The organism is Alteromonas halophila, assembly GCF_014651815.1.
In the GTDB taxonomy this organism is placed as follows: Bacteria; Pseudomonadota; Gammaproteobacteria; order Enterobacterales; family Alteromonadaceae; genus Alteromonas; species Alteromonas halophila.
The window spans coordinates 346,029-403,699 of sequence record NZ_BMXP01000003.1; the positions used below are offsets into that span (position 1 = coordinate 346,029).

Sequence of the window (57,671 nt, forward strand, 5' to 3'; positions counted from 1 at the left end):
GAGGCGGGTAACTCTGGTGTTGGCAATATAATCGTGTACACACCGGCGCTGCTTTGTGAAAATAAACAGCGGATCGACAAAGCCAACAAGTATCTGACCAATCCCGGGGATCAACGACACAATCTGCATGGGCAGCATTCTTTTTAATAAGATGGTAGCCAGCGTGGCCTGGGTCCCGTCGAGGTTCTCAATGCGAATCGACATAAAGTGCTTGCCAACTGTCTGCGCATCAATTTCCACATAGAATATGAGCGGAATGGTGATGAGAATTGCGATAAGGTCACACTTCCCGGGACTCAGGGCGTATAGCAGACCTTTTCAACTGAGACTCAGTTTGTCGTCGATCGTTAGCACAAAAAGCCAGCAGCTTCATACTGCAACAACCGTTATTTGATGGACTAAACGGTCACTTCCACTCGGGTAGCATCAATTCGATCTAACGTCTTTGTTCAACGTAACCAACAAGATTAACGTACGAAAGAGGTATTTATGGAAGATTTCTTCGGAACTAATATCGACCTATCGGAATTGACCGCAAAAGCCTTAGCGCTGGTGATAACTTATACCCCCAAATTGTTATTGGCCATTCTTACCTTGGTGGTGGGTCTCTGGTTAGTGAATCGTTTTGTGAGTTTATTAGACCACCGGCTAGGCAGAAAGGACCCCACTTTAAATAAGTTTCTATGCGGACTTATTAGCGCCATTTTAAAAGTAATATTGTTAATTTCTGTCGCCTCTATGATCGGTATTGAAACCACCTCGTTTATCGCCGTAGTGGGTGCAGCTGGTTTGGCCATAGGCCTGGCGTTACAAGGCAGCCTGGCGAATTTTGCTGGCGGTGTGCTAATACTGATTTTCAAACCGTTCAAAGTGGGTGACACCATTGAAGCAGAAGGTCACCTGGGCTCCGTGGAAGAGATACAAATTCTTTATACCGTAGTTAACACCTTCGACAATAAGCGTATTGTCATCCCCAACGGTAGCCTGTCTAATGCCACGTTGACTAACGTCAGCGTATACGATAAACGCCGCTGCGACATGACGTTTGGTATTGGCTATGATGACGATATCGATAAAGCAAAGAAGGTGTTGCAGCGCCTGTTTGACGAGGATGAGCGCTCCTTGTCCGATCCTGCACCCAGGATCTGCGTGGGTGGATTAGGCGACAACTCAGTCGATCTGATGTTTCGGCCCTGGGTTGCCACAGATGATTTGTGGCCTTACTACTGGGATATGCAGGAAAAAGTAAAAAAAGCCTTTGATGAAGAAGGAATTAGTATCCCTTATCCGCAGCGAGATGTGCATATCTATAAAGCGAGTGACGATTAACCTTCCAATGCGGAGATAGCTTTGTAAGCTATCTCCGATATTTTTTAAGATTGGCTGATAAACTCGCGAAACTGGCAATACGGAGTTCAGCAGCTCAGAAAATATCGAAGAAAGTATAGCGACTATTGCTATCTAAGATTCGTATGAAGCGAGCACATACCCTTTAAGCTAATTATCGTTTAAAGGATGCGAGTGACTAAACTTTGTCTGAAACAATGCCCGTCTATCACGCCCTGCTTTAGCAAATGTGACACTTTAATTACTCAATCGCTACTCAAATCGCTGTAATACCGTCCTGGCCTGAGAGGCATCGAAGTCCCGGTCGACTTTCAGATACACGGCTTGCTGGGCTGGGCTTAAGGTCACATCAAGCACACCGGGCACACCGCTTAGCTGGGTACGTATATCTGATAGCTGTGCCTGTTCAATACCGGCATGCATCATTACCCGTTTTACCCGGCTGACTTCTTTTAATCCATATAACACAAACACCCACGCCAGCGTGGCGGCCGCGCCGACAAGGTAGGCGATTTCCGGGGTCCAGATATCCGTGACCAGCCCCGACAAGACACCACCGGTGAAGGCACCAAAAAACTGAAAGCTGGCATAGATGCCCATGGCCGTGCCTTTTTGTCCGGCCGGGGCAATGCTGGAGACCAGCGCCGGGAAGTTTGCCTCTAGGTAATTAAAGCCGGTGAAGAACAGCACAATAGCAACGGTCACCACCCACCAGTTATGATCCTGCATACCAAGCATGGCAAACGCCGCGCACAGCAGCCCCACCCCGGTCATCAGCAGGCTGCGCGGCGTGCGGCCGCGGGCGATGCCCATCATGATTACCAGGCCCACAATCGACACCGCCAGTACCGGCAGATACAACATCCAGTGGCTGTCCAGCGCCATGTCGAAATGCAGCAGTGTCACCGGCAGCTGCACAAACAACAGCGTAATCATCATATGCAGGATCATTACGCTGACATTCAGCCGCCATAGCTGTGACGACAGCACCAGACGCTTAATCTGCCCTTTCTGCGGCAGGGTGTCACCGCTTGAGAGTATTTCTCCTGTGGGCACCAACCATATCACCATGGGAATACACAACAGCGCCAGCACGCCGGTGATCCAGAACACGCCTGGCAAGCCCCAGCTTTCAGCAATGAGCGGGCCCAGCAATACTGCCACGTAAAAGGAAAAACCAATGGCAATGCCAATGATCGCCAGCACTTTGGCACGCTGACTTTCACGGCTGACATCGGTGGCCAGCGCCATGATCGCGCCCGCTATTGCACCGGCACCCTGCAGTACCCGACCTACAATCATCCACGCCATGGAATCGGCGGCTCCGGCAATAAAGCTGCCCAGCGCAAATACGCCTAAGCCCAGTACAATCACGGGTTTTCGGCCTATTTTGTCAGAGACCATCCCCATGGGTATTTGCAAGGCAGCCTGGGTGAGCCCATAACCGCCCACAGCCAGGCCCACCATTAACGGTGTATAGTCGGGGTATTCCATCGCAGCCACGGCCAGCACCGGCATCACCATAAACAGGCCGAGCATCCGAAGAACATAAACCAGGGCAAGCGTTAGCGCCGCGCGTACTTCCAGAGCGTTCAAAACTAGCAGTCACCTCGTCAAAATTCAGGCCGCGGATTGTAGCATATTTTAAATTGATGCCTACGCTGCAGAGATCTTCATACCGGGACGGATTTATCGTCGCGAACCGGCCGCGGTTTTACGCTACACAGCTCAGCTTCGCTTCCTGAATTCCACCAACAGCACGGTAAACGCAATCAGAGCAAAGGTCACCCAGACTATCGGAGGTAACATTGAAGAGCTGATTTTAGCAATGTCGCCATCCAGTGAGGCCGGAATTAGAGAGGCAATCCCTGCGGATAAATTAAGGCCCATGAGCAGCTTGAGGAACTTCGCGTGCTTTTCCGTCCGCGAATCAATGTATAGCTTGGCGAGGTTAATATGCTCTTTAACTGCGTCTAAATGCTTGTAGGTCTGCGATATATGCCCCTCGAGTTTTATGGCATCGTTGATTGATTTCGAGAGAAACGTATAGTCGTCGTTTTTAAACGGTATACTCAGATTATTAAAATTGATCATCTCTCTGTTGCAGGTAAAGTAAAACGATTCAATGTCCTTCGCCTGATGATTCAGCAGCGTGTAACTGTGGTTTTTATCATCAAGTGTTTCATTAATTTTATTGAGCCTGTGTTCGCACTGAAAAATCCATCCCTGACACTGAAAAAAACGGCTCAGCGAATCCGTATACAAATTTAAAAACGTAGCCTGTTTCTCTTCATCTCCTGTCAGAATCGTTTTCCAGGTCCCCAGCATAATGTGACCGTTATCAAGACTTACAGCCGTGCTTTTAAAGCCTTCATTGGTCAGTGAATGCCTGATATCTGTCGCATCAGGGTGACAGACATATAATAGCCGTCCGTGTTGGTAGGGATAACAGTAACTATCAGACACAAAGTCTTTTAGCTGTTTTACTTTCAGCCTTAGTTTTTCTAACAATTCGCAATGATCGAGAATTGCAGGGACCTCTTCGTCCATGTCAGGTTGTGCGATTCTTTTCATTGCGTTTTTGTAATCCCCGGTCCGCTTGAGATAACGGGTGTAGGACAGGTTTATATAACATTGAAGGGCTTCGACGAGTTTTTCGATATCGACAGCTTCCGCGTCGTCAATATGGTAGCGATATTCAAAACAGGCGTTGCCACTCATCCTCACTGACAGGTTTAGGGTTACCTCAACATCAACCCCCAGAACGGTGATGGTCTGACGGCCAACGGCGTAAACAAGCTTAGGGATATGGAGCGCTAAGTAGCTGAAATTATATGCCATGTACTCATACTGGTAGTGATGAGGCTGCCATTCAAAGCTCTGTCGCAATTGCGTATCAACACGCTCCACTGTGTCATCTGAAGGAGTGAAAACTCCCCCTAAATCATAAAAAATTGGGTTATAGATAGTGAGGAAGCTGGTTTTCATTGAGTGTCCATGCTCGTTATTTTTATTGCATAAACTTAATGATATGCGAGAGCCCCCCTCCAGGGAAGATATGAATAAGGGTATTGCCACTCAGGTTCACAGCCACGAGTGTGCTAACAGCGGCTTTTTACAGGCCCTTCGGGCTAAATCAACGAAGACCAGTGCTTTGCCAACCTTACCTTTAGCACGATGATTTTTTAACAGAGGCCCGGTGATGTTCCTTCCTCCCCGGGCAAGCACACAGCCTTGCTGCAGGTGATCTGCTCTATTTTAGTTCAGTATAATTAGGGGAGGTACGCTTTATTTAACTTGTTTCTGCCATTGCGCCGTTATGGAGTATGAAGCGACATCTCTCGCTAAGTATTCAAGTGCCCACGCTCTGTGGCATACTGCTTCTTTTTTCTCGCACAGGCTTTCATGGATAAAATCGAAATTCGGGGTGCCCGCACCCACAATCTGAAAAACATCGATTTAACACTGCCACGTGACAAGTTGGTAGTGATCACCGGTTTATCCGGCTCGGGTAAGTCATCACTGGCGTTTGACACACTCTACGCCGAAGGCCAGCGACGCTACGTCGAGTCGCTGTCTGCGTATGCGCGTCAATTCCTGTCCATGATGGAAAAGCCGGATGTGGATCATATTGAGGGGCTGTCACCGGCTATCTCGATTGAGCAGAAGTCTACGTCACATAACCCGCGCTCGACCGTTGGTACCATCACCGAAATTTACGATTACCTGCGCCTGCTGTTTGCCCGCGTCGGTACGCCGCGCTGCCCGGACCATGATGTGCCGCTGGATGCCCAGACCGTAAGCCAGATGGTCGACAAGGTGCTGGCCATGCCAGAAGGCAGCAAACTCATGCTGTTAGCGCCAATTATTAAAGAGCGCAAAGGTGAGCACGTTAAAGTGCTGCAACAACTCTCTGCACAGGGTTTTATTCGCGCACGCATCGACGGCGAGGTCTGCGACCTCTCTGATCCACCGCCACTCGACCTGCACAAGAAGCACACCATCGAGGTTGTGGTCGACCGCTTTAAGGTCCGTGATGACATGGCGCTGCGCCTGTCCGAATCGTTTGAAACGGCCTTAAGTCTGGCCGGGGGCAATGCACTGATCGCCGATATGGATGACGCGGATGCCGAAGAAACGGTATTTTCCGCAAACTTTGCCTGTCCGCACTGTGGATACAGCTTAAGTGAATTAGAGCCCCGCCTGTTTTCGTTCAATAACCCGGCGGGCGCCTGCCCGACCTGTGACGGTCTGGGTACGCGGCAGTTTTTCGACCCTTCACGGGTGGTGGGTAATGACGAGTTAAGTTTGTCCGGCGGCGCGGTGCGCGGCTGGGATAAACGCAGCTATTATTACTTTCAGATGCTACAGGCCGTTGCCGATGAATATGGCTTTGATTTAAATGCGCCATTTGGCAGCCTGGACGATAAGCACAAACAGGTGGTGCTGCATGGCTCCCGGGGTAAATCGCTGACGTTTAAATACATCAACGAGCGCGGCGACATCATGGAGCGCAAGCATCCGTTTGAGGGCATCATCCCCAATATGGAGCGCCGCTACCGGGAAACCGAAAGCAACGCCGTGCGCGAAGAGCTGGCCAAATATTTAAGCCAGCAGCCCTGTAGCAGCTGTGGCGGTACCCGCCTGCGCTCGGAAGCGCGTAATGTGTTTATTGGTGAAACCAACCTGCCCGCCATTACCACCATGTCCATCGCCGGTGCCTTCGACTTTTTCGATACACTGGAGCTGAGCGGTCAGCGCGGCCAGATTGCTGACAAGATATTAAAAGAAATTCTCGATCGCCTGCGCTTTCTGGTGAATGTGGGCCTTAACTACCTGAACCTGTCGCGTAGTGCCGATACCCTTTCCGGTGGCGAGGCCCAGCGGATCCGTCTGGCCAGTCAGATTGGTGCTGGCCTGGTTGGTGTGATGTATGTTCTGGATGAGCCGTCTATCGGGCTTCACCAGCGCGACAACGAGCGCCTGCTTAACACCCTTACTCACCTGCGCGATTTGGGCAACACCGTGCTGGTAGTCGAACACGATGAAGATGCCATTCGCGAGGCCGATTATATTGTGGATATTGGTCCCGGCGCGGGCGTGCACGGCGGTGAGATCATCGCCGAAGGCAGCCTGGATGATATACTAGGGTGTGAGCGCTCACTCACCGGGCAGTATCTGTCAGGAAAGGAAAATATAGAACTGCCTGCCACCCGGCTTGATGCAAAAGATGACAAGTGGCTGGTACTGGAAGGTGCTTCGGGCAACAACCTGAAAGACGTGACACTGAATATCCCGGTGGGCGTAATGACCTGTGTGACCGGGGTGTCCGGTTCCGGTAAGTCAACGCTCATCAATGATACCTTCTATAAAATTGCGCACATTGAGCTTAACAAGGCGACCACCGCCGAGCCTGCGCCATACACTGCCATGCAGGGCCTTGAGCATCTGGATAAAGTGGTGGATATTGACCAAAGCCCGATTGGCCGTACACCGCGCTCGAACCCGGCAACCTACGCGGGCATCTTCACGCCAATTCGCGAATTATTTGCTGGCACCCAGGAAGCGCGCAGCCGCGGCTACAAGCCAGGCCGTTTCAGCTTTAATGTGAAAGGCGGGCGTTGTGAAGCCTGTCAGGGTGACGGCGTGATTAAAGTAGAAATGCACTTCCTGCCGGATATTCACGTGCCCTGTGATATCTGTAGAGGGAAGCGGTACAACCGCGAAACCCTGGAAGTGAAATATAAGGATCACAGTATTCACGAGGTGCTGGAGATGACCGTTGAAGAAGCTCGCAGCTTTTTCGACCCAATTCCGGCCATTGCCCGCAAACTCCAGACCCTGATGGACGTGGGTCTGTCCTACATTCGACTGGGTCAGGCTGCAACAACCCTGTCAGGCGGTGAAGCACAGCGCGTTAAACTGGCCCGCGAGTTATCCAAGCGCGACACCGGCCAGACCCTGTATATTCTGGATGAGCCGACTACCGGTCTGCACTTCCATGACATCAAACAACTGCTGGCGGTGCTGCATAAGCTGCGCGACCATGGCAACACCGTGGTGGTGATTGAGCATAATCTGGATGTGATAAAAACCGCAGACTGGATTGTCGATTTAGGGCCTGAAGGCGGGGCCGGTGGCGGTGAGATCATTGCTGAAGGAACACCGGAAACCGTCGCCGATACTGAGGCGTCGCATACCGGGCACTTCCTGAAACCTATGCTGGAGCGTCAGCGCCAGCAATCGTAGCACTTAATTACCAGGTACCTGCGTGCAGGTGCCTGGTCACAAAACTAATGCTACAGTGTATTTTTCTAAGACTATCACAATAAGAGGATCGTATGACGACCCCAACCCCGATGGAAGCCACGTTTGATGTGCGCTTTTATGAGACTGATGCGCTGGCACACGTCAGTAACACCGTGCTGGTAGGCTGGTTCGAGTCTGCCCGTGAGCCAATTTTTCGCATGTTCTCCCCTACGCTCGATTTACAGAACTGGCCGCTGATCGTAGCCAGCTATAAAGTGGATCTGCTGGCGCAGATTTTTTACGGCAAGGCCGTGACGACCAAAACCTACATCTCGCGTATTGGCAAAAGCTCCTTTGATGCATACCAGGAGCTGTGGCAAAACGATACGCTGTGCGCCACCGGCGTCACCACTATGGTCCACTTCGATTATAAATCACAGCGCTCAGTGCCCATTTCTGACGATGTCAGAGCCATCATGGAATCGCATTTTAAGGAGCTGAATGTCGATGGATAAGCCGACCGACTTTATCGCTGTTGTCGATGACGTACTCAGCCCGGAATTATGCAGTGATATCATTACCACCTTTGATAGCAGCCCAAACCAGGAGCCCGGACGCACCGGTGGTGGCGTGGATACGTCGCGAAAGCTGAGCACGGATATCTCGTTCAGCGAGAAGCCTGAGTTTCAGACGCAGTTTCAGCAGGTGATGCAGAAAACCGGTGAACAACTGGTTCGCTATATTGAAGAGCATTACTTTGCCCTGATTGGCCCCATCGGGCTCACGGTGCGCCACCCAAAAAGTGGTGAGCCGGTCAAACTCACCCAGGATAACTTTGAAGAGGTGGGTAAGCCGAACCTGCCGAACCTGGTGAACTATCTGTTCCGCGTCGGTCAGGTTAATGCCCAGCGCTACACCGCCGGTGAAGGCGGCTATCCGTACTGGCACTCTGAAGTGTACCCACAGCTACAGCACAACGAAGCCCTGCACCGTCTGCTGCTGTTTATGTTCTACCTGAACGATGTGGACGACGGCGGCGAGACTGACTTCTATTATCAGGGCCGTAGTGTTAAACCCAAAACCGGGCGAATGGTCATTGCGCCGGCGTATTTCACCCACACCCACCGTGGCAATATGCCCAAAAGCAATGACAAGTACATTCTGACTTCGTGGCTGCTGTTTAACCGCGCCGAGAGTATTTATACCCCGGCACAGTAGCGTCTGATGACGCTACTGAAAGGTATTCCCTAGAAAGGCGCGACGTTCTCACCGGTCAGGCGATAGCCCACCGAGGCAATATCGCCGGACCAGCCTTCGGTGGATAAGGTACCGGTGACCCAGATAGCATCTGACAGGTTGGAAATCGCGATCCCTTCCTCAAATTTTACATACACAATCTGATTGGACGGCGGCGGTGGCACGTGAATGCAGGCGCCAAAGTAGGGCACCAGTAAAAATTCCGTGGTGCTGTTTACGGTGCCTTCCAGCGGCACTACGAAGCCCGGAATTTTAACCCGCATACCGTCGTATTTATCAACGACCGGCGCATTCGGCTGCACCTGCGCCATACGGTTCTCATGGCCCACCGCATTCGGTGACAGTTCATTAAAACCTTCCGGTACCAGGTCTTCCCAGTACACTTCTTTCGGCTCAGCCGCGTTGACATTCAATGTCAGCAATAAGCTGAACACAGTGAAGAGGTAAGTAACAACTCTGACGTTCATGGGTCTCTCTTTATGCCTTAAAACAAAAAAGGGTTCGTCTCCGAACCCTTTTAACTACGTGTCAGACGCAGGTTCGATTACTCGCCCTGCTCATAGCGTTTGACGCTGGCAACGATTTCTTCTTTTGCTTCAGCGGCATCGCTCCAGCCGTCAATTTTCACCCATTTACCCGGCTCAAGATCTTTATAGTGCTCAAAGAAGTGCTCAATTTGCTTAAGCAACAGCTCTGGCGCATCATTCACGTTCTTCACATCACGGTAGATGGTCGACAGCTTATCTTTAGGCACGGCCAGCACCTTGGCATCTTTACCAGACTCATCGGTCATGTTCAGCACACCAATTGGGCGGCACTCGATAACCGAGCCAGCCAGCAGTGGGAACGGGGTGATAACCAGCACATCAACCGGATCGCCGTCTTCAGACAGCGTATTCGGTACGTAGCCATAGTTAGTCGGGTAATGCATGCAGGTCGCCATAAAGCGGTCGACAAACATGGCACCGGAGTCTTTGTCTACTTCGTACTTTACCGGATCGGCGTGGGCCGGGATTTCAATGATGACGTTTACTTCATCTGGCAGGTTTTTCCCTGCCGGAACCATATTCAGGCTCATGAATTTGTCCTTATTTAGTCATAGTCAAAAAATGATGGCGCTAAGTATACGGTGCACACGCCAAAATAAAAATGCCTTACGACACAAGTCGTACAGCTTACGCCCGATTTTCTTTATCCCGCTCGTAATAACCAAGACAGGTTGACACTTCGTCTTTCGAGCCCAGTAGCACTGGCACCCGCTGGTGAATTTCCTTGGGCATCACATCCAGGATCCGGCCCTCACCGGTATCAGCCAGTCCGCCTGCCTGCTCCATCAGAAAGGCCATAGGATTGGCCTCGTACAACAAGCGCAGTTTGCCGGGTTTGGAGGGGTTACGTTTATCGAAGGGGTACATGAAAATACCGCCACGACACAGCACCCGGTGAATATCGCCGACCATAGCTGCAACCCAGCGCATATTGTAATCTTTCTCACGCGGACCTTCAGTTCCGGCCAGCAAGTCGCCCACGTAATCTTTAACCGGGGCTTCCCAGTGACGCTGATTAGACGCATTGATTGCAAACTCAGCGGTTTCTTCGGGTACTTTCACATTCGGGTGTGTGAGCAGGAAACCACCGTGGGTTTTGTCCAGAGTATAGATATGCGTACCGCGCCCCGTGGTCAGCGCCAGCATGGTCGATGGGCCATATAACACATAGCCGGCCGCAACCATCTGATTGCCGGGTTGCAGAAACGCAGCCGGATCGTCCGGCTCCATCCACTGCGGCGCATGAGTAATTGAGAAGATCGTACCAATCAGGCTGTTAATTTCGGTATTTGACGAGCCGTCCAGCGGATCAAAGCTCACCAGATACTTCCCTTCCGGGTTACAGGGCACCACATCGTCCTCTTCTTCGGAAGAAATGGCCTTAACATAGCCAGACTCGCGCAGGGTGTCCTTGAGGATCTGATTGGAAATCACATCCAGCTTTTTTTGTGTCTCGCCTTGTACGTTCTCACTCAGGGTAGAGCCAAGCACGCCGGCCAGAGCACCCTGACTGACACGGAATGAGATTTCTTTACAGCCAGCAAGCAAGGTGCGCAACAGCAGAATAAGTTCCAGTGGTGCGCCATCATTTTGCAGCTGAGAGTTTAATCGTTTCATGTAAACGTACGCCTTCTTTGGTTTTGTAGGGTATGGATTGCGTAACCTGCATCTGGACACAGGCTGTGTTGCTTATTACTTACTTTTTACTTCTTATTTCTTATTATTGTTCGCAATTTGCTGTTTTGCAGGTCAATTGTAACCATGAACGGGGGGAAGTGAAATGAGTTATTCGAACATCGGACCGGTTCTGGTAGAGTAACCGCCCTGAATTTAAAAGCACACTGGCGCCGGATACGCGAATAATCACGCCGGTATTAAGACAGAGAGTTTGTCATGCACCTTCACATTCTTGGCATCTGTGGCACATTTATGGGTGGTATTGCGGCCATCGCCAAGTCACTGGGTCACACGGTGACCGGGTCAGACAGTAATGTATACCCGCCCATGAGCACCCAGTTGGAATCGCTTGGGATCACCTTGTCCCAGGGCGATGATCTCAGTCAGTTCGAGCCACAGCCGGATATCGTGGTCATTGGTAACGCGTTGTCGCGGGGCAATCCAGCAGTGGAATATGTGCTGTCGCGCAAGCTGCCTTATACCAGCGGCCCCCAATGGCTGTCTGACAACCTGCTTAACGAACGCTGGGTGCTTGCCGCTGCCGGTACCCACGGTAAAACCTCGACGGCCAGTATGCTCGCCTGGATTTTGGAGTTTGCAGGCCTCAATCCCGGCTTTCTGATTGGCGGCGTGCCGGAAAACTTTGGCATTTCCGCGCGCACTGGTGACGCGCCGTTTTTTGTTATTGAAGCTGACGAGTACGACTGTGCGTTTTTCGATAAGCGCTCCAAATTTGTCCACTACCGTCCCAATACCCTCATTATTAACAACCTGGAGTTCGATCACGCGGATATTTTCGCTGATTTGAGCGCGATCCAGACCCAGTTTCATCATCTGGTGCGCACAGTGCCGGACAACGGCCTGATCCTGTCACCGCAGGGTGTCGCTGCTATTGATGAAACGCTGGCAAAAGGCTGCTGGTCAGCGCAGCAACAATTAGGTTCAGACTGGACCTACACGCTTAAGCATGCGGACGGTAGTGCCTTTGACGTTCAGTTTCAGTCGCAACCAGCGGTTTGTGTAAACTGGCGTCTGATTGGCCTGCATAATGTTCACAATGCCGTTATGGCTATCGCCGCAGCGCACCATGCTGGGGTACAACTTAGCGACGCGGCCGCAGCACTTAGCCACTTTAAAAATGTGAAACGACGCATGGAAGTGAAAGGCGTAATTAACGACATTACGCTGTATGACGACTTTGCTCACCACCCGACCGCCATCGAAACCACGCTGGATGGCCTGCGTAAAAAAGTCGGGGACGCGCGAATTATTGCGGTATTGGAACCCCGCTCCAATACCATGAAGATGGGCATTCATCAGGCAACCCTCGCAGCCTCCTGGCAGCAGGCCAACCAGGTTATGCTGTATGAGCCATCAGATATGAACTGGTCACTCAGTAAGGCAGCGTCTCACAGTGGTGTACCGGCACACTGCTATCATGACGTTGCAGAGATCATTGATGCAGTGGCCGCAACGGCACAGCCCGGCGATCATATTCTGGTGATGAGTAACGGCGGCTTTGCCGGGATCCACCAGCGTCTTTTAGACCGGCTAAACGGAGAGTCTGATGACAGAAGATAAACGTATCACCCTGGCTATCACCGGCGCGTCTGGCGCACCGTACGCGCTCACGCTGCTTACATCGCTGGTTAACGCAGGCTTTGAAGTGTATGTACTGATGTCGTCGGCGGCACGGGTGGTGTTTGCTACTGAAGAGAATATTAAGGTACCGGCCCGGCCGGATGAGGCGAGTGCATTTTTTACCCGTCATTGCCACGCCAATGACGGGCAAATCCAGGTCTTCGGCAAAGAAGAGTGGTTTTCACCGGTCGCATCCGGATCGGCCGCCCCGAAGAAAATGATCATTTGTCCGTGTTCGACCGGCACCCTGTCAGCAGTGGCTGGGGGCGCCAGCGACAACCTGATAGAGCGCGCCGCCGATGTTGTGATAAAAGAACGGGGCCAGCTGATCATGGTCCCAAGGGAAACCCCGCTATCGTCTATCCATTTGGAAAATATGCTGAAATTATCACAAATGGGTGTCACGATAATGCCCGCCGCTCCCGGCTTTTATCATAATCCTGAAAGTGTTCAGGATTTAGTCGACTTTGTGGTTGCCCGCATTCTTGACCATGTGGGAATCAGTCAGTCACTGGTTGCCCGCTGGGGTTACCGAACCGATAAACATGCAGAGGAATAGTAATGACAACGTTTAAACGGATTGTGGCCGCCACTGCTGGCCTGACCTTGTCGCTAACTTTCAGTAGTTCGGCACTGGCCTGGGGCCAAACCGGCCACCGTATTACCGGCGCGATTGCGCAGCAGTATCTAAGCCCCTTAAGTCAGGCTGCACTGAGCGAACTGCTGCCCTCAGGCTCTCTGGCGCAGGCCTCGACCTACGCCGATGAAATGCGCTCTGACCCCAGTGAGTTCTGGCAGAAAACCGCGTCGCCGTGGCACTACGTGACCGTACCTGAAGGCAAGCACTACCATGAAGTTGGCGCACCCGAGCAGGGCGACGCGTATTCGGCGCTTGAGCGATTCACCGGCACCTTAAAAGATCCCAGTGCCAGTCATGAAGACAAACAACTGGCGCTGCGGTTTGTTGTGCACCTGATTGGCGATTTGCATCAGCCTTTACATGCGGGTAATGGCGAAGATCGCGGTGGCAACGATGTCAAAGTACGTTTCTTTTGGCAGGACTCAAATCTGCACCGGGTCTGGGATTCGCAGGTGCTCGCGCAGCGCGACCTGTCTTACAGTGAATGGACGAGCTGGCTGACCAGGAGCATCACGCCGCAAAATATTCGCGACTGGGCGACAACCGATGTGGAAGACTGGATTCGCGAGAGTACAGAGATTCGGGATACCATTTATCCAGAAGACGCGAATAACATGTCCTACGACTACCTGTACGATCATCTGCCGACCGCCAAGCGACGCTTACAAATGGCCGGGATTCGCATGGCCTTGTACCTCAATGCGGTTTTTGAAGACGCCAACGACGCAGACGACGACTGATGCGCATCCATTACCCTGGGTGAAAAACGAAAAAAGACGCATAACGCGTCTTTTTTTGTGTCTGCTTGCGCGGGTGTCAGTCCAAATCTAATGGCTCTGGCGACAGGATGACACCAGTGCTGTCTGCGTACAGGTGATCTTCCGGCAGGAACGTAACCCCGCCAAAATTCACGGGCACATCGACGTCGCCAGTACTGTCACTTTCAGCATTTACCGGAATGGCAGCAGTGGCCAGAATACCAATATCCAGATCGGCCAGCGCATCCACGTCGCGCACACTGCCCCAGCAAACAATCCCTTCCCAGTCATTGTCGATGGCCAGTTGCGCGGATGTCGTATCAATCAGTGCGCGGCGGGTGGAACCTCCGCCATCAATTAACAACACTTTGCCTTCGCCGTTTTGTGCCAGCACACGATCGATTAGCCCCCGATCCTCAAAGCATTTGATTGTGGTGATTTCGCCACCAAACGAAAAACGACCGCCATAGCTGTCGAAGATCGGATCCACGACATCAACGCTGTCTGCAAACAAGTCACATAATTCGGAAGTGTTGTAATCCATTGTCATGCCTTCTGGTTATTAACAAAAATGCACGCAGTTCAGCGCCAGTATTGTCTGTTGGAAAAGGTACGCATTCACCTGTCCTTCGGATTTAGCATAGCATTAATTTGTCGAATAAAAATGATTTCATTCGGATTAAACACCGGCTACAGGAAACAGGCCCAGGGAAAGCTGCTATAGTAGTTTCGCTGACTGTCACAAAGCCTTCTTTTTTCTGTCATGCCGAAGTCACAGAGCGCTTTTAGGCTATTTTATAACCAGAGAAAAAGGCAAGGGAGGGTACTGATGAAATCCCTGACCAAAATTGACACCCGTTTGTTTTATCGTCTTCACCGACTGACGGACAACCGCGACTGCCGCAGTATTATCTGGTTGTCAAAAACCGGCGATGGTTACTTGTACTTCGCAATTGGCATGTTGCTGTGGGTGTTCGAGCCTCAGCATGGCGAACTTTTCCTGTATACGGCGCTAATGGCCTATGCGCTGGAACTGCCCTTGTATGTGTTGCTAAAAAGAACCATTAAGCGACCGCGTCCCTGTGATTTTTTACTTAATTTAACGGCCCATGTCACGCCTTCTGATAAATTTTCATTGCCCTCGGGGCACACCGCTGCAGCGTGGCTGATGGCCTTTATCATCTCGCACTACTACCCTGCCTTCGCTGTGCTTGCCTGTAGCTGGGCAGCCTTGATTGGTTTGTCACGAATATTGCTAGGCGTTCACTATCCGACAGATGTGATAGCCGGCATGCTGCTGGGCATTACGATTGCGTCCTTGAGTTTATTCTTACTGGGGTAACATGAAATTATTGTATGGTGTACAGGGCACGGGCAACGGGCACATCGCCCGCGCAAGAATTATGGCGGCAGCGCTATCACAGCGCACTGACATTGATGTTGATTTTGTATTTACCGGACGCGCGCCAGAGAAATACTTCGATATGGATGTATTTGGCGACTACCGCACGTATACCGGTCTTAGCTTTATTACCCGCAACGGTCGCGTGGATCGGTTTGATACGCTACGTCAGGCAAAGGTGATGCAACTGTTCAGGGACATTCGTCAGTTTGATGTAAGCGGCTATGATCTTTTGATTAATGACTTTGAGCCCATGACTGCCTGGGCCGCGAAGCGCGCTGGGATGCCGTCTATATCAATAAGCCATCAGGCTGCATTTGCCTACAATGTTCCTAAATCTGGCGAAGGCGTACTGGATCGCCTGTTAATGACCTATTTTGCGCCAACCGATATTCAGCTTGGCGTGCACTGGTTTCATTTTAATCAGCCCATTGTGCCTCCGTTTATCTGTGACAAACCAGCTGCAGCACCGGATAAGCGGCATGTGCTGGTCTATCTGCCGTTTGAGGAGGTCAATGCCATTCAGCAGATGCTGGAGCCGCTGAGTGATCAGCAGTTTCAGTGCTTTCATCCCGCCATTAATGCACCGCTGGACTGTAGCCATATCCACTGGCAGCCAACCTCCAAAAAAGGGTTTCAGCAGGCCCTGCAACACTGCAGTGGCGTGATTGCTAACGGCGGGTTTGAGCTCTCCAGTGAAGCCCTGCATCTGGGTAAGAAGCTTCTGATAAAACCACTACACGGCCAGTTTGAACAACTCTCCAATGTGCTGACACTGGATAAACTCAACCTCTGTCAGACGCTGTTTCAGCTCGACACTGATATTGTCGAAGAATGGCTGGTCGCGCCCGACAACGAAGCCATTCAGTTTCCTGATAACCCAGACATAATGATCGACTGGCTTATCCGGGGTAACTGGCAGGACACCAAAAGCCTGTGCGATGCCCTGTGGAAACAGGTCCGCTATGGTGACAGAACCCGCGAACGTCTATTGTCCCTTGCAATTTAGTCAGGCAATGCCATGATAGCGGCATTTGATCGGATGATGGCAGGACGTACGTGGTTAAACGATTTCTGGCGCTTGCAGCGCTTGTGCTTCTGGTAAGTAGTTGCGGTTACCGGGGCGCGTTGTATTTACCTGAAGATGCACCGGAAAATACAGCGCCCGCTGATCCTGACACACCGTCATCGGCTATTCCGGAGAGCGCGTAACAGATGGATCACTTCCAATACCGTAATGATGAATTATTTGCTGAAGACGTTGCCGTCAGTGATATAGCCCAGAAGCACGGGACGCCAGCCTACGTTTATTCCCGGGCGACCCTGGAGCGGCACTGGCACGCCTTTGATGATGCTGTGGGTGAACATCCGCATCTTATTTGCTACGCCGTAAAAGCCAATTCCAACCTTGGTGTACTCAGTGTGCTGGCAAAACTGGGCTCGGGTTTTGATATTGTCTCGGGAGGCGAACTCGCGAGAGTTGTGGAAGCGGGCGGCGACCCAGGTAAAGTGGTGTTCTCTGGTGTTGCCAAAACCTCAGAAGAAATTGCGTATGCCCTTAAGCTTGGGATCCTGTGCTTCAATGTTGAATCTGAGTCAGAGTTATACCGGATTAACGATGTTGCCGGAAACATGGGTCTCAGTGCGCCAATTTCGCTGCGTATTAATCCCGATGTCGATGCGCAGACGCATCCGTATATTTCAACTGGCCTGAAGGCCAATAAGTTTGGCATTCCATGGGAGCGTGCAGTTGACTGCTACACCCTTGCCGCGTCGTTGCCAAACCTCACCGTTAAAGGCATGGATTGTCATATTGGCTCGCAACTAACCAGTATTGCGCCGTTTGTAGATGCGCTGGACAGATTGCTCGATTTGGTTGCGTTACTCAGACAGCACGGCATTACGCTTTCTCATCTTGATGTGGGCGGCGGCCTTGGGGTTACCTATGAGAAAGAAACACCGCCGCACCCAAGAGAATATGCGGCAGCACTGGCGAAGCGCATGGGCGAGCATCAGGATCTGACACTTATTCTGGAGCCTGGCCGCGCAATAGCCGCCAATGCAGGCATTCTTGTTACACAGGTTGAATTTATTAAAGCGGGCGATGACAAGCATTTTGCCATTGTCGACGCAGCGATGAACGATTTGCTGCGTCCGGCGCTCTATTCGGCGTGGCAGAATATTATTCCACTAAGACCCCGCAACGACGAGCCTCAGGCCCTGTATGACGTAGTAGGGCCCGTATGTGAAACGGGTGACTTTATTGGTAAAGATCGTGAGCTTGCCATCAGGCCCGGTGATTTACTGGCGGTGCGTAGTGCCGGCGCTTATGGCTTTACCATGGCATCCAACTACAACAGCCGTTGTCGCCCACCGGAAATAATGGTGGACGGGAAACAGGTGCTGCTGGTCAGAGAGCGAGAAAAACAAAAAGATCTCTGGAAAGGTGAGCATAAAGTTACGTAAACTACACAGAGGATGGTTAGCTTTTGGGCGCGCCCTCCATCACTCAACAACAATAAGATGCGCGGTTAATGCAGGTTCAGTTTTCTAAAATGCACGGTCTGGGGAATGACTTTATGGTCATTGATAATGTGACTCAGAACGTTTTTTTCTCCAAAGAAAAAATACAGCAACTTGCCGATCGTAACCTGGGTGTTGGCTTTGACCAGTTACTGATGGTCGAGCCGCCGTACGACCCCGATCAGGACTTTCACTATCGTATTTTTAATGCTGATGGCAGCGAAGTGGCGCAGTGCGGCAATGGTGCCCGGTGCTTTGCCCGTTTCGTCAGGCAAAAGGGTCTGATAAACCGCAACAAGATTGTGGTCAGTACCAAAGCAGGAAAAATGGTCCTGTATCTGGAAAAAGACGGCCAGGTAACGGTAAACATGGGCAAACCTGACTTTGAGCCCGCAGCCGTGCCAATTAAGGCAAATAAGCAGGAAAATACCTATATCATCCGCGCCAGTGAACAAACGCTTTTTTGTGGCGCTGTATCGATGGGTAACCCACACTGCGTAATGGAAGTAGAGAATATAGACAGCGCACCCGTTCACGAGGTGGGGGCACTGCTTGAGACTCATGAGCGCTTCCCAGAGGGCGTGAATGTCGGCTTTATGCAGATATTAAGCGATACGCATATACGCCTGCGGGTTTTTGAGCGCGGTGTCGGAGAAACACAGGCGTGCGGCAGTGGCGCTTGCGCCGCAGTTGCAATTGGTCAGATTCAGGGTAAATTAGGACAGGATGTCAGGGTTGACTTACCTGGTGGCAAACTTAAAATTCGCTGGCCTGGGCCAGACAGCGTGCTAAAAATGACCGGCCCTGCAGAACATATCTATGATGGACAGATAACGTTATGAGCGACATTTCAGGACAAAGCCAGGCGACCGTGCCTCTCAATCCACGGGATGACAGTGAGACCATTGAGGCCCATGACGTTCGCCAGTTTTTGTTGGCCAATCCTGACTTTTTCACTGACCATGCTGATTTACTCGAACAACTGGTGATTCCGCACGGCTTACGAGGCAGTGTATCGCTGGTCGAATTGCAAAGTGAGCAGTTGCGCAAAAAAGTCCGCCAGCTCACTTATAAGCTTTCCCAGCTAATCAGTGTTGCCAAGCAGAACGAAAAAATTTACCGGGTGTACACCGACTTAAATGTACAGCTGCTGCGTTGCGAAAGTGTCGCTGAAGTTCAGTATACGCTGGAAGAAGTGCTACAGGAGCGTTTGCAGCTGTCTTCGGCGGTGATAAAAAGTTTTCGTGGGCCGCATGCCGTCTCTGAACTACAACGCCGTCTGTTTACAGAAAAGCGGTTCAAAACCGACACCTTCTTTTTTGGCCGGTTGTCCCAGCATGAGAAACAATTGCTGTTTGATGACGTGACAGCAGAGTCGGTTGCCCTGATTTTACTGGGCGACAATAAAGATCTGGGGATCCTCGCCATATGCAGTGATGACGCCAGTCACTTTACACCGGATATGGATACCCTGTTGCTCAAACAGCTACAGCAGGTGCTGAATATTATTCTGCCACCGCTGATGGGCTACTAAGCCTGCCGTGGAAAACCCGCCTGAGGCCGTGTTATCAGAAGAGTGCCAGCAATGGCTGGATCGGTTTCTGCTGCACCTGCAGGTTGAACGCGGCTTATCAGCGCATACCCTTAATAACTATCGCCGTCAGCTGAGCGATGTCGCCAGCCTGCTGGCGCTGGATAATTGGGTATCGGTGACCCCCAACGATGTTAAACGGGTCATGGCATCTGCCAGACAAGCGGGCCTGAGTGCCCGTTCTATTGCGCTGCGCTTATCGGCCATGCGCACCTTCTACCGCTACCTGATTAGTCAGCACCAGACCACCAGCAATCCAGTCGAGGGGATCCGCGCGCCCAAACAGGGCAAGCCTTTGCCTAAGCAATTATCGGTGGATGATATGCAGCAGTTGCTGTCACCACAGCAGCAGGACGAAGGCATCCATCTGCGTGATGCAGCGATGTTTGAACTGATGTACGGATGCGGGCTGCGGTTAAGCGAGCTTACCGGCCTGAATTTAAGTGACTGTCTGTCTGATGGGTCTCTGCGGGTTTCCGGCAAAGGCAGCAAACAACGATTACTGCCGATGGGTAAGCAGGCGCGCGCGGCTTTACAGGCGTGGCTGAAGGTCAGGGCCAATTACGCGTCACCCTATGAGCCGGCGGTATTTGTCAGTAAACGCCGGACCCGCATTTCCAATCGCCAGGTTGCCAACCGCCTGAATCAGATGGCTGACGATACCCTGCCGATGCAACAGGTGAGCCCTCATAAATTGCGCCATTCCTTCGCGACTCACGTACTGGAATCCAGTGGCGATTTGCGCGCAGTACAGGAATTGTTGGGCCATGCCAACCTGAGTACCACACAGGTCTATACCCATCTGGATTTTCAGCACCTGGCGAAGGTATATGATGCCGCGCATCCGCGGGCCAGAAAAAAATAACCAACTAACAGGAAGCCTATGCGATTTTTTCGTCCTTTAGCGACGGTCAGCGCTGTGACGTTTGATCTGGATGATACCTTGTACAACAACGAACCTGTGATCAGGTATGCCACACAGCAGCTGCAGCTTCACTTAAAGCAGCATTACCCCCGCGCAGGCGCGCTGACGCCCAGCGAGTGGCAGTTGATAAATCGCGCGTTGATCGCACAAACTCCGGCTCTCGCGTCAGACATGGGACAACTGCGACTGCGCGCTTTGCGCCAGGCACTACAAAACGATGTCGATGCGTCAGACATTCACGCTGCCGCGCAGTCCTGCTTTGACTTTTTCTATGCAGCCCGCAGCGACTTTAAACTGGACGACGAGGTACACACGACCCTTGAGCAACTGTCTGCGCAGGTACCGCTAATTGCTATTACCAATGGGAATGTCAATGCGAAAACCGTGGGTTTTGAACACTACTTCACGCATATTCTGCATGCCAGCACCGCGCGTCCTATGAAGCCGCATCCGGCGATGTTTGAGGAAGCTGCCAGTCTTTGCGGACTTGCCCCACAGCACATGCTGCATGTCGGCGATAACCTGGAGAAGGACGTAATGGGCGCCCACCGGGCCGGATTTCAGACGGCCTGGTTTGCCTGCAACCGGCCGATGAACATTAATCGCGAGCCACCCACAGTACTGCCCACTGTGGTATTGGACAACCTCGACGAGTTACTGCAGCTTTGCCTGGGAAAATGCAGCTAAGCTGACTCGCCGGCGTTATTTACTGTAGGGCGTGTTGTCTTCCAGAAAGTTTTGTTTCATGGAGTCACAGGGGCGCTGACAACAGGGACGGCCCGCGACTTTCGCCGGTACCCCGACAACCGTGACGTGAGCAGGGACACTGTCCAGCACCACACTACCGGCGCCCACTTTCGACCCTTCACCGATTTCAATATTGCCAAGAATTTTGGCACCGGCGCCAACCAGCACTCCCTGACGAACCTTCGGATGCCGATCGCCTGACTCGTTGCCAGTACCGCCTAACGTCACGCTTTGCAGTATTGATACATTGTCTTCGATCACTGCTGTCTCACCCACTACGATACCGGTGGCATGATCAAACATAACGCCTTTGCCAATCTGCGCTGCAGGATGGATATCCACACCGAACATTTCTGAGTTACGGCTTTGCAGAAACAGCGCCAGCTGATGACGCCCTTTTTGCCACAGATAGTGTGCCATGCGGTGCACCTGCACGGCCTGAAACCCTTTAAAGTAAAGCAACGGCGTCAAAAAATCATTAACCGCCGCATCCCGGGTATGCACCGCTTCAATATCCTTTACCGCGGATTCAGCAATGGCCGGATCAAGCAGGTAGGCTTCATCAAACACTTCCCGGATCGCCAGCGCAGGCATGACATCATCTGCCATTTTATTCGACAGAATAAAACTCAGACAGGACTCAAAGTTGTGATGAGTCAGTATGCAGGCATGAATAAAACTCGCCAGCAGGGGTTCATTGTCGGCAATATTTTTCGCATCGTTTTTAAGCGAAAGCCAAAAATCCGAAGTTTGTGATACTGTCTGCATGACAAAAATCCTGTTTCCTGGAGCGGTAAATCAGCGTGTATCGCCGCCGTGACGACGACAGAGAACGACAGCTGCGATCTTTAAGCAGCGAAGCGTGACACACACTGCTCTTCACTGCTACCCATCAATCGCGTATTTTGATCAGAACATCGCATGCTGCCTGAACAGGCCGGCGATGTCCACGCCCCGTAAGACTTATTCATCCCACTGAGGCGCAAAGTCCGGCGTTGCCTGCCGGTCATTCCGGTTAAGCCCATCAATATGGGCGACATGCTCGTCACTGAGAAGCATATCTCTTGCGTCGAAATTAGCCTTGAGGTGCGCTCGTTTTGTCGACGAGGGTATCGTCGTCATGCCATGCTCAAGCACCCAGGCAATCACCACCTGTGCAGCGGAAATACCCAGCTCATGTGCAATTTCCATGATGGTCTCGTCTTTAAGTACCTTTCCCACTGCAAACGGCATATACGCAGTAATGTGAATATCATTGGCTTCACAGAAAAAACGCAGACGATCGTTGGTCAGATACGGGTGAACTTCTACCTGATTGGTGAAGATATTATCAGCACCAATGATATTAATCGCCTGGGTAAGGTGCTCAATGGTGAAGTTTGATACGCCGATTTCTTTCGTCAGACCCTGCGATTTCGCGGCCATGGCTGCATTTAAATATTCGGCCATGGAAACGCCCTGCGGCGGCGCAGGCCAGTGCACCAGCAGCAGGTCAACATGATCCTGACCAAGTTTACTCAAACTTTCTTTAACGCTGGGGATAAAGGCTTCCGAACTGAGTTTGTCATTCCACACCTTGGTGGTTATGAACAGTTCTTCGCGGTTAATACCACTGTCTTTTATTGCCCGGCCTACCTGTTCTTCATTGCCATAAATCTGTGCCGTATCAATATGCCGGTAGCCTTCCTCCAGGGCCATACTGACCGCGTCATAGCAGACATCACCTTCCAGCCGAAACGTGCCCATGCCAAGCTTCGGCATTTCATTAATCACTTTTGTCATTGTGTGTCTCCATTGGTGCGGGCCAGGCGGCAGTCTTTACGCAGCCCCCGTAATAGTTACAGAGAATAGCACCCATTACCTGCGCTATTCGTCGCTTATACTTACTGTTGGTAAGTGTTAGCAATAATAAGACCAGCAGCACGTTTGCCCGTGTTTTTCAGCCGCGACCAGCGTTCCTCCGGCTGCTCGCTGTACTACTGAGCGCTAGCCGCTAAACATTCGCTTCGCTAAAGAGGCGAACGAATACCTCTGTTGCACTTCAGGCTCTCAGCCGCGTGACTGGTCAGGACGGTCTTTTGCAGGCCTGACAAGTTATGTTAAAAGGCCAATTCCAAGTGTAGCTGACCAAAACGCTGTTACGACATCGGTAAGATAAGATTTTTCATGTCGCCTACGGCCCCAATCGCTTCTTCTGCATGCGACTGCTCGTACAGCGGAAATGACAGGATCAACTCATCAATGTCGGTGGCATCCACAAACTCACGGATTTTCGCTTCCACTACCTCGGGAGTACCGACTGCCGCATACCGGTGACTGGCGTTCACACCCCGTATCTCGCGCTCCATTAATGCCAGCCGAATATCGTCAACTGGCGCCGGGAAAGCATGGTTTTCACTGCGCCCCAGTTGCGCAAACTGCATTTGCAGTGACGTAAAGCGACGATTCGCTTCGGCCTGGGTTTCTGCGACCACCACCATCATACCGGCCGCTACATAGGGTGAGGGTTGCTGCTCCGAGGGTTTGAAGTGATTGCGATAGAGCGTAATCGCATCAAACAACGCGTCTGGCGCAAAGTGCGACGCAAAGCTATAGGGTAAGCCGAGTTCGGCCGCCAGTTGCGCCGAATACAGGCTGGACCCCAGCAACCATAGCGGCACCTGCGCGCCGTGACCCGGTACAGCAGTAATGTCGGCTTGTTCTTCACTGAAATAGTGCCTCAGCATGGCGATATCGTCAGGGTAACGCTTGGCGTCTTCCTGAATATCCCGTCCCAGCGCCTGCGCAGTGACGGGATCAGTGCCGGGGGCGCGCCCCAGGCCTAAATCAATACGACCAGGATATAACGCGTCCAGCGTGCCATATTGTTCAGCAATAATCAGTGGCGCATGATTTGGCAGCATCACGCCTCCTGCACCCAGACGAATACGTTCAGTAACAGCGCCGACACCGGCCAGCAACGTTGAGGTCGCGGCACTTGCCACCGCATGCATGCCATGATGCTCAGCCAGCCAGATACGATTAAAGCCACTGCGTTCTGCTGTCTGTGCCAATGCCTTCACACGTTTTACCGCATCCCGCGGATGCTGCCCTTCAGGAATAACCGCCAGATCCAGTAAGGTAACGGGGACTTTTTTGCTCATCGTTGCTCCTAAAACTCATTGCTGTGCGCGACACCGTGACATTTGCCGCTGGGAACGCGCCTTGGCACACTATCTAACCGGGCACTCACCAAGCCCTGCGTGTCTTGCAGAAAGTGGCCTCTGTGCTTGTACCAAATAAGGACGATTGCGGGTTCAACAAGTGCCACAGTTATGTCCATTTAATCCATCTAAGTCACGATTGGTATTAGGAAAGGTGCGCAGACGTCTGTCGTCTCTCAGTGAGTCCTGAAGTGCAGTGTTGCAAGGCAGGTCATCTGAGGATCAGTTTCGTAGTACAGCCCTGTATAAATTCACAGCCAACTGGCATAATGCCCGTTTTGCACCCAATAACACAGGTAGAATGCGCTATGGATGTATCCCGACTGCTTGACGATCTTAATGATAACCAACGTGAAGCGGTAGCCGCCCCTCAGTCCAATATGCTGGTGCTGGCCGGTGCTGGCAGTGGCAAGACCCGGGTGCTGGTACATCGCATTGCCTGGCTGATGGAAGTGGAGAACATTGCGCCCTTTTCGATTCTGGCAGTGACCTTTACCAACAAAGCGGCGCGGGAAATGCGCGGCCGGGTTGAAGCGGTGATGGGTCGCAGTATGAACACCATGTGGATAGGCACCTTTCATGGCATCGCCCACCGACTGCTGCGCTCACATCACGAAGAAGCGGGGCTGCCTGAGAACTTTCAGATCCTCGACTCTGATGATCAGTACCGGCTAATCCGGCGCATTCTTAAAGCCATGAACCTGGACGAGAAGCACTGGGCACCGCGGCCTGTTCAGTGGTACATCAATGGCAATAAGGACGAAGGGCTACGCCCACAGCATATTGATACCCATGGTGATGCCACTCAGCAAAAAATGCGTGAGATTTATGCGGCCTATCAGGATGCCTGTGATCGCTCTGGCCTGGTAGACTTTGCCGAGCTGTTACTGCGTGCCCACGAACTGTGGGCAAAAAACCCGGATTTACTCAGCCATTACCAGCGCCGTTTTCGCGCCGTGCTGGTCGACGAATTTCAGGATACCAATAACATACAGTATGCCTGGCTACGCTTGCTGTGCAGTGGCAATGACAATTCCATTATGATTGTCGGTGACGATGATCAGTCAATTTATGGCTGGCGCGGCGCTAACGTCGATAACATCCATCATTTTCTGAAGGATTTTAACGATACCACCACTATCAGGCTTGAGCAGAATTACCGCTCAACCTCGACCATCCTGAATGCGGCTAATGCAGTCATTGATAATAACCAGGGGCGGCTGGGCAAAGATCTGTGGACGGACGGCAGTCAGGGTGAAGCTATTTCGGTGTATGCCGGCTTTAACGAGCTGGATGAAGCGCGCTTTATCGTATCGCAAATTAAGGACTGGCTGAATCAGGGGCATGCGCTGGCAGACAGTGCCATTTTATACCGCAATAACGCACAGTCACGGGTGCTGGAAGAAGCGTTACTGCATGAGGGCATTGCCTACCGTATTTATGGTGGCCTGCGCTTTTTTGAACGTCAGGAAATCAAAGATGCACTGGGCTATTTACGCATGGTCAATCACCCGCATGACGATGCCGCCTTTGAACGGGTAGTCAATACACCCAGCCGTGGGATTGGCGAGAAAACCCTGTCACAGGTACGAATCACTGCCCGTGAACACAACTGCTCCATGTGGCAGGCCAGTCAGTTGCTTATCAGTGAGGGAGCACTGAAAGGCAGAGCCCTGAACGCATTGCGCAGCTTTAGTATTCTGATAAGCGAGCTGGAACAGCACATTCTTGATCAACCTTTGGAAAAGCAGGCCGATATTACGATTAAGGAGTCGGGGCTGTTTGCCATGTACAAAGCAGAACGGGGCGAAAAAGCACAGGCTCGGCTTGAAAACTTAGAAGAACTGGTCACCGCCTGTAAACAATTTATTATTCCTGAAGAGGCGGAAGAGATGACCCCTATGTCGGCTTTTCTGGCCCACGCCTCACTGGAGGCAGGGGAAACCCAGGCTGATACCAATCAGGACGCAGTGCAAATGATGACAATCCACAGCGCCAAGGGTCTGGAATTTCCGCTGGTGATCATGGCGGGGGTGGAAGAAGGCATGTTCCCCAACCCCATGACTAATGACGAGCCGGGTCGCATGGAAGAAGAGCGGCGGCTGTGTTATGTCGGTATGACCCGGGCCATGCAAAAACTGATTATGACGTACGCGGAGAGTCGTCGGGTTTACGGGCAGGACAAGTACCATACAGTGTCGCGCTTTATTCGCGAAATCCCGGCTGAACATGTCCAGGAAGTGCGTCTTAAGTCGACCATATCACGCCCGGTACACAATCGTTTTAGCCGGGCCGCCTCGCATGAAAGCTTTGAGGACAGCGGCTTTCAACTGGGCCAGCGGGTTGTGCACCGCAAGTTTGGCGAAGGCATTGTGTTAAACTATGAAGGCTCAGGCGATCACGCCAGGGTTCAGGTCAATTTTGATGAGTTCGGCAGCAAATGGTTAGTGCTTGCCTACGCAAAACTAGAGAGCGCATAAGCCGAACACGAACGCGGTGGCGTACAATTAGAGGGAGTGTCCCTTGCAGCAAAAAGTCCTGGTGATAGAAAGCAGTGACACCAGTTTGAAACGGGTTTCCCGGCTTGTTCGTAAAGCCGGTCTTAGCCCGGTGGGCGCCGACTCTCTAATCCAGGCCCGGCAGTTATTTGAACATTCAACGCCTGAAACCTTTCTGTGCGCCATCGTGGCATATGCATTACCGGATGCGCCGCGCGGCGAAGCTATTGATTTTACTACCGGCGCGTTTCTCCCCACCATCGCCGTCACCGAGGATATTAACCCTCTGACACGCAGTGCGGTGCTTGAGCGCCAGGTGATTGATTATGTGCCTAAAGAAAATGCACAGAATTACGACTATCTGCACCGGCTACTAAAACGTCTGCACAAGAATAAATACACGGGCGTCATGGTAGTGAGTAACGACCGGCAGGTACGTAATGATATGACCTCGCTGCTGTTGCGGCACAATTTTGTCGTTTATGAATGCACCTGCGCCGCCGACGCCTATCAGCTACTCGGCGCACATCCGCACATCAGACTTATCCTTACCACCAACACGTTGCCCGATGCCTCCGGCACCCAGTTTGTATCGTCGTTACGTAAAGCCTTGTCAAAAGAACAACTGGGCATCATTGGCATTGCCGGCGCAGAAGGCACGATCATGTCCGCACACTTTATTAAAAGTGGTGCCAATGATTTTTTACGTATTCCCTACTGCCATGAGGAAGCGCTGTGCAGGATAATGCAAAACGTAGAATATATGGAAAGTGTGCAGGCAATCCGCGAGGCCGCCAATACCGACTACCTCACCGGCCTTTCCAACCGTCGTCACTTCTTTTACGAAGTCAATTTAGGTTATTCGTCGCTGCCCACACCGCATTCTCTGGCATTGCTGGATCTCGACTTTTTTAAGCGCATCAACGACGACTATGGCCATGATGCCGGTGATGCGGTATTAAAAGCCATTGCCAGACTGATTACCCAGCATTTCGACAATGCTGTTTTCGCCCGCTTCGGTGGCGAAGAGTTTTGCGTGTATTTTCCCCATTCTGAGGCCGGTGATGTTCTTAAGCGGCTTGAAGCATTTCGCCTCGATGTCGAACAGTCCTGTATTGTGCACGAAGGCCACGAACTGCACGTTACTACCAGTATTGGTGTCTGCAGTTACGACGACAGTGACATCGACACCTTGCTGCGGGAAGCCGATAAACGCTTATACCGGGCCAAGCACCTGGGTAGGAATCAAATCTGCAGCAGCGATTAAATACACCCGCAGAGTCGCCATGACCCTGGTTGAGTCGGCGCGGGACGATGGCTAAAAGGGTCGCTGTTTATGGCTGAGCCGCAGCCTGACTCACCGCTCGCAACAACAGCATTGCCCGATGGCTTACGGCCTCTGCATAGCGTGTTTCGTGCAGCGCCTGATAAGCCATCGACAATTGCATGGAAAGTCCTTTCACAGAGCGCAGCAGTGGTGCACTGTCTTCGTCTCCCAACTCCAGCAAAATAGCAGCAATATCAAAGGCGCACCCCAGGTACGGAATGGCATCACTGTAGCAACCATTCTGATATAGCAGGCTGCCCTGCAATTCGTCGCGCAATAAATAATGCATGGCCTGATCCGGGTGACTGTAAACCCAGTCAGCGTGCTTTGGACATAAATAAGTTAACTGCATCGTCGTGCCCTCCTGAGATAAACCCTAGAGCACCTTTACGACATATGCAAATGATAATTGTTTTTATTTATATCTATTTTCTATCCAGCTCAGTAGCTCTGCCTCACGCACTGACGGTGAGATTAAAAAACCTGACCCTGATCACTCATTCATGATAGTGACACTGTCAGCAACGATCTCATAGACAACGCCGGCCTGCAGGTTGCTGTCGGGCTCGCCAAGATCCTGCCGGTAGTGCGCCGCCTGTTCTGGTGTCATGGTGCGTTTTGTCAGTTGTCCGGCGAGCGTGACTGTTTTTGCACTGCTGTCGGTAGGAATAAAAAAGCCATAGTCACGGAACGAGACCCGCATCATCGACTCACCACTTTGCGCAATAAAAAAGCAGCCTTTTTTCTGACAGACTTTAGCGACCCGTGTGGTCAGGCGAAACGGGGTGTGAGTGTATCGTTCTGATTCCTCAAACAGCGTCGCCATGCTCACCTCAGGCAACGAGGTATCGGGCAGCGCCCCAAAGGTTTCACTGGTTGGGGTGCTTGCTACCGGTTCAGAGAGTCTGAGTGTGTCAGCCCAGACCATGCTGGTAACGGCAAGCAATGTAAGCAATAAATAGCGATATGGCATATCAGCCTCCTGAAAACTGAGCTAGCCCATGGCCGCAGCGCCGTGTCCGGCCGGAGCAGGTAGTATTGCCATAGTAGCGCACTTCAGCGGGAGCAGGAACCAGTCTGACGGTAGAGCACCCTCAGCCCTGTCTGGCCATGGCGGCCTGTTTGCGCAGGCGACGCTGACGGCGGTAATCGTGCACAGAGTCCAGGCTGAACAGAATGAGTCCTGCCCACACAAAGCCAAAAGTAATCAGACGATCTTCTTCAAGCGGCTCACCATAAACGAACACAGCGAGTAAGAACATCAGCGATGGTCCGATATACTGAAAAAAGCCCAGCGTGGAATACATGATGCGCCGGGCCGCAGCAGTAAAACACAACAGCGGTGCCGTAGTGACCAGACCGGCAGCAATCAGCAGCAGGTTCAGATCGACAGGGTTGCTGGTCATGTCGCTGTGCACGGAACCAAACAACAGCCAGTAGCCCAGCGCTACCGGCAGCATCATCAGGGTTTCAATAAACAGCCCCGGCATAGAGTCCACCGCCACCTGCTTGCGCAGCAGACCGTAAATACTGAAACTTCCTGCCAGCACCAGCGCAATCCACGGCAGGTAGCCATAGGAGAATATAAGGATTGCTACACCCGCAAGCGCCAGAACAACCGACACACGCTGCAATGGACGTAACCGTTCCCCTAAAAATAAACGACCGAAAAAAACATTTATCAGCGGATTAATGTAGTAACCCAGACTGGCATCGAGCAGATGATTGCTGTTAATCGCCCAGATAAACAACAGCCAGTTCGCCGCCAGCAACACGCCGGCACATAACAGCACTTTCATTACTGCTGGCGATCGCAGCGCCGTTTTCACTTTCGGCCACTGTCCGAGCGCGGCTATCAGCCCTATCAGGATCACTACCGACCAGACGATGCGGTGCATCAGTATTTCTGGTGCCGGAATAAGCTGAAGCTGCTTAAAGTAAATGGGTGCCACGCCCCACATGGTGTAGGCGGCAATGGCACAGATCACGCCAACCTGGGCGCGTTTATCGTCGTCAGTATTACTCACAGCAGCTCACTTTTTGGGGTTCAGGCGAAAAGTAGAAGGCGCAGTCTACAGCAAAAACAGCGTCCCCAGCCCCAGAAACGCGACGAAGCCCACAATGTCAGTGACTGTTGTCAGGATCACCGAACCTGACAGGGCAGGGTCAATTTTCAGCTTGTCGAGAATGACCGGTAAAAACACCCCGGCCAGCGCCGCCGCCACAATGTTAAACAGTATGGCCAGACAAATCACCAGCCCCAGCATCACATCGGTAAACCAGAAATAGGCCACAATGCCAATCACAATGGCCCAGATGACGCCGTTCACGCCGCCCACTTTCAGCTCTTTGATCATCAGCGCACGGAAGTTGGCGCTGGTCACCTGGCCTAACGCCAGCCCGCGTACAATCAGCGTGAGTGTCTGGCTGCCGGCAATCCCGCCCATACTGGCCACTACCGGCATCAATACTGCCAGTGCTACTACCTGTTGCAGCGTGCCTTCGAAAAGGCCGATAAACCAGGATGCCATAAATGCAGTGAGCAGGTTAATGCCCAGCCAGACCGCACGATTTCTGGCACTCTTGGCAACCGGCGAGAATAAATCCTCATCCTCATCCATACCGGCAGATGCCATCACCTGACGTTCATAAAACTCGTTCACCAGTTCGCTGGCAGAGCCAATATCCAGACGCCCAATCAGCTTATTGTTGTCATCGACAACCGGCAGCGACGCCAGGCCTGAGCGCTGCACAGCCAGCGATGCACTGGTTGATTCATCGGTGCCTTTTAGCACACTCACATTGTCTTCCGTCAGTTCAACCAGAGGCAAATGTTCGGGCGCAGACAACAGGCGGGTTACCTTTACCGCTGCCGAAAACTGACCGGAACGGTTTACCAGAAAGATGCTATCGCAGTGATTCGGTACCTGACGCCGAACCAGGCGCAGGCCTTCGCGCACTTTGGCGTTCAGCGGCAGTACCAGTAGATCATGATTAAGCCAGTGACCAACCTGTGCATCATCAAAGGCGGTGGCCTCGCGAAAATAATCCTGTTGCTGGGCGTCCAGTTCGGCATAAGCCAGATCCACCAGCCGGTTTGGCAGGGAATCCAGCAGCTCCAGCAAATCTTCCGCTTCAATGTCCGAGAAGATTGCCGACCACTCATGATCTTCAGTACCGTCGATAAGGATTTCACGCGGATCGCTGCGCATCTCGACCAGTACATCGAGTTTACGATCCCGCGGTACCCCTTCCCATACGGCGCGGCGCCGTTCTACTGGTAATGACTCCAGCAGCGAGGCAATATATACGTCATCCTGCGCGGCCAGGGCCGTGACGATGGCTGCAGGATCTTCTATTGGTGTGTCAGATACAAATTCTTCTATGAGATCGGGCAATGGCTCCGCCATCTTATCGCTCCTCTTAACTATCCCAGCATGTAGGTACCGGTACCGAAAGCAATATGGTCGTTTCGTTCGTTATGCAGTTCCATTCGGCACACGGCCACTTTCGCGCCGCTGCGGATTACCTCGGCCGTGGCGATAAATTCCTGTCCCCGGCCCGGGCGAAGATAATCCACCCGCATATCAATGGTCCCCATGGTTGCCAGTCGCTGTTCAAGCTGGATAAGTTCCTCCTCCTGCGTCTGACTGACCGCCTGCAGCGCGGCAGTCAGCCCGCCAATGGTATCAAGCAGACTGCCGGTTACGCCGCCATGCAGGATCTTCTGATACGGATTGCCGGTCAGTGCATCTTTCCAGGGGCACTGCAGATATACCTGCTGCTTATCCTGCTTTACCTGAATTCCCAGCAGATCATGAAAGGGCATGGTATCGCGAAACAGCCCAATCACGCGCTCCCGGAGTATATCATGATGTGTTGTCGACATGGCGGTTCCCACAGTGCTGAGCCACCCCTGAGATGAGTCCCAGCAGCGAGCCTATTTCCCTTTAGATACAGCATAACCTGTTTTTTAGGCCAGAATTAGGCCTTATCCCGTGAAGGTGCGGCAAAAATTCCGTAGAATCCCCGTCGATGAATAGCATGACTCCAATACCCACGCCCTCAGATACCAGTCACGACGAGCAACCGACACCGCAGTCGCTGCTTGAGCAGGTATTTGGCTACAAACAGTTCCGGGAGGGCCAGGCCGCGGTCATCGATGGTCTGTGCGAAGGCCGCGATGCCCTGGTACTGCTACCCACTGGTGGCGGTAAGTCACTGTGTTACCAGATCCCGGCCATGCTTCGCCGTGGCACGGGCATTGTGGTGTCCCCCCTCATCTCGCTGATGCAGGATCAGGTAGAACAGTTAACGGCACTGGGCATACATGCAGCCTACCTTAATTCAAGCCTCGAGCCGCAACAGCAGCAGCACACGCTGGAAAAACTCACCAGCGGTAAACTGGATCTGCTGTATGTATCTCCCGAGCGGCTACTGCAGTCGTATTTTCAGCGTACTTTAAATACGTGTGACATTGCTTTATTTGCAGTGGATGAAGCACACTGCGTGTCACACTGGGGTCATGACTTTCGGCAGGACTACCGGGCGCTGGGGCAACTCAAGCAGCAGTTTCCGGCAATACCGGTGGTCGGTCTGACCGCCACTGCTGATGCGGCAACGCAACAGGATATTCTGACGCAACTGCAGCTCAGTGATCCGCTGATTTATAAAGGCAGTTTTGACCGGCCAAATATTCGGTACCGGGTAATGTCTAAATATAAAGCGTTCGATCAGGTGTCAGACTATGTTAAACAGCAGGACGGCAGCGGCATCATATACTGTAACAGTCGCGCCAAAGTGGATGATCTGAATGCCCGTTTGTATCGTCAGGGTGTACGCTGTGCAGCTTACCATGCGGGCCTGGACAGCGACGAGCGGGAGTTTGTTCAGCGCCAGTTTCTGAACGATAAACTCGATGTGGTGGTCGCCACGGTCGCGTTCGGCATGGGCATCAATAAATCGAATGTGCGTTTTGTGGTTCACCACGACGTGCCGCGCAGTGTCGAATCGTATTATCAGGAAACCGGTCGTGCCGGCCGTGATGGGCTGGCGGCTGAAGCCTTACTGCTGTTCGATGAAAAAGATGCTGCGCGGGTTCGCCAATGGATTGGACAGGGCGACAACGATCTGCGTAATGACGTGGAATTGCAGAAGTTTGCCGCCATGGAAGCCTTCGCCGAAGCGCAGACCTGCCGTCGTCAGGTATTGCTGAATTATTTTTCGCAGTTCAGTGACAGCGCCTGCGGCAACTGTGACATCTGTCTGGATCCGCCGAAAATGGTAGACGGTGTTAAAACCAGCCAGATGGTGCTGTCCTGTATCCTGCGATTACAGCAGCAGGCCGCCACCCAGTACGTTATTGACGTCCTACGCGGAAAACAACTGCGCCGCCTGCAGGAGGCCGGCCATGATGCACTGTCCACCTATGGGATTGGCAAAGACAAAAGTGACAGCTACTGGCATAACATTATCAATCAGTTGGTTCACCAGGGACTCATCAGGGTGGATATCACTGCCAATGCGGCATTACGCCTGACCGAAGGCGCACGTCCGGTATTAAAAGGGGAGTGTGAGATCCTGCTGGCGGTACCACGGCTTGAATTTAAACCCAGTAAGAAAGCGAAACTGGCACCGGCAAACTACGACAAAACCCTGTTTGTGCGTCTTAAACACCTGCGCAAAGTGCTGGCGGAAGAAAACGAAGTGCCGCCATACGTGGTGTTCAGTGATGCCACCCTGGTTGACATGGCATCGAAACTCCCCACCACTGCCACGGCCATGCTGGATGTCAGCGGCGTGGGAAATACCAAATTGGAACGCTACGGTATGGCGTTTCTGCAGCTTATCGACGATTATGTAAATCGGGAGCAAACGCCTCAGGCGTAATCGTACTTACCGCCTTTTTCCAGCGCTCGCTGATACGCCGGGCGTTCATGAATACGTTTTACGTAGGCTTTAATTGCCGCCAGATTGTCTGCCCGACCACGTGCGACCAGGGTTTCCAGCGGGAAACTCATCTGCACATCGGCGCCGGTAGGTGCGTCACCGGCAAACCACTCGTTTGACGCCAGGTATGACTCTACAAAACGCAGGCTTTGATTCAGGTTCGGTCCGTAGTAGGCATTTAAGATTCCATTGATAAGCTTGTTGGTGATGGGTTTAATAAAAAACGGCTTGGAGGCTTTTTCCCGGGCTTTTTCCAGTACCAGTCGCGCTACCATCGGCGGCATTAACGACCCTTCAGCAAAATGCAGCCAGAACAGATATTGCTGACGATCAGCCGCATCGTCAGGCGGCGTAAATGAATCTTTGGCGTAGTGTTCGACAAGGTACGAAATGATCGCTCCTGACTCCGCCAGGGCACCTGTATCCGTGGTCAGAACCGGGGACCGGCCCAAAGGATGCACCGCGGTCAGTGATGAGGGGGCCAGGTTGGTTTTTTTATCGCGCTCATAGCGTTCCAGATGATAGTCGACGCCTAACTCTTCCAGTAGCCAGAGAATACGTTGCGAGCGTGAATTATTTAGATGGTGAAGTGTAAGCATGATCCCTTAACCCTGATAGTCTGCGTCTGGCTTTAGACTACTTCAGTATTTCATAAAGGGATTAGTCGTTTACATTTATTTAATCAATGAACATGTATGGCAGCCTGGCGCAGAATCGGGGCCCCGTTGATGACGTACCGCTGGTTAATGCCTGTCGGTGCACGCTTGTCTGTGACCACAGGCCCCTTTAGACTGGGCGGAAAGACACGTTAATCCGCCAACCGGCATCGCGCTATGCAATCACTTTCGCACCGCTACGCAGAAAAACTCGCTGATCTGGTCTCTGTGGTGGCTCCGCAGGGCCTTAAAAACCAGCGCCTGCGTATGGTAAACCGGCCACTGGCTGAGCAATTACAATTAGATCCCGAGCTATGGGAGAACGCATCACTGACCACATTGCTCACCGAGCCAGACTCCGCATGGTCGGCCAGGGCGGTTGCACAAAAATATGGCGGTCATCAATTTGGTCACTGGAACCCGGATCTGGGCGATGGCCGGGGTCTGTTGCTGGGTGAATGTCTCGACAAGCAGGGTAACTATCAGGATCTGCACTTAAAAGGGGCCGGACAGACGCCTTACTCCCGCTTTGCTGATGGCCGGGCCGTGCTGCGCTCCACCCTTCGCGAATATATTGGTAGTGAAGCCCTGCATGCATTGGGTATTCCCACCTCCCGCGCTTTGTGCCTGTTTTCCAGTGACGAAACCGTGATGCGCGAAAGGGCCGAGCCGGGTGCCATGATGATCCGAACAGCACCCAGCCATATTCGTTTTGGCCACTTTGAATACTTCTTTCACAGTGGTGATAAAGACAAACTGGAGGCGCTGTTTAACTTTGTCCTGAAAGAATATTTCAGCGAGTGTATCGATCAGCCAAATCCGCACCAGGCACTATTACGAGCGATTACCCTGCGGACTGCCCGCATGATCGCGCTGTGGCAGTGCCATGGTTTTGTGCATGGCGTGATGAACACCGACAATATGTCGATTCACGGGATTACATTTGATTATGGCCCCTATGCCTTTATCGATAACTTTCACGCCTCTGCCGTGTTTAATCACAGTGACCCGCAGGGCCGCTATGCTTTTGACCGTCAGCCTGGTATTGCGCTGTGGAACCTGAATATGCTGGCCTACGCCTTTACGCCCTACTGCGATACAAAAGAGATCCGCGACACCCTTGAGCAGTTTGAACCGGTGTTTTTAGCACAATACCAGAAGCTGATGCTGACCCGCCTTGGACTGAGCGAAGGCGCCGCGCAGCGCCAGCTTTCCAACGACTGGCTCTCGCTGCTGTCTGCAGAGCAGCGCGACTATACTGCCAGCTTTCGCCTGCTGGCCAGACACCAGCATACCAGGGATGCTGGCGTCCTTCGCGACAGCTTTATTGACCGTGCGCGGTTTGATAACTGGTGGGCGAGCTATTGTGAGTATCGTCAGCCCCGTGATTTACTCAGCGAAAATCCGGCGGTTATTCCGCGAACGCACCTACTGAATGAAGCAATCAAACAGGCTGAAAGCGACGACTTCAGCTATGCAGAGGCACTGCTTGATGCCTGTCTCAGCCCGTACGACACCACCTGGGACGATCACCACTTTGCATCTTTGCCCGCAACCGCGGCACCTGTGAGCCTGTCATGCAGCAGCTAACCGCGGCAGATCTCAGACTCGCGCTGATTATCAGCGACGACGTCATCTCATTGAAGTTGCCTTTGCCTGCCGGGGTTGCCGCGACTAACCAGTGGGTAAAGCAATTTTGCGCGCTCACTGGCTGTCATCTGCTCAACCATGAGTGGGGTGCCGATCGCTACCAGGCGCACCTGCAGTGTAACAACTACCGGCTGTTACTTTGTATTGAATGGCTGTGTGAGGCGATCTGGCTGGAGCGGGCTGCCGGTGAGCCGGCATCGCTGACAGAGATTGTGTCAGCACTCAAGGCTGTCGACAGTTCACAAAACCGCAAATAATCCGCTAGTATTGATTACATTGCTGCGCGTATTTCAAAGAGGCTTTTACGGCGTACATGACATTGACAACAGGGATAGGGTTGATTCTGGTTAAGGTATTACGTTGCTTAACGCTGATTGGCATGCTTAGCTGCACCACCAGCGTGTCCGCCGGGCAGCTTCTGGTTTCTGACGATACCGAAGTTGCAAGCCTGCGCGAGGTCAGCGACGCCGTCGTGCTGTCCCAACAAAACACTTATCGCGAAGCGCTGGATGCCAATACACCCTACAAAGAGTTGATGGCGCTCAGGGAAATACCCGAGCATCAGCGACTCTGGCTAAAATCTGAAATTGTGAATCAGGGAACGTCCGGGCGTGATTTGGTGATTACCATCAACCGCCTGAAAATCGAGCAACTGCATTTTTACCTGGTCGATCAGCAATACCGCATTATTGCGTCCTCGACCTATCAGGCTGGCTCCTCCGATGGCCACGCTGACTGGCCGTCACCTTACGTACGGTTCCCTTTCACGGTTGGCAATACTGACTCAGTCACGGTGCTGATAGGGATCAAAGATAAAGGGTCAGCCAATTATACAGTGGCGTTGTGGGATGCCGGGGCGCTGGCAGTACACGATCGCATGCGGCTGATTCTGTTGGGCGCTTTGCTGGGAATGCTGTTTATTGCGTTTAGTTATTTTTTGCTTTCTTACCTTTTTCAGCGCACCCCGACCCGATTCTGGATATCGGTCTGTTTTGGCCTGACCATGGTGCTGGTATTTGTCAGTCAGGGAGGACTGTCACGCTGGCCTGATCTGATTCCCGTGTCGGAGATGCTCATTGCCAGTCTTATCACTATGACGGCACTGACGCTGGCAAAAGTCTCACACAATCTGTTTCCGCGTATTCCTCTGCTGTTCAGGCTGGGCAACTACCTGTTACCACTTGGGCTGCTTGCGTTTTGTTTGTGGCGTAATGCGTTTGATGCCACCCACTTTATTTATTTGCTTTGCCCGGTCATTGGCGTATATCAGGTCGCACTGGTTATCTTCTTTCGTGATCGTCGGCATCCGTCACTCAGTCAGCTTTATGCCACTGCCTGGGCGATGCTGTTTGTGCTTTACGCGATACAACTTAAAAATACGCTAAACAGCACCGTTATCTCCGCCGGGATGTTGCTTATTGTGATCATGGTGATCATGCTCGCCATGTTGTTTTTTGCTTTCAGCCTGGAACAAAAAGAACGTTCACACAGTCATCAGCAATTGCTGTCACGGGATCAGACCATCTCCAGTCTTCACCATTTTTACGATTTATTTCGAAACTCTGTAGAAGGCTTTTATACCTCTACCATTGAAGGCACCCTGAAAAGCGTTAACCCGGCCATGTGCAGTTTGTTTGGCTATGACGATGAAGCCAGCATGCTGGCCAGTGTGCACAATACCCGTGAATTTTATGCTGACAGCCGTGATCGCGACGCGCTGGTTGCTGAGATTGTTGAACAGGGCCAGGTACTTGGTCGTGAAATAAGAGGTGTACGCAGTGATGGTGAAGAGTTCTGGTTCTGCGTGTCATGCCAGTTAAAGAAAGACAGCAATGGCAGCTTTCTGTATGGATCGCTGTATGACATTACCGAGCGCAAAAACTCCAGCCTCAGCATCGAATTTCTTGCCTCACATGATTCGCTGACCGGTGTCTATAACCGACGTGAGTTCGAGCGCTTGCTTGCCAATGCCATTAGCAGCGACGCAGAGACGGTTTGTTTGTTATATATGGATCTGGATCGGTTTAAGGTGGTCAATGACACCTGCGGTCACCGCGCCGGCGATGAACTTATACGGGAAATTGCCCGTCTTATTGATACTACCCTCTCGGGTACGGGCTATCTGGGCAGGTTAGGCGGTGACGAATTTGGTGTACTTATTACTGAACAGCCAGAAGAAACGGCTTACCTCTATGGTATGAAGATCCTCAATGCGATTCAGTCTTATCGCTTTATGTGGGACAAACGTATTTTTACGCTGGGCGTGAGTATCGGCCTGGTGTCCTGTCGCGAAACCAGCGGTAACCCAGAACACTGCCTGAGTATGGCCGACGCCGCATGTTACTTCGCCAAAGAGCAGGGCCGTAACCAGATCCACAGATTTCGCCACGATGATGAAAGCATGCAGCGCTATAAGAAGGAGTTGGACTGGGTATCTGCGATTAACGATGCACTGGAGCATGACAGATTTGTACTGTACTACCAGCCATACCGCGCCTTGTCACGGGTGACCCATGCCATGCACTTCGAAGTATTGTTGCGGCTGCAGAATGAAGATGGCACAACCACCGGACCTAATGCATTCTTACCCACCGCCGAACGGTATAACCTGAGTGCCGCCATTGACAAGTGGGTAGTAGAAAAGACGCTGCTGTGGCTGTATCAGAATCCGGAGCAGCAAGCCGCAATTGGCCGCCTCAGCATTAATTTAAGTGGTCAGTCTCTGGCTGACCGCGAATTTAAGCTACATGTGCTCAATGCGTTTGAAAAATATGCCATCCCTTATTCGAAAGTCTGTTTTGAAATTACGGAAAGCGTTGCCATTATCCGCATGGAAAACACCCTGAACTTTATGCGCAGTTTTACCCAGCTTGGTTGCTCTTTCGCGCTGGATGACTTTGGCAGTGGTTTTTCGTCTTATACTTACCTTAAAAACCTGCCTGTCGACATTGTAAAAATTGACGGCGGGTTTATTCGGGATATGCTCAGTAACCGCGTCGATGCCGCGGTGGTCGCGTCTATCACCGAGGTGGCACGCGCCATGGGTATGGAAACCGTCGGTGAATTTGTAGAAAGTGAAGCAGTGATGGCAGAACTGGGAAAAATTGGCGTCGACTTTGCGCAGGGTTACAGTGTTGCCGCCCCCAGCCCACTGGCCAGCATGCCAGAGAAAAATATCGGATAAACATCGTCGCTGATACGGTTCGTTGTTATAATATCACGTAAGTCACTGCGATATACTTGCTTTTGGCAATCGCAGCCCCACTTATCAGCTTCAGTAAACAGTAAAGTAGTGTCATGACCAGCAGCCAACCTAAATATGAATATGTCGACTCAGCCAAACTTCCTACCCGCTGGGGGGATTTTCGCATTCACGGATTTGTCGAATTAAACGGTCAGGAACACGTCGCACTGTCTTATGGTGAGTGGACAGAAGATGACATTGTTCCGATTCGGATCCACTCTGAATGTCTGACCGGCGATGCCTTGTTCAGTACCCGCTGTGACTGCGGCTTTCAGTTAGAGAAAGCGTTACAGAACATCGTCGAACATGGTTCAGGCGTGCTTCTGTACCTGCGTCAGGAGGGCCGGGGTATTGGTCTGTTAAATAAGATCCGGGCTTATCATCTGCAGGACAGTGGTATGGATACGGTTGAGGCCAATGAACACCTGGGTTTTGATGCTGATTTACGCAGTTATGATATCTGTAAGCTGATGCTCGACACCTTAAACGTACGCCGGGTCGAACTGATGACCAATAACCCGCGCAAAACGGATGCGCTGACCCGCCTTGGCGTGGATGTGGTAGCCCGCAAACCTATTGATCATGGTATTACCAAAGACAATAAGGGTTACCTGAAAACCAAAACTGAAAAACTGGGCCACGCCTTTGACCCTCACCTGCTAAAGTAACAAGTAACAAGTAAAAAGTAACCGTACACATGATGCATACCGCGCGTCAGCATCGGTTCAGCCGCGGTTAACATTGCTACGCCTACACTTACCCTGTGTTTGAAAATAACAGGTTTTCACCGGGAGTATGTTGTATGCGCCAAGTAACCTATCTCATTGCAGTCAGCCTGATGGCGTTCGGGCTGACACCGTTTGCACAGGCCACCCCTGCACCAACGACATTCAGCGTTCAGACAACCCCCTCAGCAATCAGTGATGCCGCGCTGGACAGCCTTCTGGCACCAGTTGCGCTTTATCCTGACACATTGCTCACGCATATACTGATTGCCAGTACCACTCCTCTGGATGTCATTGCCGCGCACCGCTGGCGTCAGGCCAATCCACACCTGACGCCAGCTCAGGTTGAACAGGCACTGCGCAATGAAAACTGGCATCCCAGCATCCGGGCTCTGGCCCCCTTTACCGACGTGCTGGCGCAGATGGCAAATGATTTGCACTGGCTGCAAGCCATGGGCGATGCGGTTATTGCCGACCAGCGCCGGGTGCTGGATCGGGTACAGTGGCTGCGTCAGTTTGCGTACAGCCAAGGCTCATTACGCTCAAACAGTTATCTGAAGGTTTCCTACTCCGGTCAGACCATCGCTATCGTCCCGCGTCATCACGCTCAGATATATGTGCCATTTTATAATACCCGCAGCCTGTTTAGTCACTGGCACCATCATGATATCCAGCCCGTTTACTGGCACTACCCCAGACACGCCAGACGACATGCGGGTATTTACTGGAGCGTGGGCGTCTCGCTGTCCGGGAGTTTCTACTTCGGTGATATTCACTGGAACAACCGCTACGTCGTGATTAGTCACAAGCCAGTCAGGCACTGGCGAAAAGGTGCCAAATCCGTTCACAGCCGTGATTTTAAGCGCTGGCAACCGCAGCACAAAAAGCGAAAACGTATCTCGATACGGGAGCGCCAGCGTCCGCTGGTGCTGTCTCATGAGTCACAGCGTGACAATCATAAGCGCGTGATAACAGAGACAACGACTCACCGCACACTGGCAAAACCGGTGACTAAAACATCCAAACTGCAGGACCGGTCTCGCGTCACCACAAAGCCCGTTGCGCCCCCTGCCGGCATGTCGCAGCGCACACCAGTGGTCCGTGATACGCGCGCTCAGTCACGACAGACACCGACCCGGGGAAAGGCGTTAAAGCAGACCGGTCGTCATCGCGCTGTCACAACACCGAAAGTGGCGAGTCGTGAGCGATAGTAAGGTTCGTCAGTCCCCACGGAACCGGCCGTGACGGCGCAGAAAAGCATCAACGAAGCGCTGAGGAGAAGCATCGTCCAGTTGAAAATACAGTGATGGCTCAATCAGTTCGACTTCCATAACGCGGTACTGCCCCTGATAGCGCACTAAGTCAATGCGTGCATACAGTGCGTCATTCGGCATGGCAGCCAGGGCTGCCTCAGACATTTTAATCGCACCCGCATCTGGCGTGACCAGCGCTAGTTGTCCGCCATGCTCTTCCTGGACCCGGAAGTCACCGCTGGCCGGACGTTTTACAATGGCATGGCTGAGCGCTCCGTCAAAATAAAAAAGTGAGTACTCACCTTCTTCCAGAATATTGCTGATGAAAGGCTGAACCATTAAGGCTCGCTGGCTAAACACGGCTGCCAGCGTATCTGCGTCACGTTCCAGCATCGCTTTATTCAACCGGAACGTGTCGTCGGCATTGGCGCTCAATACCGGCTTGACGATCAGTGTGTCGGTGTTAAACCGGGCAAACTGCGCGTTAACCTGTTGTTGCTCCCAGCTGTCCAGCCATACCGTGGGTATCGTTGCAACGCCGTTATCAGTTAAGTCCCTCAGGTAGGTTTTGCGCATATTCCAGCGCATCAGCGGCAGTGGGTTTTCAAGGTGTGTATCAGACTCACCTATTTCAGTCAGACAGGTCGAAAAGGCTTGAGGTGCCGTCTGATAATCCCAGGTGCTGCGCACAATCACCGCATCAAAGCTGTTCCAGTCAACGCCCTTCTGGTGCCAGGAAATAGTTTCGACTGCCCATCCTGCATCATTAAAGTACGGAATAAGCAGTTCATCGTACACGAAGAAGTCTTCCAGATTATCGGTTGATAAAAAGGCGAGTTTATTTGAATACGTCGTTGTCACAGTTACCTCTTACACAATCTGTGTTGTTACAGTAATGGCATTGCTCATCGCTACCCGTTTTTTTTCAGTATCGCATTTTTATTCTCAGAAGTGGCATGGCCTGCGGGTAATTCTTAAAAAAGTGTCATGATCTTTTACAGGTCAGCAGACTACTTATTTGCCTGTAATTTGAAAATAGCTGATATGCGCGACATACAACCGCGCAGAACTCTGTCTGCTTTTCATACTAAAGCCGAATGTTGTTGCAGGAAAAAATTTCCTACACTTATACGCACAGTTTCAATAGAAGGCCGATCATTTCCTTCCCCAGCAGTAATTAGTTAAGAGGTAAGCGGTGTTGCAGTATTCCTGGATAGCCGACGGGCATAAGATTTTTCGTGTTGTTTTAGTCGTACAATGGCTTATTGCCATTGCTATTGGACTGGTTACCGGCGAACTGCTTGTGGCATTTTTATTTGGCATTCCTATCGCCGTAGTACCGCTTGTATTAAGCATTCAGAGCCCGTTTTCGGCATTCAGCCGGCATGCTATGGGTGTGGGTGTGCAATTAATGGCGGCGCTGCACATCCATCAGGCGTTTGGCCTTATTGAAATGCACTTTGAAATTTTTGTGCTGCTTGCCTTTATTTCTACGTTTCGCGACTGGAAGGTCGTCGCCTCATCCACACTGGTCGTTGCTCTGCATCACATTGGCTTTTTCTTAGCACAAAGCCAGGGAGCCGGTGTCTATATTTTTGAAGAGGGGCATGTGACATTCCCTATTCTTGCGTTGCATGCAACGTTTGCAGTCGCAGAAGGGGTGGTTCTGATGCTGATTGCCAAACGGTCACATAATGAAGGTGCCGGGGCAGCCGAGTTAGATCGGGCGATTAATGAGATCATCAGTCAGGATGGGATGCTCAACCTTGATGTCAGCGTATCTGATCAGTTTGCCGTGACTCGCAAATTCAATCAGCTGTTACACCAGGTTACTGAACTGGTCGAGCAGTCAAGAGCGCTGACAGCCAAAGTTATCAGTGGTTGCGACACCATGGAAACGGTGGCGGCCACAATGCGTGATACGTGCGTAAAAACCGATAAAGAGGTCAATATGGTTTCCGTTGCTTCCGAAGAAATTGCGCAAACCATGGCAATGGCAGCGCAGCAGACCAATCTGGCCCACGACAAAACCTCAATGGCAAGCGAATACGTGGATAACGCGCGTGACTCGACTAACGAAACCGCCAGTACCGTTGATTCACTGCGACAGTCGCTAAACGGTGCGGCAGCCACGAATCAGGAGCTTAATGCGCAATGTGAGAACATTGCTGATGCAATGCGCGCCATTACCGCCGTTGCCGAACAAACGAATTTGCTGGCACTTAATGCCGCAATTGAGTCTGCCCGGGCTGGCGAGCATGGGCGGGGTTTTGCCGTGGTTGCAGACGAAGTACGAACACTGGCGATTCGCAGTAAAGAGAGTGCTGAACAAATTACCGCAATTACCGACAAACTGGTCGCACGCACGGCACAATCTGTTATCCAGATGCAGGACTGTGTCACGCTGGTCGATGACGCAGTGGCCTCATCAGAGCAATCTACATCTGCCATGGAACGGATCCTCGGTGAGATCCGGTCAGTTGAATCGAGCATGACAGAAATCGCATCGTCAGCCACCGAGCAGGAGTCGGCCACGCAATCTATTGCCGAAAGCGCCGGCAAACTGGCGGAGTATTCAAGTGAAGAGGTGCAGGTGGCGCAGCAACTTTCCTCAGAACTTGCGTCGTTAATCGACAATTGCGCTCGCATGGAAAGTGCAATAGGACGGTTCAGACTGTAATGCCCGGTTGGCTGAAGTGGGCGCTGTTGTCGCTGTGGGCTCTATCTCTGCTAGCGGGTATGCTGCTTTACAGCCAGCGGCAGTTAACAGACTTTGATCCCAGCCTGGCGCTATCGCAGGCGGCTGCTTCGCCAACCTTCGATGCCGCGTTTGTCGAACTACTTAAGGACAACGGCGTTAAACCCGGCAGCATTGTGCATTTGCAAAGTGACGCGGGCTGCTACTGTAACCAGCTTACTGCACCTCATAAGCGACAACTGTCGGCTCGTCTGGGCGAGAACTATCAGCTTAAACAGATTTCGCTGGACGCGTCACCGGCGCTGCAAAATCTCATTACCGCGTTTCCGGCTGTTGCCATTGTTGATAAGCAGGGAGTGCTACGTTACCTGGGCCCCTATGCGACTGGCTACGGGTGTTTTACCGGTGCCACCCTGGTCGACTTTATTGCCCGTGCAGCCACTGCGACGACCAGCCCTGGTGCTATTATCAATGCTCAGGCGACAGGGTGCTTCTGCCAGACCTGAGCGGTTGTGAAAAGCCGCAGTAACCTAAGCGCCCCCGTTTTCGGCGCAATCACCACTCATCCCTTTAATATGGGCAACCACGCTTCTGCCGAGCGCCGACAGGTCGTAGCCGCCTTCAAGCATGCTGACTATGCGACCATGACAGCAGCGGTTAGCCAGCTCCCGGATACGCGCACTGATCCACTTATAGTCGTCTTCACGCAGCCGCCAGTAAGCCATAGGATCTTCGGCATGACCATCAAAGCCCGCAGAGACCAGGATAAGCTCCGGCTTAAATGCGGCAACAGCATCAAACCAGGGAGCAACAGCCTCACGAAATGTCGCACCATTCGTCCCGGCCGCCAGTGGAGTGGCTATAATATTGTCTGCGCTGGCCGGAACGCCTTTGTGCGGATAAAACGGGTGCTGAAACGCTGAACAAAAAAGGATGCGCTCATCACCGGCCACAATATCCTCGGTGCCGTTACCGTGATGCACATCAAAATCCACAATCGCAATGCGTGACAGCCCGTGGGCATTCATCGCATGATGCGCGGCTACCGCAATGTTGTTAAAAAAACAAAAGCCCATAGCCGCATTATGTTCGGCATGATGGCCAGGCGGGCGCACTGCACAAAAGGCCTGACGATCGTTACTTTGCAATACCCAGTCTACCGCATCACAGCCCGCGCCGGCTGCCTGAAGCGCAGCGGTCAGTGTATGACTGTTCATGGCGGTATCCCCGTCCAGCCAGACCGTGCCCTCTTCAGGGGCCCGCGCAAATATACGTTCGATGTACGCCTTATCATGCGCCAGGTTAAGCTGCTGCTGACTGGCTGTCGCTGCCTCGGCATGCTCACACACCATATCAAGGCCCGAGGCTAGCAACTGATCATCAATGGCATGCAGCCTGTCGGGCGACTCAGGATGGTCCGGTCCCATATCGTGGCGACTGCCCGTGTTCCCGCGAAATATGCATACCGTCATTTTACATGCTCCAGCTTCAGCACCAGTTCTACGTCTGTGGGATCATCGCTTAACACCCGCCTGAACCCGGCCTGCTCGAAAATGGCGATCATTGGCGTATTCTCAGCGCGCACATAGGCCATCATGGTCGCAATTTGCCGCGACCTTGCGATATCGATAAGTTGCCTTAGCAGCCGCGTCGCCATGCCTTTGCCCTGCTGCGTCTCGCGGGTAACGAACGCCACCTCACAGGCATTGGCCGCCGGCGCATAATAGAAACGTCCCACAGCATGGATGGTGATCCGTGAGCCTTCCTGTCTGACAATACACAGCGCCGCATCGCTTTTCTGATCAACACTGACCAGGTTGCACGACTTCTCCCGCGACATTTGCTTGGGGTCGTAGTTATAGCGCAGGCGCAGTGTTTCTTTGGTGTGGGAGTAAAAAAACTCCTGCAGGCGACGTTCATCGGCGGGGTTGAGCGGCCGCATGTAAAACGTCTCTCCCTGTATATTTAGTTTTTTAAGCTGAATAGCACCCAGTTCGGGGATGTCTGTGGGGTATTTTTCCTGATAGTGCGGTACCCAGTAATGTTGCCGTACTTCGTTGAGCAGCTCGCCACGAAATTTAGGATGAGCAACACGAATCAGCTCCAGTGCCCGTTCACGGATACTTTTGCCTTTCAGCGAGGCAATGCCGTATTCGGTTACCACATAATGGACGTTACCCCGCGAAGTGACCACGCCAGAGCCTTCCGTAATACAGGGCCGGATCCGGGAAATAGATTCATTTTTAGCGGTCGACGGCAGTGCGATGATGGGCTTGCCGCCTTTTGACATAGATGCGCCAGACACAAAGTCGACCTGCCCGCCCATGCCGCTGTAGAAATCGTAGCCCAGTGAATCCGCCACCACCTGTCCGGTTAGATCAACCTCAAGGGCGCTGTTAATCGCGATCATGTTGTCATTTTTAGCGATATTGGTGGGTTTGCTGACATAACTGGACGGGTAAAACTCGATGTGCGGGTTGTTGTCAATCAGCGTATACAGACGTTGCGTGCCGATGGCAAAGCTGGTGACCATTTTGCCCGGGTGAAATGTTTTCTTTTTATTGCTGATTGCCCCGGCTTCAAGCAGCCCGATAATACTGTCGGTCAGCATTTCGCTGTGGATCCCAAGGTCGCGATGATTCTGCAGGTATTTCAGTGTGGCACTGGGAATTTTGCCAATACCAAACTGCAGTGTTGCGCCGTCCTCCACCAGCATAGCCACATACTGGCCTATACGCTCGGTCACCGAGTCTATGGACTGCGTGGGAAGTTCCACCAGTGGCTCATCAGCTTCGATACAGGCGTCCACTTCACTAATATGAATATAGGAGTGCCCTGCCGTACGTGGCACAAACTGATTGAACTGGGCAATGACTTTTTTGGCCTGACGCACCGCCGACATCCCAATATCGACGCCGGCGCCCAGCGAACAGTAGCCGAACTCATCCGGTGGGCTTAAATTGACAAGAGCAGCGTCAATGGGCAGCGTACCGTCACTGAAAAGCCCTGACATTTCCGATAAAAAGCAGGGCGTGTAATCGGCCCTGCCTTCATCTACCGCGCGTCTGACCTCATTGCCCCCGATAAAGAAGGTATTGACCTTAAACCGGTTTCGGTACCCTTCCTGCGCCCAGCGCGTATCGCCAAGCGCCAGCATATGCACCATTTCAATGTCAGAAAAGCCGCGACCATGATCAATTAAATGCTGTACAAGCTGGTACGGAACAGACGCCGTACCACCCACAAATACGCGGCATCCAGAATGAATGAGTGACGCCCAGTCCGGGGCCGGAGGAAGTGTCGCTGCCATGACGGTCTCCACCAATGCATGAGTTGTCCTATCATGCCACATCTGTTCATTGGTGTAAGGCGTACGTCTGCGCCATTAGTCGTAGACAGAATCAGCCGGACCGCGCAGGTCCGGCTGTACAGGCCTAACTGTCACCCCGCCGGAACAGCTTTTCTACCGCCACATAGAACATAGGGACAAAGAAGATAGCCAGGAACGTGGCCGCCAGCATCCCGCCCATTACGGCAATACCAATGGCATTCTGCGATGCCGCCCCCGCACCGGACGCGAGCGCAAGGGGTGTAACTCCCAGAATAAAGGCCATGGAGGTCATCAGGATCGGACGAAAGCGTTGTTTCGCCGCAATCGATACCGCTTCCATCAATGGTGTGCCATGTTCATGCTGTTCTTTCGCAAACTCAACAATCAAAATGGCGTTCTTAGAGGCCAGCCCCACGGTCGTCAGAAACGCCACCTGCAAATACACATCGTTGGGTAAGCCAAACAGATAGGCGGCGGTCACCGAGCCCAGTACACCTAACGGTACCACCAGCAGGACTGCAAACGGCACCGACCAGCTTTCATACAGCGCCGCCAGGCACAAAAATACCACCATTATCGACAGCGCATATAACATAGGCGCCTGCGAGCCTGCTTCACGCTCTTCATAGGACAGCCCTGACCACTCATAGCCAAAGCCACTGGGCAATTGTGACACCAGGTTCTGCATTTCCTGCATGGCTTCACCGGTGGATACACCAGGCGCCGGGCTGCCCTGCAGATTGACCGATGACACCCCGTTAAAGCGCTGCAGTTGCGGACTGCCATAGCGCCATTCGGTAGTTGCAAAGGCACTAAACGCGACCATGTCACCGTCATCGTTACGCACAAACCAGTCATTTAAATCTTCCGGATCCATACGGTGCGGCGCATCGGCCTGCATATACACGCGTTTAACCCGTTCATTATCGATAAAGTCATTCACATAGCTGGAGCCCCAGGCAATTTGCAGGGTGCGGTTAATGTCACTTAAGGAGACACCCAGAGCAGAGGCTTTTTCGCTGTCGATATTGATTTTAAACTGCGGTACATCGCTTAAACCATTTGGCCGTACACCGGCCAGCTTAGGATTCTGCGCAGCCATGCCGAGTAACTGGTTACGCGCGTCCATCAGCGCGCTGTGGCCATTACCTGCACGGTCAACCAACTGCATATCAAAGCCAGTCGCATTCCCCAGCTCCATAATGGGTGGCGGCAGGATAGGGAAGGCCGACACATCCTGCAACTGCGAGAAGGCACCGAATGCCTGCTGAACGACCGCGAAAGCCGATTCACTTTCATCGCGCTCCTCCCAGTCTTTCAGGTTCACAAAGCCCATCGCGGCATTTTGTGCCTGACCGGAAAAGCTAAAGCCCACCACAGTGAACAGGCCGTTGACCGCCCCACCCTGGCTGTCCAGCAGATAATCCTCGACTTCCTTCACCGATTCCAGTGTACGGTTTGCCGTGGCGCCGGGTGGCGTATTCATCAGCACAAACATGCGCCCCTGATCTTCATCAGGCAAAAACGAGCCAGGCAGCTGCATAAATATCAGTCCCATACCGCCAACCAGCACGGCATAAATCAGTACAAACCGTTTGAGTCTGGCAGCCATGCCCGTAGCGACTTTCTGATACCGATCACGGCCTTTATTGAAATAACGGTTAAACCAGCCAAAGAAGCCTTTGTTCTTATCATGCTGCGGGTCATGTTTTTTGAGTAAGGTGGCACACAGCGACGGTGACAACACAATGGCCACCAGTACCGAAAAGGTCATGGCCGAGACAATGGTGATTGAGAACTGGCGGTAAATAGACCCGGCCGAGCCACTGAAAAACGCCATTGGAATAAAGACGGTAGAAAGCACCACCGCAATTCCCACCAGCGCACTGGTGATCTGTGACATGGACTTTTTGGTCGCCGCGACAGGATCAAGCCCTTCTTCTTCCATGATCCGTTCAACATTCTCGACGACCACAATGGCATCATCAACCAGCAGACCAGTAGCCAGTACCATAGCAAACATGGTCAGCACATTAATGCTAAAGCCAAACACGTAGAGCACGGCAAATGTTCCCATCAGCACTACCGGCACCGCTATAGTAGGAATAAGCGTTGCCCGCCAGTTTTGCAGAAACAGCAACATGACTAAAAAGACCAGCACCACGGCTTCGATCAGCGTTTGCACCACCGAAGTGATGGACTGATCGATAAACGGCGAACTGTCGACCGGGTACACCACTTTAACGCTGTCTGGCAGGCTGGCGCTGAGCTCTTCTACCCGTTGTTTAACCGCTTCAATGGTTTCCAGTGCGTTGGCGCCTGACGCGAGACTGACCGCCATACCTGACGCGGGCTTGCGGTTGTAGCGTACAATGTTGTTATAGGACTCCGCTCCCAGTTCAACACGCGCCACATCTCGAAGACGCACCTGAGAGCCATCGGTATTTACCCGCAGCACAATATTTTCAAAATCACGGACCGTCTGCAGACGTGACTGCGCCTGAATTGTAGCGTTGATCTGCTGGTCCTTCACGGCTGGCATGCCGCCCAGTTGACCGGCCGAAACATCGGTATTCTGCACCTCAACTGCAGCCTGAACATCAACCGGTGTCATGTTGTAACTGTTCAGTTTGTCCGGGTCCAGCCAGATACGCATAGAGCGCTGCGCACCAAATACCCGCACGCTGCCCACACCGTTAACCCGTGAAATGGGATCGCGGAACTGTGAAATCAGCATATCGCTGAGATCAAACTGAGTAAATTCGTCGGTTTCTGAATAAAAACCCACAGCCAGCGCAAACGCGTCGTTTGACTTGGTCACCGTGACACCCTGCTGCTGAACCTGTTGCGGAAGCAGCGGTACCGCTCCCTGTACTTTGTTTTGTGTCTGCACCTGGGCAATGTCGGGGTCGGTCCCGGGTGCAAAGGTCAGGGTAATACTCATGGTGCTGTTGGAACTGGACGCAGAAAAGTAGCGCAGGTTGTCAATGCCCGACAGGCTCTGTTCGATAACCTGCGTCACGGAACTTTCCACCGTTTCAGCGGACGCACCTGGGTAGCTGGCACTGATGCTGACCGTGGGTGGAGAGACTTTTGGATACTGTTCGACCGGTAACTGGCTTATCGCCAGCACACCAGCCATCATGGTAATAATGGCCAGTACCCAGGCGAAAACAGGACGATCGATGAAAAAACGCGCCATAACTCTACCTCCCTGCTTTAGCCTTGCTGATTCGCCGCTGATGAACGCTTCGACCAGGGCTGAGGCGTAACGCTCGCACCTGGCTGTACTTTCTGATAGCCAGTGACGATGACCTTGTCACCCGCTTTGAGTCCGCCTTCCACGACATACTGATCTTCATAGATTTCAGCCGTTTTGAGGATGCGCTGCTCCACTTTGTTATCACTGTTGACGATCATCACCGACAGCGCACCATTCGGCTGACGGGTAGTCGCTCGTTGCGGCACCATAAGCACATCTTCGGTACCGGTTTTGACATGGGCTTTCACAAACATACCCGGCATCAGATCACCATCCGGGTTAGGAACTTCAGCACGCAATGTCACCGAGCCGGTTGTCTGTTCCACGGTGACTTCAGAAAACTTAACCGTGCCCTCGTGCGCATACGTGACCTGAGAGGTTTCATCCATGGTCAGTGAAACCGGCAGTGAACGTTGCTCGCGCATGGTTTGTCGCAGCGACATAATGGCGTTGCCCGATTCCTGCATATCAACGTAGACAGGATCAAGCTGCGTGATCACCGCCAGTTGTTGTGTCTGGTTGGTTGTTACCAGCGCACCTTCAGTCACAAATGACCGGCTGATTTGCCCACTGATAGGCGCATAGACCTTGGTGTATTCCAGGTTAACCCGCGCCAGTTCCACCGCAGACTCAGCCACACTTATTGCCGCCAGCGCCTGATCTTTTTGCGCCACGACATCGTCATATTCCTGTTTGCTGACCGCATTTTCGGCAACCAGATCATCGTAACGGCGCGCTTTGGCTTCCAGCGTTTTAAGGTTTGCCTCGGCACTTTTCTTATCTGCAATGGCACTGTTCAGCCGGGCCCGGTAGCGGGCATCATCAATCTGATAAAGCTGCTGCCCTTTCTCTACCTGCGCACCTTCTTCAAACAGGCGCTTGGTGATTACACCATCGACCTGCGGGCGCACCTGCGATTGCCGGGACGGTGTCACCCGGCCGGGCAGCACATACTCATGCGTCATGGCCTGCGGTGAAAGGGTTATTACGGATACCGACTGTGGTGGCCGTGCCTGAACCTGCGCACTGGCCTGACCCTGCGTATTATCACCACAGCCTGCCATCAGAGTAACGGCGAATGCCGCAATCAAAAAATGTAAAAAATGTCTCATACCTGATTATCTACCCTTAAATAAGACGCATTGGACATAGCCGGAATTCATGCTAAATTAATATACATACACGCATGTATGTTGTCAATTTGACTTTGAGGTAACCGCTTTATGCGCCGTACAAAAGAAGAAGCAGAAAACACCCGACAGGCTATCCTGGATGCTGCAGTTACCGTGTTCAGCGACCGGGGAGTCGCAAAGTCAACGCTGGAAAATATCGCGCGGGAGGCAAAGGTAACCCGAGGTGCGATTTACTGGCACTTTGCCAATAAAGTTGAAATTTTCGATGCGTTACATGACCACCTGCATTCTCCGTTTATTCAGCGTATTTTGGAAGGCCTGGAAGTTGAACATGCCGATCCCGTCGGCCAGTTGCAGAAAATATGTACCGAAATACTGACGGAGTTACATGAAGAGCCGCAGACGCAAAAACTGCTTACACTGTTTTTGCTGAAATGTGATTACTCCGGTGAGTTTGCCGACAGCAAAGCGAAGTTTCTGGCCAAAAAGCGCCGCACCTACGATGCATTTGCCGCCTACTTTACTAAAGCAATAGAGGGCAACTATATTTCAGCAAAGGCCGACCCACACTTGCTGACTCTGGCGCTACAAAGCCTGTTTCATGGCCTGGTGGTGGAGTTTCTGGAAGATCCTGTCACGATAAATCTGCAGCAGGACGGGCCGCGACTGATGGCCATGCTGTTTGCCAGCTTCAGGCACTACTAGGGAAGGTGCGAATAAGTCTATCGCCGCTCAGGCTCACAGCCAAGTGCCTGGTCAAGGCGGTCTTTTGCAGGCCTAACGGGTTAAGTCAAAAAAGGCCAACGCAGACCAAGTGGTTGGCTGTAAGCCCCGAAGGGCGAGCCCTGAAGCACGCATTCGCTGCGTTAGCTTTCTTACCAAGGACTTTGGCCATTGCCCGCGAAACCTGCCTTGCGACTACGCACTTCAGGACTCGCTGAGTGATGATAGACTTATTCGCATCTTCCCTAGAGAAGTGCTTACCATAGGAGACGGTCATTGCGCGGGTAACCTGTCTTGCGACTACGCACTTCAGGGCTCGCTGAGTGATGTTAGACTCGTTCGCGCCTTTCCTGGCGTCCGGCATACCCGCTGACTAAGACAAATTGGCTAATCCTGCGCTGACGCACGCACATAGTCTGTTAACATACTGTAGGCTCTGACCAGTTGTTTCGCGGCGGCCGGATCGCCCCCCTTGTCCGGATGATGCTGGTGTATAAGCCGGCGATAATGCCGTTTAATAGTGCCAAGCGTCAGTGGTTCATCCGCACTGAGTTCAAGTACCTGTCTGGCCTTTGCGATTTCTTGCGTCGACAAGGTGTCGTGGCTGATATGCCCGCCCATACGCTGCCAGAAATCATCGAGCAGGGCTTCCACATCGTCTTTGCCTGTCTCATCAAAATTACCCCAGTTGAGGTAGTAATCGCGCAGAGGATCTGAAGGTATGGGTGCCGACGACGGTTCTGAGGTTTCATGCAGTGTAATCTTTAGCGTATGAATTGCCAGGTGTCCGACGCCCTGTGCGTGCCAGCGCAGCTGCAATTGATAAAGCGCATGGAAAATCACAAAGTGAGTCTGAAACAGAGCCAGTGACTCGCGCAGCGCTTCCTTATCAAACAGGTTGTAAGGCGCCTTCTGCAGCCTGGCAATCAACGTATACTCGCTGACACCGGCGGCAAACCACTGGCTGTGATCTTCCAGCAGGTCGGCAATAAACAGTGCAACATTCTGAGCGTGAATACCCCGTTCTCCTTCGGCACAACATTTCGTCAGCGTCGCATTTGCGACAATAACGGTCAATGTGTATCAATGCGCAAGTTTCAGTACCGCGACACCACCCACAATCATGGCAACCCCCAGATAACGCGCCAGCGAAGAAGGCTCGCCATAGATAAGCACACCCAGGAAAAATGTACCGGCAGCACCGATACCGGTCCATACCGCATAGGCCGTTCCCATCGGGATCTGCTTTTGCGCCAGCCACAGGCAATAGCCGCTTGCGCACATAAATCCTATCGCCATGGCGATGCCAACAAAGCGCGTTTCAGCCTGCTGGGCAAACTTCAGCCCGACCGGCCAGCCAATTTCAAGTAATCCGGCAACGACAAGGTAAATCCAGCTCATTGATAATCCTCTGTTTGTCACATGACCGTGGCATGTTGATGCTACTCATTAAAAAAGGTTTGAATTTCTTCAAACCTTTTTCGCTGACTGTCGGGAAAAGTACCTCGACCTTCCTCAGTTGCAGCGTTGACCCTGACGAGATGATCGTCGGTCAGCATCTTATACTGTATCACGCCAGATATGGCCGGGATATCGGTTCACACCTGCAGCAGGTCATGGAATGGCGTAACGCAGCGATGCACCATTCAGGCTGGGCATCGGGTTTGAGAGATAAAAAAGCCTGGCCGCGTCACTGCGGTCAGGCTTAATAATTTGCCGTTGGAAACGACGAGATAGTTGCAGGATGTTATACCCGGTGTCGAAACCGGATTAGCCTTTTCTGCGGCCAAACAGGCTCAGACCAATCAGAGTCAGAGCAAATAAACCTAACGTACCTGGCGTTGGAACCTGCGCCTGTACATTGTTGACAGACAATGCCGCACGTTCAGCGCCATCAATGGCAAACTCAAAGCTGTTACCACCACTGTTGCTATTCTCTGCCCAGAAGAACGTTAACTGGTTACTGCCAGCACCTAATTGCATATTCTGAGCAATCACACTGTTATTGCTCCAGCGCTTTGACCACCACAGGTTACTGTTGATATCAGCGATAAGCGCGCCGTTATGGAACAGTTCAGCACCATTACCCGCATCCAGACCTGCAAAGAAGCTGAACTGACGCTCAGTCCCCGGAAACAGGTTAATCGTCATTTTGTAGATGCTATTGTTAAACTGACTGCCGCTGAACAACATTGTAGCGGCTGTGAAGGCTTCACTTGAGATGTCGTCGGCATCCAGCCCAGCCCAGTAGCCAGCCAAATCAACGTTAGTGTTATTACCAAAGTTGGCATCGGCTGACTCAATCGTGATTAGGGCAGCGTTTGCAGAAAAAGAAACCGTAAAAAGCAGCGCACAGACAGCAAATAATTTTTTGTACATTTTGTAAACTCCAACAGCTAAGTACTCATTAATTAGCTATCTCTATACATTTATCGTGCCAAATTTTAAGTGCATGTTTTTTATGGGTAATTTCATGCCCATTTTTGACCCTGTAAAATTTTCAGACAGTTTTGCAACGATTATACGGTGGCTACCGCGACTAATTAGCCGCGCTCGTTTACGTCTATGCTCTTCACTCAAACCAGGACTTTATCGCCTTTTGCTGTTTAAGCGCTAAACATACACGTGAAAAAAATCAGGTCAGGCAACCACAGCCGCCAGCTTGTTGTAGAGTGTTTCTATATCTATGGGCTTAGCAATATGATCTACAAAACCCATCGCTAAATAATCGTCGACATCTTTAGCCATAACATTGGCAGTGAGGGCAATCACAGGGGTTGTCGGATTAATCCTGCTTATCTTCCTGTAGGCTGCAACACCGTCTAACTCTGGCATTTGAATATCCATTAACACGGCGTCGTATGAGTCTTGTCCAAATGCATCAACAGCTTCTGCTCCGTTTTCAACAAAGTCCATTTTAATGTTTGTTGGCTCTAGCATTGAGCCAATGATCAGCCGGTTAATCTCATTATCTTCAGCGATCAGGACTCTCTTGCCGTTTAGTTGGGTTGGGGCTGCTACCACACCTTTTGCGTTTGATTTGATTAACTCTGTCGACGGCAGGGGCAAGGTCACGACAACGCATGTTCCTACATTCTCTTCGCTCTTAACCTCTATCGCGCCGCCCATCATTGAGATGAGGCTTACCGTTATTGACATCCCCAATCCTGTCCCACCATACCTTCTGGTGGTCGATGAATCCGCCTGCTGAAAACGTTCAAATATTCGGTTTTGTGCCTCAACCGACATACCAATCCCAGTATCAGATACCGAAAATTGTAAAGCTACACCATTATTAATATGAGCGTTTTCCAGAAAGACACTGACTTCCCCGTGGTGCGTAAACTTCACAGCATTCGAAACAAGGTTCAGCAATATTTGCCTGACACGTACAACATCACCCTGCCATCCATCATTGAAGCTGTCAGCACACGCTGTTAGCAGCTTTATACCCTTTTGTCTTGCTTCAATACTCAGGTCAGACTGCACTGACTCCATGACCTCCAACATTGAAAAAGGCCTTTTTTCTAAATCAAGCTTACCCGCTTCTATTTTTGAATAGTCCAGAATGTCGTTGATTATTGTTAGCAGGCTCGTCGCCGAATACCGCGCCTTTGAAACCAGCAGTTGTGATTTTGCATCAAGTTCGTTTTGATTAAGCAGCTGAAGCGTCCCTAAAATCCCATTCATTGGCGTACGGATTTCGTGGCTCATATTCGCTAAAAATTCACTTTTTGCTTGCGTAGCCTGTTCAGCGCTCTCCTTGGCATCCTGAAGCCGTATTGAGGCGTTAACATTGCTTGTTACATCCTGAAATGTACCGAATAAGCGAATGCACTTCCCATCTTTATGTTCCGCCTCGCCCTTACTCACCACCCATCTGTGATTCCCTTTCGCTGTGATAATCTGCGCTTTCAGATCCCAGGGGGCCCCAGTGTTTATCGCGCTTTCTACCACGTTTACTATGTTATTGCGGTTTTTCCCTTCAACATAAAAAGCAATGGCACTTTCCATGTCCGGAACATAGTCTTCATTTGCCTCGTGGATGCAACGGGTCTGCTCACTCCAGTGAATTTTTTCGGTCCTGAGATCAACGGACCATGTTCCTATTTTTCCGACTTTTTCCAACTTTTCGAGCGTAGAAGCTTGCTCTCTAAGGCGTTCTATTGCTTTCTCCCTTGCTATTTCAGCGCCTAACCACTGAGCAATTAATTCCACATAGCCATAGTCATCAGACGTAAAAGGGGTGGTTGGATCTGGCGAGGAAAAATTAATCGTGCCAAATGTTTCGCCATCCACGATGATTGGCGCGCCCAGGTACGCCTCAAGCTTTTGGGTTTGGTAGCATGGGTGCGTCGCGATACGTGATCTGCCAGCGTGGTAAAACCCTGTTGCCTCGTTAGACGATAATGTGTGTACACAGTAGGTTTCGCCCAAAGCAAAGCACACGCCTGGTTTAAGCTCGGGTATGTCTGAAACGGCAAACAGGACCTCATACTCACTCCCTTCAATACGACTTACCAAGCCAATCTCTAAGTCAAAGAGTGACAGACCAAACTGTAAGAGCTTTTCCACCTTCTGCTCGAAGGAAGCCCCCTGTAATGAAACGATGTCGTGAAATGCGCGGAGCGGGTTCATAAGTAGCGTCTTCAGTCAGGCCATGGTGCTTATATCAGATTTATTGACCAGCCTATTGCGGCCATTTTCCTTCGCT

53 protein-coding genes (2 of these 53 cut by a window edge) are annotated in these 57,671 nt (G+C 52.0%); 27 read left to right on the plus strand and 26 right to left on the minus strand.

Annotated features, from left to right (window positions below; translation table 11 throughout):
- Positions 1 to 312: the 5' portion of an RDD family protein gene (locus tag IE054_RS08715; RefSeq protein WP_189405786.1), read on the minus strand. The gene continues 42 nt to the left of window position 1, outside the view; 312 of the gene's 354 nt are visible here — the first part of the coding sequence; its start codon is at positions 310 to 312; its stop codon lies beyond the left edge, outside the window.
- Positions 313 to 489: 177 nt separating this feature from the next.
- Between IE054_RS08715 and IE054_RS08720 the strand changes: the two genes are divergently transcribed.
- On the plus strand, positions 490 to 1,329 hold the full coding sequence (locus IE054_RS08720) for a mechanosensitive ion channel family protein (RefSeq protein ID WP_189405410.1): 840 nt from the start codon (positions 490 to 492) through the stop codon (positions 1,327 to 1,329).
- A 270-nt stretch (positions 1,330 to 1,599) separates the two neighbouring features.
- On the opposite strand, the gene IE054_RS08725 is transcribed toward IE054_RS08720, so the two are convergent.
- Positions 1,600 to 2,943 carry an MFS transporter gene (locus IE054_RS08725; RefSeq protein ID WP_189405412.1) on the minus strand — a complete coding sequence of 448 codons (1,344 nt, stop codon included), beginning with the start codon at positions 2,941 to 2,943 and terminating at the stop codon, positions 1,600 to 1,602.
- 132 nt (positions 2,944 to 3,075) lie between these two features.
- Positions 3,076 to 4,335, minus strand: coding sequence for a hypothetical protein (locus IE054_RS08730; protein ID WP_189405414.1), 1,260 nt, complete (start codon positions 4,333 to 4,335; stop codon positions 3,076 to 3,078).
- A gap of 417 nt (positions 4,336 to 4,752) precedes the next feature.
- On the opposite strand from IE054_RS08730, the gene uvrA reads away from it, so the two are divergent.
- The 3 genes from uvrA to IE054_RS08745 all read left to right on the plus strand — a co-directional run bounded on the left by uvrA (position 4,753) and on the right by IE054_RS08745 (position 8,814).
- A complete protein-coding gene (gene uvrA / locus IE054_RS08735) occupies positions 4,753 to 7,596 on the plus strand; it encodes an excinuclease ABC subunit UvrA (protein WP_189405416.1) in 2,844 nt (947 codons plus the stop codon).
- 92 nt (positions 7,597 to 7,688) lie between these two features.
- On the plus strand, positions 7,689 to 8,111 hold the full coding sequence (locus IE054_RS08740; RefSeq protein WP_189405418.1) for an acyl-CoA thioesterase: 423 nt from the start codon (positions 7,689 to 7,691) through the stop codon (positions 8,109 to 8,111).
- Positions 8,104 to 8,814, plus strand: coding sequence for a 2OG-Fe(II) oxygenase (locus tag IE054_RS08745; protein WP_189405789.1), 711 nt, complete (start codon positions 8,104 to 8,106; stop codon positions 8,812 to 8,814). The genes IE054_RS08740 and IE054_RS08745 overlap by 8 nt, the downstream gene beginning before the upstream one ends.
- Positions 8,815 to 8,843: 29 nt before the next feature.
- On the opposite strand, the gene IE054_RS08750 is transcribed toward IE054_RS08745, so the two are convergent.
- From IE054_RS08750 to IE054_RS08760, 3 genes are all read right to left on the minus strand, one after another.
- Positions 8,844 to 9,320, minus strand: coding sequence for a DUF3299 domain-containing protein (locus IE054_RS08750; protein ID WP_189405420.1), 477 nt, complete (start codon positions 9,318 to 9,320; stop codon positions 8,844 to 8,846).
- 77 nt (positions 9,321 to 9,397) lie between these two features.
- Positions 9,398 to 9,931, minus strand: a complete 534-nt coding sequence (gene ppa, locus IE054_RS08755) for an inorganic diphosphatase (RefSeq protein ID WP_189405422.1) — start codon at positions 9,929 to 9,931, stop codon at positions 9,398 to 9,400.
- Between the two features lie 97 nt (positions 9,932 to 10,028).
- The gene (locus IE054_RS08760; RefSeq protein ID WP_189405424.1) at positions 10,029 to 11,018 is read right to left on the minus strand and encodes a class 1 fructose-bisphosphatase; all 990 of its coding nucleotides are present in this window, start codon (positions 11,016 to 11,018) and stop codon (positions 10,029 to 10,031) included.
- Between the two features lie 276 nt (positions 11,019 to 11,294).
- Here IE054_RS08760 and mpl point away from each other — a divergent pair, with 276 nt between their 5' ends.
- From mpl to IE054_RS08775, 3 genes are read left to right on the plus strand one after another with little or no spacing between them, the layout of a single operon-like run.
- Positions 11,295 to 12,659 (plus strand): UDP-N-acetylmuramate:L-alanyl-gamma-D-glutamyl-meso-diaminopimelate ligase, encoded by a 1,365-nt coding sequence (gene mpl, locus IE054_RS08765; RefSeq protein WP_189405426.1) that lies wholly within the window; start codon positions 11,295 to 11,297, stop codon positions 12,657 to 12,659.
- A complete protein-coding gene (locus tag IE054_RS08770) occupies positions 12,646 to 13,278 on the plus strand; it encodes a flavin prenyltransferase UbiX (RefSeq protein WP_189405428.1) in 633 nt (210 codons plus the stop codon). The genes mpl and IE054_RS08770 overlap by 14 nt, the downstream gene beginning before the upstream one ends.
- A gap of 2 nt (positions 13,279 to 13,280) precedes the next feature.
- Positions 13,281 to 14,099, plus strand: a complete 819-nt coding sequence (locus IE054_RS08775; protein ID WP_189405431.1) for a S1/P1 nuclease — start codon at positions 13,281 to 13,283, stop codon at positions 14,097 to 14,099.
- Positions 14,100 to 14,175: 76 nt separating this feature from the next.
- On the opposite strand, the gene rraA is transcribed toward IE054_RS08775, so the two are convergent.
- Complete coding sequence (rraA, locus tag IE054_RS08780) at positions 14,176 to 14,661, minus strand: ribonuclease E activity regulator RraA (protein WP_189405433.1); 486 nt, start codon at positions 14,659 to 14,661, stop codon at positions 14,176 to 14,178.
- 285 nt (positions 14,662 to 14,946) lie between these two features.
- Between rraA and IE054_RS08785 the strand changes: the two genes are divergently transcribed.
- From IE054_RS08785 to IE054_RS08820, 8 genes are all read left to right on the plus strand, one after another.
- Positions 14,947 to 15,459 carry a phosphatase PAP2 family protein gene (locus tag IE054_RS08785; protein ID WP_189405435.1) on the plus strand — a complete coding sequence of 171 codons (513 nt, stop codon included), beginning with the start codon at positions 14,947 to 14,949 and terminating at the stop codon, positions 15,457 to 15,459.
- Position 15,460: 1 nt separating this feature from the next.
- Entirely contained in the window at positions 15,461 to 16,528 is a 1,068-nt protein-coding gene (locus tag IE054_RS08790; RefSeq protein ID WP_189405437.1) for an MJ1255/VC2487 family glycosyltransferase, read from the plus strand.
- Between the two features lie 50 nt (positions 16,529 to 16,578).
- Positions 16,579 to 16,731, plus strand: a complete 153-nt coding sequence (gene lptM / locus IE054_RS08795) for an LPS translocon maturation chaperone LptM (RefSeq protein ID WP_189405439.1) — start codon at positions 16,579 to 16,581, stop codon at positions 16,729 to 16,731.
- A gap of 3 nt (positions 16,732 to 16,734) precedes the next feature.
- Positions 16,735 to 17,985, plus strand: coding sequence for a diaminopimelate decarboxylase (gene lysA, locus IE054_RS08800; protein ID WP_189405441.1), 1,251 nt, complete (start codon positions 16,735 to 16,737; stop codon positions 17,983 to 17,985).
- A 68-nt stretch (positions 17,986 to 18,053) separates the two neighbouring features.
- On the plus strand, positions 18,054 to 18,884 hold the full coding sequence (dapF, locus tag IE054_RS08805) for a diaminopimelate epimerase (RefSeq protein ID WP_189405443.1): 831 nt from the start codon (positions 18,054 to 18,056) through the stop codon (positions 18,882 to 18,884).
- Positions 18,881 to 19,576 carry a DUF484 family protein gene (locus IE054_RS08810; protein ID WP_189405445.1) on the plus strand — a complete coding sequence of 232 codons (696 nt, stop codon included), beginning with the start codon at positions 18,881 to 18,883 and terminating at the stop codon, positions 19,574 to 19,576. Before dapF ends, IE054_RS08810 begins: the two co-directional genes overlap by 4 nt.
- Before the next feature lie 7 nt (positions 19,577 to 19,583).
- On the plus strand, positions 19,584 to 20,498 hold the full coding sequence (xerC, locus tag IE054_RS08815; RefSeq protein ID WP_229805047.1) for a tyrosine recombinase XerC: 915 nt from the start codon (positions 19,584 to 19,586) through the stop codon (positions 20,496 to 20,498).
- Positions 20,499 to 20,516: 18 nt separating this feature from the next.
- Positions 20,517 to 21,245, plus strand: a complete 729-nt coding sequence (locus IE054_RS08820; protein WP_189405447.1) for an HAD-IA family hydrolase — start codon at positions 20,517 to 20,519, stop codon at positions 21,243 to 21,245.
- Positions 21,246 to 21,260: 15 nt separating this feature from the next.
- On the opposite strand, the gene cysE is transcribed toward IE054_RS08820, so the two are convergent.
- The 3 genes from cysE to IE054_RS08835 form a co-directional block, all read right to left on the minus strand.
- Positions 21,261 to 22,073 carry a serine O-acetyltransferase gene (gene cysE / locus IE054_RS08825; protein WP_189405449.1) on the minus strand — a complete coding sequence of 271 codons (813 nt, stop codon included), beginning with the start codon at positions 22,071 to 22,073 and terminating at the stop codon, positions 21,261 to 21,263.
- Positions 22,074 to 22,268: 195 nt separating this feature from the next.
- Positions 22,269 to 23,087, minus strand: a complete 819-nt coding sequence (dkgB, locus tag IE054_RS08830; RefSeq protein ID WP_189405451.1) for a 2,5-didehydrogluconate reductase DkgB — start codon at positions 23,085 to 23,087, stop codon at positions 22,269 to 22,271.
- A 356-nt stretch (positions 23,088 to 23,443) separates the two neighbouring features.
- Positions 23,444 to 24,448 carry an LLM class flavin-dependent oxidoreductase gene (locus IE054_RS08835; protein ID WP_189405454.1) on the minus strand — a complete coding sequence of 335 codons (1,005 nt, stop codon included), beginning with the start codon at positions 24,446 to 24,448 and terminating at the stop codon, positions 23,444 to 23,446.
- Between the two features lie 368 nt (positions 24,449 to 24,816).
- Here IE054_RS08835 and uvrD point away from each other — a divergent pair, with 368 nt between their 5' ends.
- Both uvrD and IE054_RS08845 read left to right on the plus strand, forming a co-directional pair.
- A complete protein-coding gene (uvrD, locus tag IE054_RS08840; protein ID WP_189405456.1) occupies positions 24,817 to 26,988 on the plus strand; it encodes a DNA helicase II in 2,172 nt (723 codons plus the stop codon).
- Positions 26,989 to 27,031: 43 nt separating this feature from the next.
- Positions 27,032 to 28,273 (plus strand): diguanylate cyclase, encoded by a 1,242-nt coding sequence (locus tag IE054_RS08845; RefSeq protein WP_189405459.1) that lies wholly within the window; start codon positions 27,032 to 27,034, stop codon positions 28,271 to 28,273.
- 67 nt (positions 28,274 to 28,340) lie between these two features.
- On the opposite strand, the gene IE054_RS08850 is transcribed toward IE054_RS08845, so the two are convergent.
- The 5 genes from IE054_RS08850 to IE054_RS08870 form a co-directional block, all read right to left on the minus strand.
- Positions 28,341 to 28,685 carry a hypothetical protein gene (locus tag IE054_RS08850; RefSeq protein WP_189405461.1) on the minus strand — a complete coding sequence of 115 codons (345 nt, stop codon included), beginning with the start codon at positions 28,683 to 28,685 and terminating at the stop codon, positions 28,341 to 28,343.
- Positions 28,686 to 28,826: 141 nt separating this feature from the next.
- On the minus strand, positions 28,827 to 29,306 hold the full coding sequence (locus tag IE054_RS08855) for a DUF4920 domain-containing protein (RefSeq protein WP_189405463.1): 480 nt from the start codon (positions 29,304 to 29,306) through the stop codon (positions 28,827 to 28,829).
- Positions 29,307 to 29,427: 121 nt separating this feature from the next.
- On the minus strand, positions 29,428 to 30,360 hold the full coding sequence (rarD, locus tag IE054_RS08860; protein ID WP_268245063.1) for an EamA family transporter RarD: 933 nt from the start codon (positions 30,358 to 30,360) through the stop codon (positions 29,428 to 29,430).
- 45 nt (positions 30,361 to 30,405) lie between these two features.
- Complete coding sequence (locus IE054_RS08865) at positions 30,406 to 31,743, minus strand: magnesium transporter (protein ID WP_189405464.1); 1,338 nt, start codon at positions 31,741 to 31,743, stop codon at positions 30,406 to 30,408.
- Between the two features lie 17 nt (positions 31,744 to 31,760).
- Complete coding sequence (locus IE054_RS08870; protein WP_189405466.1) at positions 31,761 to 32,222, minus strand: thioesterase family protein; 462 nt, start codon at positions 32,220 to 32,222, stop codon at positions 31,761 to 31,763.
- 155 nt (positions 32,223 to 32,377) lie between these two features.
- On the opposite strand from IE054_RS08870, the gene recQ reads away from it, so the two are divergent.
- Positions 32,378 to 34,222: a DNA helicase RecQ gene (gene recQ, locus IE054_RS08875; protein WP_189405468.1), complete on the plus strand. Its 1,845-nt coding sequence runs from the start codon at positions 32,378 to 32,380 to the stop codon at positions 34,220 to 34,222.
- Here the strand turns inward: recQ and IE054_RS08880 are convergent.
- Positions 34,213 to 34,881: a glutathione S-transferase gene (locus tag IE054_RS08880; protein WP_189405470.1), complete on the minus strand. Its 669-nt coding sequence runs from the start codon at positions 34,879 to 34,881 to the stop codon at positions 34,213 to 34,215. The two genes, recQ and IE054_RS08880, sit on opposite strands and share 10 nt — an antisense overlap.
- A 234-nt stretch (positions 34,882 to 35,115) precedes the next feature.
- Between IE054_RS08880 and IE054_RS08885 the strand changes: the two genes are divergently transcribed.
- The 5 genes from IE054_RS08885 (at position 35,116) to IE054_RS08905 (ending at position 41,768) form a co-directional block, all read left to right on the plus strand.
- On the plus strand, positions 35,116 to 36,528 hold the full coding sequence (locus IE054_RS08885) for a protein adenylyltransferase SelO (RefSeq protein ID WP_189405472.1): 1,413 nt from the start codon (positions 35,116 to 35,118) through the stop codon (positions 36,526 to 36,528).
- Positions 36,516 to 36,845, plus strand: a complete 330-nt coding sequence (locus tag IE054_RS08890) for a DUF3630 family protein (RefSeq protein ID WP_189405474.1) — start codon at positions 36,516 to 36,518, stop codon at positions 36,843 to 36,845. Before IE054_RS08885 ends, IE054_RS08890 begins: the two co-directional genes overlap by 13 nt.
- A 56-nt stretch (positions 36,846 to 36,901) precedes the next feature.
- Positions 36,902 to 39,772 carry a putative bifunctional diguanylate cyclase/phosphodiesterase gene (locus IE054_RS08895; RefSeq protein ID WP_189405476.1) on the plus strand — a complete coding sequence of 957 codons (2,871 nt, stop codon included), beginning with the start codon at positions 36,902 to 36,904 and terminating at the stop codon, positions 39,770 to 39,772.
- 113 nt (positions 39,773 to 39,885) lie between these two features.
- Positions 39,886 to 40,500 carry a GTP cyclohydrolase II gene (gene ribA / locus IE054_RS08900; RefSeq protein ID WP_189405477.1) on the plus strand — a complete coding sequence of 205 codons (615 nt, stop codon included), beginning with the start codon at positions 39,886 to 39,888 and terminating at the stop codon, positions 40,498 to 40,500.
- 134 nt (positions 40,501 to 40,634) lie between these two features.
- Positions 40,635 to 41,768: a DUF3300 domain-containing protein gene (locus IE054_RS08905; RefSeq protein ID WP_189405478.1), complete on the plus strand. Its 1,134-nt coding sequence runs from the start codon at positions 40,635 to 40,637 to the stop codon at positions 41,766 to 41,768.
- Positions 41,769 to 41,777: 9 nt separating this feature from the next.
- Here the strand turns inward: IE054_RS08905 and IE054_RS08910 are convergent, their stop codons facing one another.
- Positions 41,778 to 42,671 carry an ATP-grasp domain-containing protein gene (locus IE054_RS08910; protein WP_189405480.1) on the minus strand — a complete coding sequence of 298 codons (894 nt, stop codon included), beginning with the start codon at positions 42,669 to 42,671 and terminating at the stop codon, positions 41,778 to 41,780.
- Between the two features lie 334 nt (positions 42,672 to 43,005).
- Here IE054_RS08910 and IE054_RS08915 point away from each other — a divergent pair, with 334 nt between their 5' ends.
- Together IE054_RS08915 and IE054_RS08920 are read left to right on the plus strand one after the other, a co-directional pair.
- Positions 43,006 to 44,490, plus strand: a complete 1,485-nt coding sequence (locus IE054_RS08915) for a methyl-accepting chemotaxis protein (RefSeq protein ID WP_229805048.1) — start codon at positions 43,006 to 43,008, stop codon at positions 44,488 to 44,490.
- Positions 44,490 to 45,014, plus strand: coding sequence for a DUF6436 domain-containing protein (locus IE054_RS08920; RefSeq protein ID WP_189405482.1), 525 nt, complete (start codon positions 44,490 to 44,492; stop codon positions 45,012 to 45,014). Before IE054_RS08915 ends, IE054_RS08920 begins: the two co-directional genes overlap by 1 nt.
- Before the next feature lie 24 nt (positions 45,015 to 45,038).
- Here the strand turns inward: IE054_RS08920 and IE054_RS08925 are convergent, their stop codons facing one another.
- The 4 genes from IE054_RS08925 to IE054_RS08940 form a co-directional block, all read right to left on the minus strand.
- On the minus strand, positions 45,039 to 45,980 hold the full coding sequence (locus tag IE054_RS08925; protein WP_189405485.1) for a histone deacetylase family protein: 942 nt from the start codon (positions 45,978 to 45,980) through the stop codon (positions 45,039 to 45,041).
- The gene (locus tag IE054_RS08930; protein ID WP_189405487.1) at positions 45,977 to 47,818 is read right to left on the minus strand and encodes a bifunctional acetyl-CoA hydrolase/transferase family protein/GNAT family N-acetyltransferase; all 1,842 of its coding nucleotides are present in this window, start codon (positions 47,816 to 47,818) and stop codon (positions 45,977 to 45,979) included. The genes IE054_RS08925 and IE054_RS08930 overlap by 4 nt, the downstream gene beginning before the upstream one ends.
- A 124-nt stretch (positions 47,819 to 47,942) precedes the next feature.
- On the minus strand, positions 47,943 to 51,041 hold the full coding sequence (locus tag IE054_RS08935) for an efflux RND transporter permease subunit (RefSeq protein WP_189405489.1): 3,099 nt from the start codon (positions 51,039 to 51,041) through the stop codon (positions 47,943 to 47,945).
- A 17-nt stretch (positions 51,042 to 51,058) separates the two neighbouring features.
- Positions 51,059 to 52,165, minus strand: a complete 1,107-nt coding sequence (locus tag IE054_RS08940; RefSeq protein WP_373293865.1) for an efflux RND transporter periplasmic adaptor subunit — start codon at positions 52,163 to 52,165, stop codon at positions 51,059 to 51,061.
- A gap of 159 nt (positions 52,166 to 52,324) precedes the next feature.
- On the opposite strand from IE054_RS08940, the gene IE054_RS08945 reads away from it, so the two are divergent.
- Positions 52,325 to 52,939, plus strand: a complete 615-nt coding sequence (locus tag IE054_RS08945; protein ID WP_189405493.1) for a TetR family transcriptional regulator — start codon at positions 52,325 to 52,327, stop codon at positions 52,937 to 52,939.
- Positions 52,940 to 53,344: 405 nt separating this feature from the next.
- Here the strand turns inward: IE054_RS08945 and IE054_RS08950 are convergent, their stop codons facing one another.
- Together IE054_RS08950 and IE054_RS08955 are read right to left on the minus strand one after the other, a co-directional pair.
- Positions 53,345 to 54,034, minus strand: a complete 690-nt coding sequence (locus tag IE054_RS08950) for a DNA-J related domain-containing protein (RefSeq protein WP_189405496.1) — start codon at positions 54,032 to 54,034, stop codon at positions 53,345 to 53,347.
- A gap of 6 nt (positions 54,035 to 54,040) precedes the next feature.
- Complete coding sequence (locus IE054_RS08955) at positions 54,041 to 54,358, minus strand: DMT family transporter (RefSeq protein WP_189405498.1); 318 nt, start codon at positions 54,356 to 54,358, stop codon at positions 54,041 to 54,043.
- 32 nt (positions 54,359 to 54,390) lie between these two features.
- On the opposite strand from IE054_RS08955, the gene IE054_RS08960 reads away from it, so the two are divergent.
- Entirely contained in the window at positions 54,391 to 54,666 is a 276-nt protein-coding gene (locus IE054_RS08960) for a hypothetical protein (RefSeq protein ID WP_189405500.1), read from the plus strand.
- Between the two features lie 61 nt (positions 54,667 to 54,727).
- On the opposite strand, the gene IE054_RS08965 is transcribed toward IE054_RS08960, so the two are convergent.
- From IE054_RS08965 to IE054_RS08975, 3 genes are all read right to left on the minus strand, one after another.
- The gene (locus IE054_RS08965) at positions 54,728 to 55,336 is read right to left on the minus strand and encodes a CCXG family PEP-CTERM protein (RefSeq protein ID WP_189405502.1); all 609 of its coding nucleotides are present in this window, start codon (positions 55,334 to 55,336) and stop codon (positions 54,728 to 54,730) included.
- 261 nt (positions 55,337 to 55,597) lie between these two features.
- A complete protein-coding gene (locus IE054_RS08970) occupies positions 55,598 to 57,595 on the minus strand; it encodes a GAF domain-containing hybrid sensor histidine kinase/response regulator (RefSeq protein WP_189405504.1) in 1,998 nt (665 codons plus the stop codon).
- 15 nt (positions 57,596 to 57,610) lie between these two features.
- A protein-coding gene (locus IE054_RS08975; RefSeq protein WP_189405506.1) for a diguanylate cyclase crosses the window boundary here: on the minus strand, positions 57,611 to 57,671 show its 3' end. 917 nt of this gene lie beyond the right edge of the window; the window shows 61 of its 978 coding nt (coding positions 918–978); the start codon falls outside the window, past its right edge; the stop codon is at positions 57,611 to 57,613.

Excerpts from the sequence above, each read along its gene's own strand:
- IE054_RS08720 (WP_189405410.1), top strand. The coding sequence starts at position 490 with ATGGAAGATTTCTTCGGAACTAATATCGACCTATCGGAATTGACCGCA.
- IE054_RS08730 (WP_189405414.1), bottom strand. The coding sequence starts at position 4,335 with ATGAAAACCAGCTTCCTCACTATCTATAACCCAATTTTTTATGATTTA.
- uvrA (WP_189405416.1), top strand. The coding sequence starts at position 4,753 with ATGGATAAAATCGAAATTCGGGGTGCCCGCACCCACAATCTGAAAAAC.
- IE054_RS08740 (WP_189405418.1), top strand. The coding sequence starts at position 7,689 with ATGACGACCCCAACCCCGATGGAAGCCACGTTTGATGTGCGCTTTTAT.
- IE054_RS08745 (WP_189405789.1), top strand. The coding sequence starts at position 8,104 with ATGGATAAGCCGACCGACTTTATCGCTGTTGTCGATGACGTACTCAGC.
- IE054_RS08750 (WP_189405420.1), bottom strand. The coding sequence starts at position 9,320 with ATGAACGTCAGAGTTGTTACTTACCTCTTCACTGTGTTCAGCTTATTG.
- ppa (WP_189405422.1), bottom strand. The coding sequence starts at position 9,931 with ATGAGCCTGAATATGGTTCCGGCAGGGAAAAACCTGCCAGATGAAGTA.
- IE054_RS08760 (WP_189405424.1), bottom strand. The coding sequence starts at position 11,018 with ATGAAACGATTAAACTCTCAGCTGCAAAATGATGGCGCACCACTGGAA.
- mpl (WP_189405426.1), top strand. The coding sequence starts at position 11,295 with ATGCACCTTCACATTCTTGGCATCTGTGGCACATTTATGGGTGGTATT.
- IE054_RS08770 (WP_189405428.1), top strand. The coding sequence starts at position 12,646 with ATGACAGAAGATAAACGTATCACCCTGGCTATCACCGGCGCGTCTGGC.
- IE054_RS08775 (WP_189405431.1), top strand. The coding sequence starts at position 13,281 with ATGACAACGTTTAAACGGATTGTGGCCGCCACTGCTGGCCTGACCTTG.
- rraA (WP_189405433.1), bottom strand. The coding sequence starts at position 14,661 with ATGGATTACAACACTTCCGAATTATGTGACTTGTTTGCAGACAGCGTT.
- IE054_RS08785 (WP_189405435.1), top strand. The coding sequence starts at position 14,947 with ATGAAATCCCTGACCAAAATTGACACCCGTTTGTTTTATCGTCTTCAC.
- IE054_RS08790 (WP_189405437.1), top strand. The coding sequence starts at position 15,461 with ATGAAATTATTGTATGGTGTACAGGGCACGGGCAACGGGCACATCGCC.
- lysA (WP_189405441.1), top strand. The coding sequence starts at position 16,735 with ATGGATCACTTCCAATACCGTAATGATGAATTATTTGCTGAAGACGTT.
- dapF (WP_189405443.1), top strand. The coding sequence starts at position 18,054 with ATGCAGGTTCAGTTTTCTAAAATGCACGGTCTGGGGAATGACTTTATG.
- IE054_RS08810 (WP_189405445.1), top strand. The coding sequence starts at position 18,881 with ATGAGCGACATTTCAGGACAAAGCCAGGCGACCGTGCCTCTCAATCCA.
- IE054_RS08820 (WP_189405447.1), top strand. The coding sequence starts at position 20,517 with ATGCGATTTTTTCGTCCTTTAGCGACGGTCAGCGCTGTGACGTTTGAT.
- cysE (WP_189405449.1), bottom strand. The coding sequence starts at position 22,073 with ATGCAGACAGTATCACAAACTTCGGATTTTTGGCTTTCGCTTAAAAAC.
- dkgB (WP_189405451.1), bottom strand. The coding sequence starts at position 23,087 with ATGACAAAAGTGATTAATGAAATGCCGAAGCTTGGCATGGGCACGTTT.
- IE054_RS08835 (WP_189405454.1), bottom strand. The coding sequence starts at position 24,448 with ATGAGCAAAAAAGTCCCCGTTACCTTACTGGATCTGGCGGTTATTCCT.
- uvrD (WP_189405456.1), top strand. The coding sequence starts at position 24,817 with ATGGATGTATCCCGACTGCTTGACGATCTTAATGATAACCAACGTGAA.
- IE054_RS08850 (WP_189405461.1), bottom strand. The coding sequence starts at position 28,685 with ATGCAGTTAACTTATTTATGTCCAAAGCACGCTGACTGGGTTTACAGT.
- IE054_RS08855 (WP_189405463.1), bottom strand. The coding sequence starts at position 29,306 with ATGCCATATCGCTATTTATTGCTTACATTGCTTGCCGTTACCAGCATG.
- IE054_RS08865 (WP_189405464.1), bottom strand. The coding sequence starts at position 31,743 with ATGGCGGAGCCATTGCCCGATCTCATAGAAGAATTTGTATCTGACACA.
- IE054_RS08870 (WP_189405466.1), bottom strand. The coding sequence starts at position 32,222 with ATGTCGACAACACATCATGATATACTCCGGGAGCGCGTGATTGGGCTG.
- recQ (WP_189405468.1), top strand. The coding sequence starts at position 32,378 with ATGACTCCAATACCCACGCCCTCAGATACCAGTCACGACGAGCAACCG.
- IE054_RS08880 (WP_189405470.1), bottom strand. The coding sequence starts at position 34,881 with ATGCTTACACTTCACCATCTAAATAATTCACGCTCGCAACGTATTCTC.
- IE054_RS08885 (WP_189405472.1), top strand. The coding sequence starts at position 35,116 with ATGCAATCACTTTCGCACCGCTACGCAGAAAAACTCGCTGATCTGGTC.
- IE054_RS08890 (WP_189405474.1), top strand. The coding sequence starts at position 36,516 with ATGCAGCAGCTAACCGCGGCAGATCTCAGACTCGCGCTGATTATCAGC.
- IE054_RS08895 (WP_189405476.1), top strand. The coding sequence starts at position 36,902 with ATGACATTGACAACAGGGATAGGGTTGATTCTGGTTAAGGTATTACGT.
- ribA (WP_189405477.1), top strand. The coding sequence starts at position 39,886 with ATGACCAGCAGCCAACCTAAATATGAATATGTCGACTCAGCCAAACTT.
- IE054_RS08905 (WP_189405478.1), top strand. The coding sequence starts at position 40,635 with ATGCGCCAAGTAACCTATCTCATTGCAGTCAGCCTGATGGCGTTCGGG.
- IE054_RS08920 (WP_189405482.1), top strand. The coding sequence starts at position 44,490 with ATGCCCGGTTGGCTGAAGTGGGCGCTGTTGTCGCTGTGGGCTCTATCT.
- IE054_RS08925 (WP_189405485.1), bottom strand. The coding sequence starts at position 45,980 with ATGACGGTATGCATATTTCGCGGGAACACGGGCAGTCGCCACGATATG.
- IE054_RS08930 (WP_189405487.1), bottom strand. The coding sequence starts at position 47,818 with ATGGCAGCGACACTTCCTCCGGCCCCGGACTGGGCGTCACTCATTCAT.
- IE054_RS08935 (WP_189405489.1), bottom strand. The coding sequence starts at position 51,041 with ATGGCGCGTTTTTTCATCGATCGTCCTGTTTTCGCCTGGGTACTGGCC.
- IE054_RS08940 (WP_373293865.1), bottom strand. The coding sequence starts at position 52,165 with ATGGCAGGCTGTGGTGATAATACGCAGGGTCAGGCCAGTGCGCAGGTT.
- IE054_RS08945 (WP_189405493.1), top strand. The coding sequence starts at position 52,325 with ATGCGCCGTACAAAAGAAGAAGCAGAAAACACCCGACAGGCTATCCTG.
- IE054_RS08955 (WP_189405498.1), bottom strand. The coding sequence starts at position 54,358 with ATGAGCTGGATTTACCTTGTCGTTGCCGGATTACTTGAAATTGGCTGG.
- IE054_RS08960 (WP_189405500.1), top strand. The coding sequence starts at position 54,391 with ATGTTGATGCTACTCATTAAAAAAGGTTTGAATTTCTTCAAACCTTTT.
- IE054_RS08965 (WP_189405502.1), bottom strand. The coding sequence starts at position 55,336 with ATGTACAAAAAATTATTTGCTGTCTGTGCGCTGCTTTTTACGGTTTCT.
- IE054_RS08970 (WP_189405504.1), bottom strand. The coding sequence starts at position 57,595 with ATGAACCCGCTCCGCGCATTTCACGACATCGTTTCATTACAGGGGGCT.